Raw genomic sequence first — 57,671 nt, forward strand, 5'->3', positions numbered from 1 at the left:
AGGCGGCACTCGTGCCGCCCCCGACCAGAAGCACAGCCACGAGGCCGATCGCCAGCAACCGCCAGCGGCGGGGTCGCGTCTGATCTCCCTCGGTCTCGGGCTCAGCGCTCGACTCGGGCATCGTCTCGGTGATCATGGTGTTTCCCTCTCTTCCGCCCGCCGAACGGGGTTGCCGGCCAGCTGGCGATGTTTGCTAGGGGATGTCGAAGGCGTCGATGTCGAGGTTTCCGGTGGTGAGTCCGTGGGCGGTGCCGTCGAAGTAGACCGACCAGGTTCCCGCGTTGTAGTAGAGGATGTCTTCGTCCTGCACCGCGCCCAGCACCGGCACTGTTGTGGTGTCTGCACTGAAGGACAGGTAGAAGTGGGTCGCGTCGACCCGGACGAATCCATCGACATTCGCGTTGGCCGGCAGGTTGTAGGGCGCGGCGCTCGCGTCGATCACCCGACTGAACGTGGCGCCGTTCCAGCTGTAGATGTCGGCGTCGTCACCAGCTCCAGAGACCCCCGGAGGCACGGCGGCGTTGTCGGTGGAGAAGTACAGCTGACCCCCGACGACGCTGATCGCATCCAGATCCGTTGCCCTGCTCCCGGTGAGACCCCGCACACTGCCGTCGAAGTACAGCGACCAGGTGCCCGCGTTGTAGTAGACGACGTCTTCGTCCTGCACGTTCCCGATCCCGGGCACGTTCACCTGGTCGGTGAAGGAGAGGTAGAAGTGCGTGGCATCGACCCGGTCGAAACCATCGACATTGGCGGCGCCCGGCAGGGAGTACGGCGCGAGGCTCACGTCCAAGAGCCGGGCGAAGGCGGTGCCGTTCCAACTGTAGATATCGGCATCGTCGGCCGTTCCACCCACACCGGGCGGGTTGCTGTTGCCGAAGGTGGAGAACGACAGAGCCGCCTGCACCTGCACCACCGTGGAAGCGGTCACGCTCCAGTTGCCGGCCGCATCCCGCACCCGCACTGTGAGGGTGCGGGCACCCTCGGCGAAGCCTCTGACGTCGACCGGCGAAGCCACAGTCCAGGTCGGGCCGGTGCCGGTGACGGTCATCGCTGTGCCGTTGCCGGCCCCCGGGTCGGCGCCGGAGAACCACTCGGCGCGAGTGACCGTCGTGCGGCTGTCCGTCGCCTGCGCGGTGAGGTTCACCGAGGTGGCACCCGCGGTCGGGTTCGGAGTCGCCGTCACAGCGCTGACCACCGGCTTGACCTTGTCGACCACCAGGGTCGTGGTCGCGGTAGCACCCCAGTTGCCCGCGGCATCCTTCGCATGCACGGAGATGCTGTGATCGCCGTCGGCCAGCAGCGCGACAGTCGCGAGCGGGATCTCGAAGTAGCCGGACTCCGACGCGCTGTCGTACACGCTGTCGGTGGCTCTGACCACGATGCCCGTGCCGTTCGCGGTGACCGTGTCGATAAAGGCCTCGGCTGCATTGATGGTGCTGTTGACGCCGGCGCCGAGGGGATCGGTCATCGTCGCCACCGTCACCCGCACGGCCGAGGGGCTGCCGTTGAAGGCGAGCGTGCCGTTATTGGGTGTCGGCGCCACCACGACTCCAGAGGTGGCGGGGGCCGTCTTGTCGACCACCAGGGTGATGGCGACCGGCGCGCCCCAGTTGCCCGCGGCATCCTTGCTGTGGATGGAGACAAGGTGGTTGCCTTCGGCAAGGGAGCCGAGGACTCCCGCGGGAATCACCGCATCCAGGCTGGCTGTCGGTGCGGCGGTATTCACGGTCATGACCGCTCCCGATCCGTCCGTGCCTACAGCGTCGATGAAGTACTCGCCGTCCGTGATGTTCGAGCCGCCCGTTGCGGTGTCATCCCCCGTGGCATGCACGGCGATCAGACGCGACGCCGACCCGTTGGTGAGGCCGGGGGTCAGAGACGGGGACTTCGAGGTCGGGCCGGTCGCGTCGCCGCCGGTGACCAGTACGGAGCTGAGAACGCCGCGGTTACCGGCAGAGTCCTGCCCCCGGACGTAGAGGACGTGCTGGCCGGTGGGGATGGTCAGCGACGCCGTGACAGACACGCCTCCGGCGCCGCTGCCCTCCATCGAGGTGCCCGTGCCCGTCACGGTGTCGATGAAGTACTCGGCGCCCGTGATGCTCGATCCGCCGGTCGTGGTGTCGTCGATGGTGGCCTTCAGGACGCCCGCCGTGTAGGTGACCGCAGTGGTGACCGGTCCGGTGGTATCGGATCCGCCGGCAGCGCTCGCAGGGACCGTGACGAAGGTGAGCATTCCGCCGGTACCTGCGCTGGTGCTGTTGTGCAGCAGCAGGCTGCCGTCGTAGATCGGCACGCGGGTCACGGCGGTCGTCGCGCCCGGAGCCGTGACGACGGCATCCGCCGTCTGACCCGGGCCGAATGTTTCCGCAACGTAATGACGTGAATATGTCAACGGGCTGCCATCGAGAGCGATGACCCTCTGATCGGTGCCCAGCGATGCCAGTGAGTGGTAGCGACTGCCGGCGTTGACGTAGCGCAGCAGTACCTTGTTGCCCCCGGCCGTCGCCGGGATGGTGTCGGTGTTCGGGTAGGCCTTCCCGTTGATCAGGGAATACCGGGGGGCGTAATTACGCATGTCGAAGGCCGCCGGGTTGGCGGCGTTGTTCAGTGCCGGATCGATCTCGCTGAGCAGCACGACCGCCTCGTCATCGAAGGTGGTGCTCGCGTCGTAGGCCTGGCCGGCTGTCGCCGGGCGCACGATCAGTGCGCCATACAGGCCCATCGACACCTGGTGCTGCGCGCCCGGTACCAGGCCCGCTTCGTAGAGGTAGGTGCCGGGTCGGCTGGCCGTGAAGGTGTACGACCTGGTTGCGCCGGGCGCGGCGCCGGTGCGGTCCGGCACCATTTGCTGGCCTTGGAAGAGCAGCGCGGTGTTCTCGGTCAGCTGGTTGTGCAGCGTGATCGTGACAGTGTCCCCGACGGTGGCACACAGCGTGGGTCCGGCGGGCTGGGACACGGTTCCCGCAGTGGTGCGGTAGCCCCAGACCGTCACGTTCTGGCCGGCAATGGTCGTCGACCCCGACACCGCATACAGGTCGCCCGGTGCGGTGCACGCCGCGGTTGCGGCTTGAGCGGTCGTTGCCGGCCCGAACAGGGCCACCAGTACGGCAAGTCCTCCGGCCGACACCAGCGCGGTGACGAGAGACGAGATCACTTTTTTCATGCTCTTCGGGTGAGACATTGTTCTCCACACCTTCCTGGTCAGCCGCAGCTGTTGGGCGTCGGCGGGTCGATCCGCATGTAGGTGATCGGTCCGGTCATATTCGTGCCCCAGGACGTGATCTGGAACAGGGCGTGATTGTGGGAAATGATGTAGTACTCCCCGCACTGGTTCACGCTCTGGATGCCGGGGGGCAAGGCTTCCTTGGTCCCGAGGTACGGACTTCCGCTGTAGAAGACGCCGATCGACTGGTCGGCCAGCGCCGGCACCGTCACCGGGACCGGGTTGGACGGGGAGTAGTTCTCAGCGTCATACCACTTGAACAGCACGTCCCAGGTCTGGCTCGGACCGATGTTGATGGCGAACTTCTCGAACGAGAGATCCTGCCCGGCGGGGCCCTCGAGCGGGCGGCCGTCTCGAGCGATCACCAGGCCGTTGTTGCCGTGCGGGTGGAACGGATAGTCCTCGGTGCCAACGTTGAGGTACCGGGCCATCCCGGGCTGGTCCGGCGTGGTGGCGGTGCGGTTGAACTCCGTGATCTGAGCGAGTGCCCCGTAGGGCTGAGCGGGAAGCCAACTCGCGCCATTGTCCGCGATGCTGTCGGGGTATCCGCGACCGTTGATGAGCCAATAGCGCGGGTGGTAGTTGTTCATGTTGAAGCTCTTGTTGTTCTCGACGGCCTGGTGTTGGTAGGGGTCGATTTCGCTCAGCAGCACCATGAATTCCTGGCTCGGCTTGAACCGGCTGTCTTTCCTGTTGTTGGCATACTCGCTCGCGGTCGACCCGGCCGCCCCTCCCGTCGGCACGGCCGAGGGGCGCACTATCAGCGCCCCGAACAGGCCCATCCGCACCTGCTTCTCTGGGTTGGTGCCGGACTCGTAAAGGAATGTTCCCGGGTTGGCGGCCAAGAAGCTGTAGGTGACGGTCCCACCCCCGGCCGCGGCCGTGTTGGTGAGCGAGGTGATCGGGCCGGCCCCCGTCGACTGGGGTTGCGCCGGGATCCCGTTGGCCAGAACGTTCTCCTGGCCCGGGAAGACGATCGACGCGGCCTCGGGCAGGGTGTTGTGCAGTATCACCGTGACGGTGTCTCCCGCGTTGACGCACAACACTGGGCCGGGGTGCTGGAATGCGCCGAACCCGCTGGAGTACCCCCACATGAACGCCGTGTTCCCGTCGGGCAGACTGATGTATCCGGTCTTGGTGGTCAGGTTGAAAATCGGAGTCGTGGCACCGCCACCCACGCCAGTGGTGCATTCGATGCCGACCCGCGCGGGGGGCGCGGCGATCGCCGCCGGGGTGAACGAGCTCATCACGGCTCCGACCAGGGGCAGCGCAATCAGCAGCGCTGCCCAGCGCACGCCCCGGGTGCGAACCTTCCCTTGCAGCACGGCGGTCCCTTTCATCATGGCTCTCAGACTCCCAGGTCGTTCGGATAGCTCTGCGGAGGGATGCCGCCAGCGGCATACACGCGGATCTCGGTGGCCTGACCGCCCATTCCGCCTGGCGCCAGGTTGTTTGTGACGGGGTAATTGCGGTTGTAGAGCATGTAGGTGTCAAAACCGGGACCGGTGTGGTCGGGCGCGACGAAGACGACATCGAAGCTCTCACCCGGGCCGATGTTGATCGTCTCGGTCTCATAGGACGTATCGGTGCCGTCACGTCCCCGCATGGGCGTGGCGTCGCGACCGACGACCCGCATCCGGATCCCGGCCGTGGTCATCGCCTGCTCCCGGAAGCCGAGGTTGGCGAATCGCAGCGCAACCGTCTCGCCGGCGTTACAGGTCACCAGCGACGACTGCGGCTGGTACTGCAGCTCCGGGTGCCCGACCGGGGCGATCAAATCCCCGGTCAGAGTCTCGGTCTGTACCGCGAGGGAGTGCACGGATGCCGCGGCGTCGATCGGGGCGTTGGGGGCGATGGTGTCCGGGTAGACGCGCCCATTGAGCAACCCGAAGTCGGCTCGGTAGTCACTCCACTGTGGCAGCTGGATGTGGGCATCCGCCCAGTGCGCCTCGGCCCACACCTCCGAGAGGAACATGCCGAACTCTCGATCGAAGCCGGTCGAGCCGTCGCCGTCGTTGTACATGAACTTGCTGTGCCCGCCGATGGTCTGGCCGTCTTGCAGCGGACGGACGAACACCAGGCCGGTCATGCCCATGTGCACGTGCTCGACGTCCTCCACGTGGCAGTGGAACATGTAGGTTCCGGGTTCGCGGGGTCGGTAGACGTAGGTGAAGACCCGTCCCGTCCTGATCGCGACCGATCCGGACGGTTCCCCGTCGAAGAACGGAATCACATTGCGGAAGCCGTGCCAGTGCAGGGTGTGCGCGTCGAACAGGTCGGGCCGCAGAGCCAGGCCGAGGTTGGTCAGTTGCACCGTGAAGTCGACCGGGCTGGCGGGGTCGAACTGCTTCGTCCAGAACATCGGAGCGGAGTGCTGGGCCTTGTTCTTCTGGTTCGTCCTTTGGACGTCGGTCAGGCCGGTGACATTGCGGAACCCGAAGATATAGGTGGTCAGCAGATCCGGCGCCAGGATGTCGGGGTGGAACGGCGGGATGGCCGGGGTCTCCGGCAAGTGGATCCACCCGTCGGTCCCGGCCAGGAAGAGGTCGGGGTCTCCCACAGCGCCAACCGCGGCTTCGGGCCTGAGCACGTTGCCTGCCAGGACGCCTGTGCCGACGATGACGACCGCACCGCCGGCGAGCTTGAGTACGTCGCGGCGGCTGAAAGGCTGCTTGAACATCATTCTCGTGTCTCCCTGGGGGTGCTCGCTGGCGCTGTCTGATGAGTGGGTCATGGCGTGGGCAGGTCGAAGGCGTCCAGCTGAAGGGTTCCGTCGCCACCGAGCCCGTGTGCGGTGCCATCGAAGTAGACCGACCAGGTGCCCGCGTTGTAGTAGATGACGTCCTCGTCCTGCACCGCGCCCAGACCCGCGACCGTGGTGTTCGCCGCACCGAATGACAGGTAGAAGTGGGTGTCATCGACCCGGACGAAGCCATCGACATTCGCGTTGCTCGGCAGCCTGTAGGGGGCCGCGCTGGCGTCGATCACTCGCGTGTAGCTCTTTCCACCGTTCCACCGGTAGATGTCAGCGGGGTCACCGCTGGACGCACTTCCCGCACCCGGGGGGACTGCCGCATTGCTGGTGGAGAAGTACAGCTGACCCGCGACGATGCTGATGGCATCCAAGTTCGTTGCCCTGTCACCGACCAGACCATTGGCATTGCCGTCGAAGAACAGCGACCAGGTTCCCGCGTTGTAGTACACGACATCTCTGTTCTGGACGGTGCCGATGCCCGGCACGTTCACTGGGCCGGTGAAGGACAGGTAGAAGTGCGTGACATCCACCCGGTCGAAGCCGTCAACGTTGGCGGTGGCCGGCAGGCCGTACGGCGCAGTCGTCACGTCGTATTCCCGGGTGAAGGTCGCCCCATCCCAGAGGTGGATGTCCGCGTCATCAGCGGTACCCCCCACGCCGGGCGGGTTGGTGTTCCCCTCCGTCGAGAAGTACAGCGCCTGGCCGGGAGCCGGGGGTGCCGGTGGCAGCGCATCGCCGGGGAACGAGATGGCATCCAGGTCGAGGCCGGCCGAGGTGTTCAGCCCGTGGTCGCCACCGTTGAAGTAGATCGACCAGGCGCCGTTGAAGTAGACCACGTCCTCGTCGTTCACGGCACCGACCCCGGGGACGGTGGTGGTCGCGTTGCTGAACGACATGAAGAAGTGGGTCGCGTCGCGCCAGATGAGCCCGTCCACGTTGGGGTTGGTGGGGCCTGTGGCAAGCCCGCTGTTGGGCAGGTTGGTCGGCGCCGTCGTGGCATCAAGGACGCGAGAGTATGAGCTGCCCCCGTTCCAGCGGTAGACGTCGGCGTTGTCGCCGGTGCCACCGGCGCCCGGAGGCACCGCCGCGTTATTGGTCGTGAAGTACAGCGTGTTGCCCACGATGCTGATTGCCCCGAAGTCGATCGCGCCGGTCAGCCCGTTCGCGCTGCCGTCGAACCAGAGAGACCACGAAGTGCCGTTGAAGTACACGACGTCTTCGTCGGACACCGTTCCGATTCCCGGAAGGGTGACGTTGCCAGAGAACGAGGCGTAGAAGCGGGTGGCGTCCACTCGGGAGAAGCCGTCGGTGTCCGCGCTGCTCGGCACGTTGTACGGCGCAGCGGTCATGTCGATCGAGCGACTGAACGCGGTGCCGTTCCAGACGTGGATGTCTGCATCGTCGGCGGTTCCCGTCACGCCCGGAGGGTTGATGTTCCCCGCCGTCGAGAAGTACAGATCGGGGCTGGGCGTGGCCACTGTCGCGCCGAACTCGTCTGCGCCACTGTCGAAGCCACCGAGCGCGGGCCGAGCCTGGTTGTCGATATCCGTGGCGGGCGCGGTCACGCCTGCCTTGGACGCCGCGCCGAGGTTGCACGCGGGTGAGCCGGGGCAGTTTGCCAGGTGGTAGTTGCCCAAGAGGTTCGGCGGAGCCTCTACCGTCACGAGGGTCGCATCCACGAAGGCCGGGTTCTGACGCCAGGTGGCGAAGGAGACTGAGACGTCGTAGGTCGAGATCACTGCCGGATCGACGGTGCTGTTGGTCGGACTGGTCGTGTAGGCGTGATCCGCGGTGTTCTGCTGCACGACCGAGTTCGTCGGCGCGAGCAGACCTGTGCCATCGGCGACTCCGAGATCCCAGTTGTTGATGTCTGCCGCACCGGTGAGGCCGATACCGGTGACCGAGGTGCCGGCGCGAGTGCCGGCGCGGTTGTCCCAGAAGATGTTGTTGAACGTCAACGGCTGGCTGAAGGTCGGTGACCCGCTCGGCAGTGTGGCCTGCAGCTGGTCGCTGTTCGCCGACGTGGACAACCCGGCAGGAGCCGGCTGGCCGTCCGAGGTGACCGCGGTGGCCGTCGTCAGGTTCTTCATGATCGTGTTGTTGAAGACCCGGACGTCGGGGGCGTCGTTGATCCCGATGCCGCCACCCTCGTGGGTCGACACGTTGTTGACGATCATGTTGTTGTACACGTTCATCGGGTAGTTACCGGCCATCAGGAATCGGATGCCGCCGCCGTCGTCGTTCGCCATGTTGGCCTGGATCTGGTTGGCGTAGATGTCCACCGCCCCGGAGCCGGGCGAGAGTGCACCGACGGTGGCCGGCAGTTGCCCGGCGATCATGATGGCGCCGCCCTCGTCATTGGACGAGTTGAAGTAGATGCGGTTGTGATGGATCTTGCCGCCGGGGCTCAGGCCGTAGGCGCTCAGCCCGCCGCCGTACTCCAGCGAGAAATTGCCGCAGATGTCATTGCCGGACACCTCGTAGCCGTCGGAGCCCGCGAAGAGGCCGATGCCGCCGGCCAGGTTGGTGCCGGCGTTGGCGATCACGCGGTTGTTGGCGATCCGCACGTTCTCGTTGTGGTTGCTCGTGTTCGGCGCGGCCAGGTCGGGCGTGCCGATCCTGATGGTCCCGTAGCCGCCGCCGTTGTTCTGCACCACATTGTTGGTGATCTGGAGGGAGCGGGTATACGCGTTGGCGAAGATGGCTCCGCCCTGGGTGGTGATGTTCGGCGGCAGGCCGGTCGGCCCACCGGTGAGGGCATCGATGTTGCCCGGGAAGCCCACCTGGTCACCGCCGCGGATGTCGAAGCCGTCGATCGACGCCTTGAATCCGTTGGTGAACTGCCGAGCCCGTCCGGACGCGGTGGTGGCGTTCGCCGAGGCGAGCACGTAGATCGCCTCCCCGTCATTGACGGCCTGGTTACCGTCCCAGGCCAGCCCGCCGACCTTGGTGAACCAGGCGGTGGCAAGCGCGGTGTCTCCGCCGAAGGCACCGGCGTCGATGATCGATCCGGGCACGAATGTGCTGCCCTGGAATCCGCCGGAGCCCACGCCCTGCAGCTTGACCGGCGAGGCGACGACGAGGTTCTCGTAGTACGCTCCGCGAGGGTTGCCCGCTGTAGAAGGGGCCGGGTAGACGACCACCAGGTCGTCGCCGGGGTTCGTGAACGCGGCATCGAGCGCGGCCTGGACCGTGGCGAAGGGGTGGCCGGGGCCGACCTCGTTGACGGTGGGGCTGTAGCCCGTTCCGAGCACATGGAAGGTGAGTCCGTTCACCGTGCTCTGGCCGTTGCCCGAGGTGATCGCGAGCTGCTGCGCCCCCACCGGGGTTCCCCCTGGCACGGTGGCTGAGATCGAGGTATCGCTCCAGGCGGTCACTGTGAGAGCGGTGCTGCCGAGCGTCACTCGGCCGGTGCCCTGGGCCGCACCGAAGCCTGTGCCGGCGATGGTGAAGGATCGGCTCCCCGTCGCTGTCACGTAGGGCTGCGAGACGGCCAGCAGTTGTGGCGTGGCGCCATCGAGTGTGCACGCGATCGCCGTGTTGACGCCGGTCGTGGGCGACCCGACATACACGCCGACCTGGGTCGGAGCGAGGTCCGTCGGAATGGTTACACCGGGGAATGCCTCGAACTCGGTCGCAATCGAGCGATAGCGTGGGTTGTAGTTCGAGTTCAGATGCCCGGGGATGCCGGGGTCGTTGCCCACGAAGCGGTACATGTTGGCACAGATGCCCGACGGCGTGGGGCAACTGATGTGGTTCGTGGAGGGAAGCAGCACGTCGTACGCCCCGTTGAAGTCGGACTCGACTGTCGTCACCAAGCGGTTCGCGAAGTCATAGATGCCGATGGGCGCGAAGGCCACGCCGGTCTTCTCGCCGAAGAGCGTGGACCTCGGGTCGGTGGAGAAGTTGATGTCGTCGACGATCAGGCCACGAAGACGGGACGGAACGGGCACGTCGGTGAAGACGTTGAACATGGGCACGATCGACTTGCCGTTGTTCACGCGCACCAGTTTTGTGTCGCAGGTCGGCGTGGCTTTTCCTTCGTACGGTGACCCACCGATCCCCAGGAACGTGGGGTTCGAGACCGGGGTCGAGGCCGGCACGGTAACCCCCGTGGGGACGCCGTTGGTGCCGTCACCGACCACGGCGGGGTACCCGTCCGTCTTGCTGCCGAGGAGGTCGACGGTGTGGAGCGTTCCCGCACAGGCGGGCGGCGGCACCTGTGGAACGATCTGATCGCCGTTGCCGATGTTGATGTCCGTCTCGCTGGTCACCTTGTACAGGGGGTCGCCGGTGGCGTCCTGCGGGATCGCGATCTTGACCAGGTAGTCGCCGCTTCCGAGCGGCTCGAAGGTTCCGCCGTCGCACACCGGGTTGGACGGATCTGTGGCGATCAAGGTGCCAGTGCAGGCGTCTGCGAAGCCGTAGTTGCCATCCACGGCCGCACCGAAGTTGGCGGCCGGCGTGCCCTGGTCGGTCGGGTACGGCCCGAATTGAACGCCCTGGATGAAGCTGGAGATGCACTCTCCGGAAGTCTCCTGGTTCGGCGCGAGCACGTTCTCGTCAAAGGCGGCGGGGTTGTCGGCCGCGTGGACGAGAGGCTTGCCATCGACGTCCCGAGCCACGCATCCACTCGGGCGGCTCCAGTGCTCCGAGAGGTAGGTGTTCAACAGCTTCCCCTTGGCCAGCGACCCGTCGGGCGCGAGCTCGAACGCGTCGTTCGTGCCACCACACGGTGCGGCAGTCGTGCCGCAGTCGACAGTGGACCAGAGCTCAACCGGCACATCGGATACGCCCGGCTGCCAGTCCTCGGATGCGGCGTATTGGGGATCGAGCTCGTTGCGGGTCGTGTCGTAGCTGACCGAGCCGACGATGCCGCCGTTGCGGGGGTCGATGCCGTTGGCCCCGGTCGAATCGTAGGAGTGCACTCCCCAGTCCATAGTGCCGCTGAGACCGATGATGCTGAGCACGCTGACATCGACGCCGGCGCCCTTGACCGTTGTCGGAGTCGGCTGGTTGTCTGACTGGTAGGTGACACCGGTGGTGTAGAAGGAGGGGTTGAAGTTCTCCATGACGGTCCACTCGCTGAGGGGGTATGCGCTCTCGAAGTGGTAGTAGCCCGTGCTGTCGGTGGTGACGAGGTTCGTCCCCCGGTCCATCAGCGAGTTGTCCTGCTTGCGCATGGTCAGGGTGAAGTTGGGCAAGCCGGCCTCGCCCGGGTCCTTGACGCCGTTGCGGTTGGTGTCGTTGAAGACGTATCCGTCGTATTCAGTCCACCATCCGCTGTCCGGCAGGTTTCCCATCTTGACGGTCTCGCCGTTCTTCACGGTCACATTGACCGTGTCGAGGAAGTGGTTTTGCGGCTCGTCCCACCAGCTCAGGCTGTAGTTGCCGTCGGGCACGCCCGAGATGTCGAAGGTGCCGTCCGCGCCGCCGTGACCGACCCAGACCGCCTGGTCGCCCGCCTGCAGGTCGCTCAGCGAGAGCCACGGATTGACGATCGGCTTGCCCATCTTGCTGCCGGTCAGGCCGAGCCAGTAGTTGAAGTCGCCGCCCTTCGGCGGGCTGTACTGCTTGACGTTGACCACCGCGCCCGTGATGTGGCCCGAACCGCCTGCCAGGGTATTCGTTGGCTTCACGAATCCGAAGATCGGACCGGGAACGGGTTCGCCGGCCACCAGGGCTTCGGTGTCGTATCCGGTGCTTCCCTCCATGACCCAGGCGTCGAAGTCGTGGTTTCCTTCCAGCGTCGTGGTCTGGATCCAGGTCTGGTTGGACGGGGCCGAGGCGGTGAGCGCATAGCGGTTGCTCCCCAGGTGGGGCATGGTCAGGATGCCGTCGGCATCGCTGACGCAGTGGCCGCCCGACCCGGGGATCGGAACCGGCAGCATCTCAAGGTCCAGACTGGCCAGGGGGATCACATGGGTGATCGGGTCCTCACCCTGATACACGGTGCACAGGGGGTTGCCGTAGACGTCGGTCTGCACTTCACCCAGGGTGTCGGCGATGTGGCCGGTGAAGCCGGCCAGGCCGGGCTCCCCCTGGTCGATCGTGCCGTTGGTCGTCGCGCTGTCCTGGAAGATCTGTGCGCGGAGTGTCGAATCCGGCAAGGGTGTTGGCTGCAATTCGACCGTGACCAGACCCGACGCCGGGAACGGCACGGTGAAGTGCGCGCCGTCGATCTTGTACCCGTCGGACAGCACGGAGATCAGGTAACGACCGTTCGGCAGGTCGACGCCGGTGGCGAAGTCCGTCTGGTCGCCCTGGCGCACGATGGGGCTCGTGGTGTGCGGCGTCTCCCTGATCGAGGTCCATTCGCAGGAGCCCGGATACCCGGCGTCGAGAGTGTTGCAACCGGAACCGAGCGCGGGACTCCGCTGGGCGGTCGATCCGCTGTTGTCAGCGTTGATCATGTAGGTGAAGTTCACGATGGGCGCGCCCTTGGCGACCCCGGTACCCCCGAACGCGCGAGGTTCCGTGCGCGCGCTGATCACGTTGAGCGTCAGCGTGCGCGTCGTCGCGGCCTGGGCCGGTTGGGGGGCGGGGGCCACAAGCAGGGCGATCGGCATGGCGATCGCCGCGACGACGACCACAATCCGCTTCCAGAGCGGCCGCGACGGCAGCAGAAACCTGGACGCTTTTTTCGTCGACACCATGCTGACCTCCGAAGTCGGGATGAGATCAGGATGATCGAAAGCGAGGGGTCGTCAAAGCCCTACCTGAGGGGTACCCGCTCCCCAAAATTGGGGGGTCCGGTGTTTCTGCTCAACCCCGGGCCGGATGCTCGAGGCGCAGGGAACGAGCAATCGCCGCTGAGCTGATGAGGTGCTGAGGTGATGAGCTGATGAGCTGATGGGCTGATGGGCTGATCGGCTGATCGGCTGATCGGCTGATCGGCCATTTGTCTCATATTTGAGACAGGGGTGCGGACCTTCCTGTGGCGCGCGACCTGTCGAAGGAGTCTGATGGGGTTCATGCAGCTTTCCGCAACCATCCTCCCGGTCCTGATCGGCATCGGCGCGCTCACCCCCGAGCAGGTCGTGGCCGTTGCGAGACTCGACGCTCCGATCGAGATCGACGCTGCGGCACGCGCCGCGGTGATCGCGAGCCGGGAGACCGTCGAGCAGCTCGCGAGCGACAGCGAACCGCACTACGGCATCTCCACCGGCTTCGGCGCCCTCGCCACCACCTTCATCGCCGAAGACCGCCGCCGGCAGCTGCAGCGCAGCCTCGTGCGTTCGCACGCCGCGGGGTCCGGTGCCGAGGTCGAACGTGAGACCGTGCGTGCACTGATGGCGCTCCGCCTCTCGACGCTGCTGACCGGTCGCACCGGCATCCGGGTCGAGACAGCCGAAGCCTATGCGGGGATGCTCAATGCCGGGATCACCCCGATCGTGCGCGAATACGGATCGCTCGGTTGCTCCGGCGACCTCGCACCGCTCGCCCATTGCGCCCTCGCGCTCATGGGCGAGGGCACGGTGCGAGACCGTGACGGCATCCTGATGCCTGCTGCCGAGGCGCTGGCCGCGGCGGGGCTCAGCCCCGTCGTGCTCGCCGAGAAGGAGGGCCTCGCGCTCATCAACGGCACCGACGGGATGCTCGGCCAGCTGGTGCTCGCCCTCGACGACCTCGGGCGGCTGCTCTCCACCGCCGACCTGTCCGCGGCGATGTCCGTCGAGGCGTTGCTGGGCACCGACGCGGTCTTCGCGGCGGACCTCGCCGCCCTGCGGCCTCAATCCGGCCAGCAGGTCTCGGCGGCGAATCTCCGCGATCTGCTCGCCGGCTCCCCGATCGTGCAGAGCCACAAGGGGCCGGAGTGCACTCGCGTGCAGGACGCCTACTCTCTGCGTTGTGCACCCCAGGTGCACGGGGCGGCGCGGGACACGGCCGGATATGCGGCGATGATCGCCGGTCGCGAGCTCGCCTCGGCGGTGGACAATCCCGTCGTCACCCTCGATGGCAGGGTCGAATCGAACGGTAACTTCCACGGCGCACCGGTCGCCTATGTCCTCGACTTTCTGGCCATCGTGATCGCGGATGTCGCGAGCATGTCCGAGCGTCGAACCGACCGCATGCTCGACCCCTCCCGGAGTCAGGGTCTCCCCGCCTTCCTCGCCCATGAGGTCGGCGTCGACTCCGGGTTGATGATCGCCCAGTACACCTCGGCCGGCATCGTCTCGGAGCTCAAACGTCTCGCTGCACCGGCCTCTGTCGACTCGATTCCCTCCTCCGCGATGCAGGAAGACCACGTGTCCATGGGCTGGGCCGCGGCCCGCAAGCTGCGGAACGCCATCGATGGGCTCACCCGGGTGCTCGCCATCGAGATCCTCACCGCCTCCCGGGCACTCGATCTGCGCTCTCCCCTGCTTCCCGGCCGCGCAACCGGTGCCGTCGTCGCCGAGGTGCGACGGGATGTCGCCGGGCCCGGGCCAGACCGTTACCTCTCCCCCGAGATCGAGTCCGTCGTGGAGGCAGTCGCCTCCGGACGCCTCCTCGCCGCCGTCCGCACCGTGATCGGAGAACTCGCATGAGCCTCAGCACCCCTCGCACTCCCCCGGTCTCCGGCCCGCGGCCGGTACGCGCCGCCCGGGGCTCGACCCTCACAGCGAAGAGCTGGCAGACCGAGGGCCCGTTGCGCATGCTGATGAACAATCTCGATCCAGAGGTCGCCGAGCATCCCGACGATCTGGTGGTCTACGGCGGCACCGGTAAGGCTGCGCGCAACTGGGAGTGCTACGACGCCATCGTGCGCACCCTCGAGACTCTGGAGAGCGACGAGACACTCCTCGTGCAGTCCGGCAAGCCGGTGGGGGTGTTCCGCACCCACGAGTGGGCGCCCCGCGTGCTGATCGCGAACTCCAACCTCGTCGGCGACTGGGCGACCTGGCCGGAGTTCCGTCGCCTCGAGCAACTCGGTCTCACCATGTACGGGCAGATGACCGCGGGGTCATGGATCTACATCGGCACGCAGGGCATCCTGCAGGGCACCTACGAGACCTTCGCTGCCGTCGCGGACAAGAGGTTCCACGGCACTCTCGCCGGCACGATCACCCTCACCGGTGGTGCCGGCGGCATGGGAGGCGCGCAGCCGCTCGCCGTCACGATGAACCACGGTGTCGTACTCATCGTGGATGTAGACCGGTCCCGGCTCGAACGCCGGATGGCGAAGGGCTACCTCGACGAGCTCGCCCGCGACCTCGACGATGCACTACGCCGGGTGATCGCCGCGAAGGAGCTGCGCATCCCCCTCTCGGTCGGCCTGGTCGGCAACGCCGCGACGGTCTTCGCCGAGCTCCTCGCTCGGCACGCTCCCATCGACATCGTGACGGACCAGACCTCAGCCCACGATCCCCTCGCCTACCTCCCCGAGGGCATCTCCGTCGAGGACTGGGAGCAGCGCTCTACCGACGATCCGCAGGGTTTCACCGAGCTGTCGCGCGCGAGCATGGCGAAACAGGTCGCGGCCATGGTCGGATTCCAGGATGCCGGCGCCGAGGTGTTCGACTACGGGAATTCCCTGCGAGCCGAGGCGAGACTCGGCGGCTACGATCGCGCCTTCGACTTTCCCGGTTTCGTGCCGGCCTACATCCGTCCCCTCTTCGCGGAGGGCAAGGGGCCGTTCCGGTGGGTGGCCCTGTCCGGTGACCCCGCAGACATCGCGGCCACGGATCGCGCCATCCTCGAGCTATTCCCGAACGACAAGAAGCTTCGCCGCTGGATCACCGAAGCGGGCAAGAAGGTGCACTTCGAGGGACTTCCCGCGCGCATCTGCTGGCTCGGCTATCAGGAACGCCACCTGGCCGGCCTGAAGTTCAACGAGATGGTGGCCTCGGGAGAGCTCAGTGCGCCCATCGTGATCGGTCGCGATCACCTCGACTCCGGATCCGTCGCATCCCCCTACCGGGAGACCGAGGGCATGGCGGATGGCTCGGATGCCATCGCCGACTGGCCACTGCTGAATGCACTGCTCAACACCGCTTCGGGGGCAACCTGGGTATCGATCCACCATGGCGGCGGCGTCGGAATCGGGCGAAGCATCCATGCCGGTCAGGTGGTCGTGGCCGATGGCACCGATCTCGCCCGCCAGAAGATCGAGCGGGTGCTGGTGAACGATCCGGGCACCGGGGTCATGCGGCACGTCGATGCCGGCTACGACCGAGCCGCCGAGGTCGCCCGCGAACGCGGACTGCGCGTGCCTCTCTGGGAATACTGAGTGACCACTTTCCACTGCGCGGTGCTCGTACGACCGGGATCCGTCACCGAACGTGTGCGAATCGAGACAGACCCTGCTGGCAACATCGTGAATATCGCCACCGGGGTCGAGGCGGCCCCCGGGGATGTGCGCCTCGCAACCGTGGTTCCGGGATTCGCGACTGCCCACTCGCACGCATTCCACCGGCTTCTGCGGGGAACCACACATGCCGACGGCGGCGATTTCTGGCAGTGGCGCGACGCGATGTACCGGGTCGCCGGGCTGCTCGACCCCCCACTGATGTTCCTCGTCGCCCGCGCGGTCTTCGCTGAGATGCTGGTGAGCGGCTTCACCGCCGTCGGCGAGTTCCACTACGTGCATCACCGGCCGGACGGCGCAGCCTACCCGGCACCCCACGCGATGGAGATCGCGATCGGAGAAGCCGCGCGCGCAGTCGGCATCCGCCTGGTGTTGCTCGACACCTGCTACCTCGATGGCGGGATCGCAGCGCCTCTCTCCCCCCAGCAGCGGCGCTTCGGCGACGGATCGGCCTCCGGATGGCTCTCGCGCTGGCACTCCCTACGCGAGGTGATCGAGGGCGACCGGGTGACGCTGGGCGCCGCCATCCACTCGGTGCGCGCGGTCTCCCCCGCAGCAATGGCGGAGATCAGGGATGGGCTGGACACAGGGACGCCCCTGCACATCCACGTCTCCGAACAGCCGCAGGAGAACGCCGACTGCATCGCCGCCTACGGGGACACTCCCGTCGGGGTGCTTGCCGGTCTCGGGATGCTGGACGCCCGACTCAGCCTCGTGCATGCAACCCACCTCACGCCGGCCGACCGCACCCTCATCGGTGCCTCCGGCTGCTCTGTCGTGATGTGCCCGACGACCGAGGCGGACCTCGGAGATGGCATCGGTGACGCCCTCGGACTGGCGACCGCAGGAGCACGGATCGCGATCGGCTCCGACCAGAACGCGGTCATCGATCCCCTTCTGGAGCTGCGCGGCCTCGAAGCCGGTGAACGACTCTCCTCGGGTCGCCGCGGTCGATTCTCGCCTGCCGCCCTTCTCGATGCCGGCACGCGCGCCGGCTATGCGAGCCTCGGCATCAGCAGCACCGTGCTTGCCACTGGGGATCCGTGTGACCTCGTCGAGATCGACCGGACCTCGCTGCGCACGGTGGGGTCCGCCGCCGACCAGCTCTTGCTCACCGCGACCGCGAGTGACGTGCGGAGGGTGATCGTCGGCGGCCGGATCGTCGCCGAAGGCGGTCGACTCACCGCCGGGGCCACCAGCCCGGAAGTCCTGCTCGCCGAGGCGTTTGCCGCAGTGGCGGCCGCGTGATGTCCGAGCTCATCACCGACATCGGCGAACTCACCACGCACGGCGAGGAGAGAACACGGCTGCACGACGCCGCGTTGGTGATCGATGGAGCGCGAATCGCATGGATCGGATCGGCCCGGGACGCGCCCGCCGCCGACACCCGCACCTCCGTCGGCGGTCGGGCCGTACTGCCCGGCTGGGTCGACTCGCACAGCCACCTGGTCTTCGCCGGCTCACGCGACGCCGAGTTCGAGGCACGGATGGCCGGGCGGCGCTATGAGGCGGGCGGGATCGCGTCCACGGTCGCTGCGACGCGCACAGCACCCGAGGCCCGGCTTCGTGAAACAGCGACGGCGCTGCGGCACGAGGCGGAGCTTCAGGGCACCACATTCCTCGAGACGAAGACCGGCTACGGACTCGACGTGGAGAGCGAGCTGCGCTCGGCGCGCGTCGCGGCTTCCGTGGCCGACACCGTCAGTTTCCTCGGTGCCCACGTCGTCCCTCTAGGCGTCGATCGCCGGGACTACCTCGACCTGGTGACCGGCCCGATGCTCTCGGCGGTGGCGCCCCACGTGCAGTGGATCGATGCCTTCTGCGAGGTCGGTGCCTTCGATGTGGAGGAGTCGCGGGAAGTACTGCTCGCCGGCAGGGCGGCAGGGCTCGGCCTGCGCCTTCACGGCAACCAGCTCGGCTTCAGCGGCGGAGTCGAACTCGGGGTCGAACTCGGCTGCGCCAGCGTCGACCATTGCAATCATCTTGATGCCCGCGACATCGATGCCTTGTCGTCATCCGCGACTATCGCCACCCTCCTGCCGGCCTGCGATCTGTCGACCCGCGAGCCGCTCGCACCCGGCAGGGAACTCCTCGACGCCGGAGTCGGGATCGCACTCGCGAGCAACTGCAACCCGGGGAGTTCGTACACCACGTCGATGCCGTTCTGCGTTGCTGTTGCGGTTCTCCAGATGGGACTCAGCGTCGACGAGGCCGTCTGGGCGGCTACCCGCGGAGGAGCACGCGCGCTCGGCCGCGACACGGGACCGGATGCCCTCGGCGCGCTGCGTGTCGGCGGCCGGGCGGACCTCCAGGTGCTCGACGCACCCTCCGTGGTGCACCTCGCCTATCGGCCGGGGGTACCGCTGACCACGGCGGTGTGGCGCCTCGGCATCCGCACTCCACCGTCACGGCCGGCCTTCTAGCGCTGAACCTCACGGGCGCAGTCGATACAGAGCGCTGCGCTCGGCCGGGCTTCGAGACGGGCTTCGCCGATCGGGCGGCCGCATCGCACGCACGAACCGTAGGTGCCGGCGGCGAGCCGGGCGAGCGCAGCCTCGTTCTCTTCGAGGCGGGTGCGAAGGCCGCTGCCGATCCCCTCGATGCGAGACCAGTCCGACGACAGAGTCGATCCCTCGGGATCGTGTTCATCGTCAGCCGAGGAATCGGCCCGCGCGACGCGGACACCGTCGAGCTCCGAACGAGTGCTGTCGATGCCTCGTTCGAGCTCGGCGCGCTCGGCAGCCAGCACCGATTCGATCCGGGGCAGATGCGCTGAATATATCGCCTCAGCCATTCAGCGATCCCCTTCCCGAGGGCCTTTTCACCCAGATTTCGGGCACCACAAGCAGAGGATTGAAACCAATCATTCCCTCCGGAAGAAACCTCGAAAACTAGTGTAACGAGGCCGTTATGCAGAGCGAAAGACCGGATATGGTGTGTGAAGAGCGCATCCGGCCATCGACGCCCCGCTGGTGGCCCGTTCGTCAGATAGGAAGGTCAACGTGGACAGTCTCGGTCTCAAATTCCTCTCGGAGATAGTCGGAACATTTCTCCTGCTCCTGCTCGGTGGGGGTGTCGTCGCCAACGTCGCCCTGGCGAAAACCAAGGGCTTCAACGGTGGTTTTCTCATGGTCACCTTCGGCTGGGGCCTCGCGGTCTTCGCCGGTGTGACCGCGGCGTACTACTCCGGAGCCCACCTCAACCCTGCTGTCACCATCGGCCTCGCGGTCAACGATCCGGCCAAGTGGCCGATCGGCACGGTGCTGGTCTATCTGGCCGGCCAGCTGATCGGTGCATTCCTCGGTGCCGTCGGCGTCTGGCTCGCCTACAAGCAGCACTTCGATGACGAACCCGACCCGGCCAACAAGCTCGGCGTGTTCTCTACCGGCCCGGCAATCCGCAGCTACGGCTGGAACGTGGTGACCGAGGTCATCGGCACCTTCGTGCTCGTCTTCGTCGTGATCGCCTTCGGCCGCGGCGGCGATGCCGGCACCAACACCCCGGCCGGACTCGCGGCCCTCGGCGCGGTTCCCGTCGCCCTGCTCGTCGTCGGTATCGGTGCCTCCCTCGGTGGCCCGACCGGGTACGCGATCAACCCGGCCCGAGACCTCGGGCCACGCATCGCGCACGCCATCCTGCCGATCAAGGGCAAAGGCGGCAGCGACTGGTCCTACGCCTGGGTGCCGATCGTCGGCCCGCTCGTCGGTGGCGCACTCGCGGGCCTGCTCGCGCATCCGCTACTTCCCCTGCTCGCGAGCAAATAGCACGCCGCTCGACGACAGATCGCCTCGAGAAACGCTGGGTGAGCATCCAGTCGTTTCACAACGGGCAGGCTCGCAATGGTTCGAGTCTGCCCAAACAGCAATGCCGCAACACCGTATTTCCACCCGTTACATGGAGGTAACTCATGACTGATTACATTTTGTCGATCGACCAGGGTACGACCAGTACTCGTGCCATTATTTTTGACCATTCCGGCTCGATTGTTTCGTCGGGTCAGTTGGAGCATGAGCAGATCTTTCCGAGGGCGGGGTGGGTGGAGCATGATCCGAAGGAGATCTGGGATAACACGCGTGAGGTGATCGGGCAGGCTCTGTCGAAGGCGAATATCACCCGTCACAACATCACGGCTGTCGGGATCACGAACCAGCGGGAGACTGCGGTGGTGTGGGATAAGACCACCGGGGTTCCGGTGTACAACGCGATCGTGTGGCAGGACACCCGCACGCAGCCGATCGTGGACCGCTTGGCGGCCGGGGATGTCGATCGGTATAAGCAGAAGGTCGGGTTGCCGCTGGCTACCTATTTCTCGGGCACGAAGATCGTGTGGATTTTGGAGAACGTCGAGGGGGCGAGGGAGAAGGCCGAGGCCGGGGACCTGTTGTTCGGCACTACCGATTCGTGGGTGTTGTGGAATTTGACCGGCGGGGTCGAGGGTGGGGTGCATGCCACCGATGTGACCAACGCGTCGCGGACCCTGTTCATGGATCTGGAGACCTTGCAGTGGGACGAGTCGATCCTGGCCGACTTCGGGGTTCCGGTATCGATGCTGCCGGAGATCCGTTCCTCCTCCGAGGTATACGGGATGGTGTCGGAATCGTCGCTGCTGCGTGAGGTTCCGGTGGCGGGGATTCTGGGTGACCAGCAGGCGGCCACGTTCGGGCAGGCGGCCTTCGATGCCGGGGAGTCGAAGAACACCTACGGCACCGGTAACTTCCTCATCTTCAACACCGGGGAAGAGATCGTGCACTCCAAGAACGGGCTGCTCACCACCCTCGGGTACAAGCTCGGCGACAACAAACCGCATTACGCGTTGGAGGGCTCGATCGCTGTCACCGGGTCGTTGGTGCAGTGGTTGCGGGACAACCTCGGCCTGATCAATTCGGCCCCCGAGATCGAGGACCTGGCCAAAACTGTCGACGATAACGGTGGGGTGTATTTCGTGCCCGCGTTCTCTGGCCTGTTCGCCCCGTACTGGCGTTCCGATGCCCGGGGGGCGTTGGTGGGCATGACCCGTTATGTGAACAAGGGACACATCGCCCGCGCCGCGTTGGAGGCCACCGCGTTCCAAACCCGCGAAGTCCTCGACGCGGTCAACGCCGACTCCGGAGTGGATCTGACCGAACTGAAAGTCGACGGCGGAATGATCGCCAACAACACGCTGATGCAGTTCCAGGCCGACATCCTCGGAGTCCCGGTCGTGCGTCCCGTCGTGGCGGAGACCACCGCGCTCGGTGCCGCGTACGCGGCCGGGCTGGCGACCGGGTTCTGGTCTGACCTGGACGAGTTGCGGGCCAACTGGCAGGAAGACTCCCGCTGGACCCCGAACATGGACCCCGACGAACGCGACCGTCAAATCCGCCTCTGGAAAAAAGCCGTCACCAAGACCTTCGACTGGGTCGACGACGACGTCAAATAACCGAACAGAGCTGATCGAGCCCGTCGAGATCCTCGCGCCGCACCAGCGGCCGCGGGGCTCGGCGGGCTCGTTCCGTTAGGCGTGGCGGGCCGACCGATCGGCTCTCAGGCGTTGGTTGCGGCGACCCAGTCGTCCAGCTTCTGAGAAGCCGCACCGGAGTCGATAGCGTTCGCCGCGACCTCGATCTTCGCCCGGAAACGATCCAGGATGCCGAGCTGAAGCTGCGCGGGATCCCGCGCAAGGTCGAAGGCCACGAGACCGGCAGCTGCGTTGAGAAGCACGATGTCCCGCACCGGTCCGAGCTGACCGGCCAGCGTCGCACGCGCGACTTCCGCGTTGTGGGCACCATCTGCTCCGAGCAGATCGGAGATCTGTGCTCGGGGGATCCCGAGTTCGAGAGGGTCGAGGTCGTGCTCGGTGACCGAACCGCGCGACACCTCCCAGATGTGGCTGTGTCCGGTCGTGGTGAGCTCGTCGAGTCCGTCGTCGCCGCGAAACACCAGCGCCGTCGCGCCGCGGGTGCGGAAGACGCCGACGACGAGGGGCACTTTGTCCAGATGCGCGACGCCCACCGCATTGGCCTCACAGCGGGCCGGGTTCACGAGCGGACCGAGGAAGTTGAACGCGGTCGGGATCCCCAGCTCCCGCCGTGTCGGACCCGCGTGGCGGAACCCGGGGTGGAACAGCGCGGCGAACGCGAACGTGATGCCCGTCTCGCCGAACACGCGCGCGACTCCCTCCGGATCGAGCTCCAGATTGATGCCGAGAGCGGCAAGCACATCCGATGATCCAGATGCCGAGCTCGCGGCACGATTGCCGTGCTTCACCACCGGAACGCCGGATGCCGCAGCGACCACCGAGGCCATGGTCGACACGTTCACCGTGCCGAATCGGTCCCCGCCGGTGCCGACGATGTCGAGGGCCATCGGGTCGACCACCAGGGGAAGTGCGTTCTCGAGAATCGCGTCGCGGAATCCGACCACCTCGTCGACGGTCTCCCCTTTGGCCCGCAGGGCAACGAGGAAGCCCGCAAGCTGGGCGGGAGTCGCGTCTCCGTTCATCACCTGCTGCATGGCCCATGATGCTTCGCTGATAGCGAGGTCTTCACCATCCAAGAGTGTGCTGAGAATGCTGGGCCAGGAGAGGTCGGAAGGCATGACTGCGATCATAGCGATGAGCCTTGGCGAGCCTGATAATTTGACCGAACTACCGCTGCGAATGAGAAATGAACTCGCCGTGATCAGCCATAATGGATAAGTGACCAGCACCTCGATCTCCCCCGGCCTCAGCGCTCCCGTTGTCAATCGACCGAGCGTCGTCGCCGTCGGCACCATCGTCTGGTTGGGCAGCGAGGTCATGTTCTTCGCCGGCCTCTTCGCCATCTACTTCACTCTGCGTTCCACCTCGCCGGAACTCTGGGCCGCCGAGACACCGAAACTCAACGTTCCCTACGCGCTCACCAACACGATCATCCTCGTGGCCTCCTCGTTCACCGCGCAGTTCGGCGTGTTCGCTGCTGAGCGCTTGCAGAAACGACGCACCGGTCCCAGCCCCGTCAAATGGGGCATGGTCGAGTGGTTCTTCGCCAGCTACGCCCTCGGAGCGATCTTCGTCACCGGCCAGGTCTTCGAGTACGCGAACCTCGTGAGCGAGAATGTCTCTCTCGCCTCGAACTCCTACGGTTCCGCCTTCTACATCACCACCGGATTCCACGCCCTTCACGTCACGGGCGGCCTGATAGCAATGCTGCTCATCATCGGTCGTGCGTACAGCGTGAAAAACTTCGGCCACAAGGAGGCGACCTCGACCATCGTGGTCTCCTACTACTGGCACTTCGTCGACGTGGTGTGGATCGGGTTGTTCCTGGTCATCTACGTTCTGAAATAGTTCGAATCCATCCAGAGGAACCAGGGATACACCACAGCATGGCGAAGAACAGCAAGACCACCGGGGCTGGCACCATCGGCCGTCGTGGTCGGCGTCATCCACTTGCCACGATCGCTCTGATCACCATCGGGCTCGTCTCGACCGGCGGCGCCTACGCGCTGTTCAGCAGCACAGCGTCGGCAGAGACCTCGTCGGTACACACGCAGGCGTCGGCGGATGAGGGGAAGAAACTCTTCTCGTCCAACTGCGCCACGTGCCACGGCCTGAACGCCGAGGGCGTCGACGGCGTCGGACCGAGCCTCTACGGCGTCGGAGCGGCATCGGTGAGCTTCCAGGTGGGCACCGGCCGCATGCCGCTGGCCAACCAGGGTCCACAGGCGGAGAAGAAGCCGGTGCAGTTCACCGACAGCCAGGTCGCTTCGCTCGCCGACTATGTCGCCTCCCTCTCCCCCGGTCCCGCAATCCCGTCGGAGAAGTACCTCAAGGCCGACGGCAACGCGTCGACTGGAGCCGAGCTGTTCCGCATCAACTGCGCCATGTGCCACAACGTGGCCGGCGCGGGTGGCGCCCTCACCGAGGGCAAGTTCGCCCCGGCTCTCTCCGGGGTGCTTCCCGTGCACATCTACGAGGCCATGGTCACCGGCCCGCAGAGCATGCCGGTTTTCAATGACACCAACCTGACGCCGACGCAGAAGGCCGACATCATCACCTACCTGAAGTACCTCGACAAGAATCCGTCCCCGGGCGGATTCGACCTCGGCAACCTCGGGCCGGTGTCAGAAGGACTCTTCATCTGGATCTTCGGCCTCGGCGCGATCGTCGCCGTGACCATCTGGATCGCGGCCAAGGCGAACTAGTCGCCCGGGCGCCGTCCGGCTCCACGCTCCACATCACCGCACCACAAGAATTCCTGCACCACCGAAAGGACCCAGAATGGCACAGCACGACGACGGTGGCACAAACGCCGCTGCCGGGTCGGCCGTAGTCCGAAGCGAACCCCCCGTGGCCAGAACCGGCACGGCAGTCGTACCTTCTGACGCCTTTGAGAACCCGGGACTCCCCCCGCACCGCCTGCGCGCCACCGACCTCGATCCGCAGAAGGATCGTGTCGCCGAGCGTCGCGTCTACACGCTCTTCTTCCTCTCGATCGTCGGCAGCGTTTTCGCTGTTGCGGCGTACGTGGCGTTCCCGATCATCCCGGGCAACACCAACTCTGTGCGCCTCAACACCGTCTTCCTCGGACTCGGGATCTCGCTCGGGTTGCTCGCTATCGGAATCGGCGCGATCTACTGGTCGAAGAACCTCATGCGTGGCGATGAGATGTCGGAATCCCGTCATCTCACCCGCGGAACCGAGGCCACCCGCGAGAAGGCCGTGGAGATCTTCAAGCTGGGTAACCAGGAGTCCGGATTCGGGCGTCGCACGCTCATCCGCAACAGCCTCGTCGGTGCCCTCGTCGCATTCCCGTTGCCGGCAGTCGTGCTGTTCCGTGACCTGGCTCCTGCCGCGGATCCGGTTCCCCAGCTCGAGCACACCATGTGGGCCAAGGGAACTCGGCTCACCCACGACCCGTCCGGCACCCCGATCAGGGCTGCGGATGTCACGATCGGATCCGTCTTCCACGTCATCCCCGAGGGGCTCAATGACAAGGAAGATCGACTCGAACAAAAAGCGAAGGCTGCAGTCCTCTTGATGCGCCTCAAGCCCGCGGATCTCAACATCTCCGCTGGCCGCGAATCTTGGAATTACGACGGCATCGTCGCCTATTCCAAGATCTGCACCCACGTCGGATGTCCGGTAGCACTCTACGAGCAGCAGACGCATCACCTGCTCTGCCCGTGCCACTCCTCGACCTTCGACGTCACCAACGAATGCGAGGTCATCTTCGGTCCGGCTGCACGCCCACTGCCGCAGTTGCCCATCGCGATCGACTCCGAGGGATATCTCGTCGCGCAAAGCGACTTCCACGAGCCCGTCGGACCGAGTTTCTGGGAGCGAGCATGACCGTCACTGAAACCAAGCCCGCTGCCGCCCCGACCGTCACCGAGACGCCGACGGCAGCAGCACCTAGTCGTGGAGCACGATTCACGGGGGCTGCAGCGAACTACATCGACGAGCGCACGAGCATCTCGGGTCTGGTCAAGGAGCTGGGTCGCAAGATCTTCCCCGACCACTGGTCCTTCATGCTGGGCGAGGTCGCTCTCTACAGCTTCGTCGTGATCCTGCTCTCGGGCACGTTCCTCACGTTCTTCTTCCAGCCGTCCATGGCGGAGGTGACCTACGACGGCTCCTACGTGCCGCTCAAGGGCATCCAGATGTCTGCCGCGTACTCGTCGTCGCTCAACATCTCGTTCGACGTGCGTGGTGGGCTCCTGTTCCGCCAGATCCATCACTGGGCTGCGCTGCTCTTCGTGGCATCCATCGGCCTTCACATGCTCCGCGTCTTCTTCACCGGCGCGTTCCGCAAGCCGCGTGAGATCAACTGGTTCATCGGCTTCGTGCTCTTCGTACTGGCGATGGCCGAGGGCTTCACCGGATACTCGCTCCCCGATGACCTGCTCTCCGGCAACGGCCTCCGCATCATCGACGGGATCATCAAGGGCATCCCGGTGGTCGGAACCTGGATTTCCTATTTGCTCTTCGGCGGGGAGTTCCCCGGAACCAAGCTCGTGGCGATGTTCTACTCGATCCACATCCTGTTGCTGCCGGCCATCCTGGTTGCGGCTCTCGGTGCGCATCTCCTGTTGATGATCGTTAACAAGCACACCCAGTTCGCCGGACCGGGACGCACCAACGACAACGTCGTCGGTGTGCCGATCATGCCGATCTTCGCCGCCAAGGCCGGAGGCTTCTTCTTTGTGGTCTTCGGAGTGATCGTGCTGATCGCCTCGTTCTTCACGATCAACCCGATCTGGACCTACGGGCCGTACGACCCCTCCCCCGTCTCCGCAGGGACCCAGCCGGACTGGTACATCGGATTCGCCGACGGCATGCTCCGTCTGATCCCGCCGGGGTGGGAGGTGGTGTGGTTCAACCACACCTACTCCTTCAACATCATCGTGATCACCGTCATCCTGATCGCCTTCCTGGGGATCGTCGCGACGTACCCCTTCGTGGAGGCCTGGATCACGGGCGACAAGCGTGAGCACCACATCGCCGAGCGACCGCGCAATGCGCCCACTCGCACGGCGATCGGAGCGGCGGGAGTCACCTTCTACGCGGTGCTCTGGGCGGCAGCCAGCTCCGACTTGATGGCGACGCACTTCAAGATCACCATCGAGGGCGTCATCCACGTGCTCCAGGTGCTCTTCTTCCTCGGCCCGGTGCTGGCGTTCTTCATCACGAAGCGCGTGTGCCTCGGCCTGCAGAAGAAGGACCGCGAGATCGCGCTGCACGGCTTCGAGTCCGGTCGTATCGTGCGACTCCCCGGTGGTGAGTACATCGAGGTGCACGAGCAGCTCGACGACTACGAGCGCTGGCGCTTGGTGAGTTTCAACGAGTACACCCCGTTGATGATCCGCCCGGATGCCAACGGTCGCATCTCCGGAGCCCAGCGCACCCGCGCCGCCCTGTCCCGCTGGTTCTTCGAGGATCGCATCGCGCCGGCCACGAAGACCGAAGTGGAGCGCTCCGGACACCACTAGCTCGTATCTGAGTGACGAACTCGAAGCCCCGGCCAGCACCATCGGCCGGGGCTTCAGTCGTGCCCGGATACTGTCGTAGTACAGCTAGCACCTTGGGGCACGCGGGGACACGCGTGACGATCCAGCGGACGTCTGCGAGCACTCCGCAACGCACGGCGCCAGGCCGCCTTTCGTTGACGATGCCGGCGAGGCTGGTTCGGAATGCGGAACGCGGAGGAACCACAGCGCCCGGATATCAGCGGACGAAGGGATCCCTCGACTGCGGTGACACAGACGCCTACGGTCAGTCGTTGACGAAGCTCTTCTTCAGGAAGTCGGAGGTCGAGCGGTAGTCGAGTCGCTCATAGAACCGGGCCGCATGGCTGCTGGCCACGGTGAGCTGACGGACGCCGCGGGAGCGGCACTCGTCCTCGATAGCGGCCACCAGGAGGCTCCCGAGGCCACGATCACGCGCGGGGGTGTTCACGGCAAGCTCCTGCAGCTGGGCGGAGTCACCGTTCGTGTAGAGCAGCCGCTCGATCGTCGTATAGGCGTAGGCCGAGACGACACCGTCCAGTTCGGCCACGAGCAGCAGATGGTCCCTGCTCGGCTCCACGCCGTGCGCGAAGGCCTCGGCGAAGGATTCACGATTCGGCTTCTCACCGATGCCGAGCTGCTCGACGAGAGCGAACACCGCGTCACGATCGGCGGGCGAGGCCAGTCGCACGTTGGTTGGGCTAGCGGGCGAAGTTTCCGCGGTAGTACTCATAGACCCACCCTACGAGACTGATCATGGTGATCGCGGCACCAATGAAGGCAATCCACACTCCGATCGCGATTCCCATGAACAGGAGCGCCCCACCGGCGGCCAACATGATGGGCCACCAGCTCCAGGGGCTGAAGAATCCCTGCTCCGGGTCCCCATCGTCGATGTTGGCGTCCAGGCGGTCCTCCGGCAGCAATCCGCCGACGGACTTATTGGTGCGCCCGAGGTAGAAGGCCACGAATGCCGAGAGGATGGCAGCGAGCCCGATGGCCACTGCGCCAACCCACTCGACGGGTGAGCCCTCTCCCCCGCCCTGGGTTCCGCCGAGCTGGGTGACGTACCCGGTGTTGTGCTGGATGATGCTCCAGGTCACGTAGGTGATGTCCGCTGCGATGAAGAAGGCGCAGAGGATCCAGAGCATTTTCGCTTGGGCGTTCATGGTTCTACTTCACCTGTCCGTCGGCGACATCGTAGGTCGCTGCTTCCGGGGCGTCCTTGAACGGGCCAGCCCCGCCGATCCCGACCGGAATCCCCGCTTCGGGGTGGTTGAGATCGAAAGCGGGAGACTCGGAACGGATGCGCGGAATCGACGTGAAGTTGTGGCGCGGCGGCGGGCAGGAGGTCGCCCACTCGAGCGAGCGTCCGTAGCCCCAGGGGTCATTCACCGTCACGCGCGGTGCGGTGCGGGCGGTGATGTAGACGTTGAAGATGAACGGAAGCATCGAGACGCCGAGAATCATGGCTCCCACGGTGGACAGCTGGTTCATCCAGGTGAACCCGTCCTGCGGCTGATAGGTCGCGTAGCGACGCGGCATCCCCATCACTCCGAGCCAGTGCTGCACGAGGAAGGTGGTGTGGAAGCCGATGAAGAGCAGCCAGAAGTGGATCTTGCCCAGGCGTTCGTTGAGCATCTTGCCCGTCCACTTGGGCCACCAGAAGTAGAAGCCGCTGAACATGGCGAAGACGACGGTGCCGAAGACCACGTAGTGGAAGTGGGCCACGACGAAGTACGTGTCCGACACGTGGAAGTCGAGCGGCGGCGATGCGAGGATCACGCCGGTGAGACCACCAAAGGTGAAGGTGATGAGGAATCCGATCGCCCACAGCATTGGGGTCTCGAAGGTCACCGAGCCGCGCCACATCGTGCCGATCCAGTTGAAGATCTTCACGCCCGTCGGAACGGCGATGAGCATCGTCATGAGCGAGAAGAAGGGCAGCAGCACGGAACCGGTGACATACATGTGGTGCGCCCACACCGTGACGGAGAGTGCCGCGATGGAGATGGTGGCGTAGACGAGCGTCTTGTAGCCGAAGATCGGCTTACGGCTGAACACCGGGAAGACTTCGGAGACGATGCCGAAGAACGGCAGCGCGATGATGTAGACCTCGGGATGCCCGAAGAACCAGAACAGGTGCTGCCAGAGGATCGCACCACCGGCCTCGACGTTGTAGAGGTGCGACCCGAATACCCGGTCGGATCCGAGGGCGAACAGGGCCGCTGCCAGCACCGGGAAGGCCATCAGGATGAGGATCGAGGTGACGAGGGCGTTCCAGACGAAGATCGGCATGCGGAACATGGTCATTCCGGGAGCACGCATCGTGACGATGGTCGTGATGAAGTTGACGGCTCCGAGAATGGTCCCGAATCCGCTCAGGGCGAGACCGAAGACCCAGAGGTTTCCTCCGAGGGACGGAGAGAAGGTCGTGGTCGACAGTGGCACGTAGGCGAACCACCCGAACGACGCCGCGCCCTGGGGGGTGAGGAACCCGGCGACCGCGATGAGCGAACCGAAGCTGTAGAGCCAGTACGCGTAGGCGTTGAGACGCGGGAAAGCGACATCCGGAGCGCCGATCTGGATCGGCATCAGGAAGTTCACGAAGCCGGCGAACAGCGGCGTCGCGAACATCAGCAGCATGATCGTGCCGTGCATGGTGAAGAGCTGGTTGTACTGCTCCTTCGTTGCGACGATCTGCAGGCCGGGCTCGAACAGCTGAGCGCGGATGACGAGCGCCATCACCCCACCGAGCAGGAAGTACAGGAAAGAGGTGATCAGGTAGAGGTACCCGATCTTCTTGTGGTCGGTGGTGGTGATCCAACTGACCAGGATGTTGCCCTTGGGACCCACCCGTGAGGTCGTGAACTGGCTGTTGCTCGTGCCGCCCACCGTCGGAGTCGGTGCGGGTGCTGTCGCTGTGCTCATGGTGATCGCCCTACTTCTCGGCCGACGGTGCTTTGTTGTCAGGCTGGTTCGTGTTCGTGTTGTACTCCGGGCCGAGGATTCCGGTCTGGCCCTTGTCGGCGAGGCTCTGGATGTAGTCGTCAAATTCCGACTGCGTCACGACCTTCACCTGGAACAGCATCAGCGAGTGGTAGTCGCCACACAGTTCCGCGCACTTGCCTTCGAAGGTGCCGAGCTTCGTCGGAGTGACGTACTCGTAGTTGTCCTTGCCGGGGATGTTGTCTTTCTTGTAGAGGAAGTCGATGACCCAGAAGGAGTGCGCGACATCGCGGCTCTCGATCTTGATCTGGACGCTCTTGTTGACCGGCAGGTAGAGGGTGGGGATCTTTGAGCGGTCGATGCTGCCATCGGCGTTCTCGAGCTCCTGGGCCTGGATGCCCGGGGAGTTCACGCCGTTGCCACCGGGACCGACACCCGGGTAGTTGAAGTCCCAGGCCCAGCGCTTGCCGTAGACCTCGACCTTGACGTCGGGGTTCTTCACGACGTGCTCGATCGAGTTCTGCTCCTTGGCCGTGAAGGCGAAGAAACCGAGCACGAGGATGAGCGGCACGATCGTGTAGAAGATCTCGATCGGAAGGTTGTAGCGCAACTGCACCGGCAGGCCGGTCTGCCCCTTGCGGCGACGGTAGACGATGGCAGCCCAGATGATGAGGCCCCAGGTGATGATTCCGACGGCAAGCAGCACGATCCAGGACGTGACCCAGAGACCGGTGATGCCCGAGGTGTGGTTGGTCGCGCCGGCGGAGCCTTCGGGGAGGAATCCCCGGAGCTGCTGCTGGCTACAGCCGGCCAGAATGACGACGAGCGTGACAGCGATTGGAGCTACTGCCCATCGAAGACGGCGGTTGGAGCGCACCTGGAACCTCTCGGATGACACGGACATACAGGACAACTGCTGGTTCGAATCCCAGCTTATTTGGTGCTCCAAGCCTACTCCGCAGGACGCGCGCTCTCGGACGGAATGGGCACCCGAACCGGCGATTTCCCTGAATTCGGGCAGCAAAAAAGGGAACCGCCCCAGGCGATTCCCTTCTCTGGATGCCGCGTGGGAGCCCGCTGTTAGCGTGCTCTCACTGAGGGCCGGGCCTCAGTGGAAACTGTCTCCACACGCGCAGCTGCCCGAGGCGTTGGGGTTGTCGATGGTGAAACCCTGCTTCTGGATGGTGTCTTCGAAGTCGATGGTCGCGCCATCGAGGTAGGGGACGCTCATCTTGTCGACGACTACCTCGACACCGTCGAAGTCGACGGTCGCGTCGCCGTCGAGCAGGCGCTCGTCGAAGTAGAGCTGGTAGATGAGGCCGGAGCATCCGCCGGGCTGCACTGCCACGCGCAGGCGGAGGTCGTCACGACCCTCCTGCTCGTAGAGGCTGCGCACCTTCGTGGCTGCGGTGTCGGTGAGGCCGACGCCGTGAGCGGAGGCTTCGGACGTCGTCTCGACGGACTTGGTTTCAGTCAGCGCGGTGTCGGTCATGACAACTCCTTAGGGTCGGCGAGTTCTGCTATCAAGTGTAAGCATCGGATGCTGGATATTGTTCCTGCGAGCTTCGGCGCGCGTCTCACTGGCGTTCGTTGAGTCGCGCCAGCAGAACGGCCTCGGTGAGGATGGCCCGCTGGAACACTCCGAGATGCAGGGACTCATTGGGGCTGTGCGCGCGAGAGTCGGGATCTTCGACGCCGGTCACGAGGATCTGCGCCGCGGGGAACATCTCGACGAGGTCGGCGATGAAGGGGATCGATCCGCCGATACCGGTCTCGACGGCCTCGACTCCCCAGGCATCCGTCATCGAGGTCTTCGCCTCGGTCACCGCCCAGCCGCTCGTGTCGACCAGGAATCCGTTTCCGGTGTCCACGTCGTCGATCTCGATGTGGGCACCGAATGGCGCGTTCGAGCGGAGGTGGCTCTCGAGGGCCGCGAAGGCTTCGGTGCCCTGCTGGCCGGGGGCGATCCGCGCGCTGATCTTGACGCTGACCGAGGGGGAAAGCGTGTTGGAGGCGTTGCCGACGCTCGGCGCATCGATTCCGGTGACGGTGATGGCCGGCTTGGACCAGAGGCGACTGAGGATGGTGCCGGAGCCGATCGGAGCGACGCCTTCGAGAAGGGCCGCCTCATGGCGCAGCTGCTCCTCGGGGTAGTCGGGTGTCGCGGCCTCCCGCGAGCTGAGGCCCTCGACCGCGACGGACCCGTCTTCGGCGTGCAGGGTGGCCAGCAGCCGGATGGCGGCGAGCATGCCATCCGGAACCGCTCCCCCGAACATCCCGGAGTGCGAGGCGTGCTCCAACGTCGACACCGTGAGTCGGAACGTGACATTGCCGCGGAGACCGACGGTGAGGGCCGGGGTGTCGACGTCCCAGTTGTCGGAATCGGCGACGACGATGACGTCTGCGGCCAGTTCTGCCCGGTGCGCGCTGAGGAAGTTGGTGAACGATCGCGAACCGAACTCCTCCTCCCCCTCGATGAAGAGCGCGAGCCCCAGGTCGAAGTCCGATCCCACGGTCTCGACGAAGGAGCGGATCGCGGCGATGTGTGCCATGACGCCGGCCTTGTCGTCGGCGGCGCCGCGACCATACAGGCGGTCACCCCGCACCGTGGGCTCGAAGGGGAGGGAGTCCCAGTCCTCGTCCTTGCCGGGCGGCTGCACATCGTGGTGCGCGTACAGCAGGATGGTGGGCCGTCCGTTGCGGGCGGCGCGGGTCGCGAGAACGGCGGGCTGGCCGAGCGGGGCATCCGCCCCCGTTCCGATCGGGGCACGAGCCACCTGCACGGTCTCGAAGACGCCGAGCCCGGTGACGAGGGCGGCGACGGCATCCGCACTCTCGCTGACCGGCTGCGGATCAAACGCCGCCCAGGAGACCGAGGGAATGCGCACCAGTTTCGACAGCTCGGCGACGGCGACGGGGAATCCCCCGGCGACTGATTCGCGAAGAGTCTGGAGGAGTTCTGGACGTGTGGCCGCTGGAGAAGACATGAAGGTAATCTTAAGCAGACATCGATCGGTAGGAATCTCCAGTGGCCAAGCCAGACAGTTCGAGCAAGACCGACCCGGCGGCCGGTTACGACCTCAACACCGACAGCATTTCGAGCGGCAAGGGTCACGCCACGCCGACGCGCAAGGAGCGCGAGGCCGCGAACATGCGCCCGCTCGTGTCGAGCGACCGCAAGGCCGGCAACAAGGCCTCCCGCGCGAAGATGAACGAGGCGCGCGAGAAAGCCCGCGTCGGCATGGCGAACGGCGAAGAGAAGTACCTGCCGACGAAAGACAAGGGTGTGCAGCGGCGCTACATCCGCGATTACGTCGACGCCCGCTGGAGTGTCGGCGAACTGATCATCCCGGTGATGTTCCTGGTGATCATCCTCACCTTCATCAACAACGCCGTGGTCCAGTCGATCGCCATCTTCGCGCTCTGGGGCTTCTTCCTCATCGCCGTGATCGACTGCATCGTCGCCGGTGTACTGATCCAGCGCAAGCTCACCGCGAAGTACGGGGAAGACAAGGTGCAGAAGGGCAACCGCTGGTACACCGCCATGCGCGCCCTCCAGCTGCGTCCCATGCGCCTGCCGAAGCCGCAGGTGAAGCGCGGAGCCTTCCCGGCCTGAGGCGCCCGCGTCAGCGCAGCGCAGCGGCCCTCCCTCGACGGTCGCGGCGGCCCTAGGCTCCCTCGCGGCTCCTGGCGGGACTACGACCTCGCGGCGGGAGTTATGACTCCCTCCGCGGTACCACTACGCCGCCGCGAGAGGACGTATCCCCCGCCGCGGCGGATATTGCGCCGGCAGCGTTCGGCGGAACGCGGCCTCAGCGGCATTCGGCCCAGCGGTATTCGGCCCAGCGGCATTCGGCCCAGCGGCATTCGGCCCAGCGGCATTCGGCCCAGCGGCATTCGGCTCAGCGGCCGAGCTTTGCCAACCCGCGATTGATCGAACGGGCCCAGAGTGGTCCGCGATACAGGAACGCGGTATAGCCCTGCACGAGAGTCGCACCGGCGGCGAGGCGTTCGGCGACATCGGCGGCGGTATCCACTCCCCCGACCGAGATCACACAGAAATCCTCCGGCACTGCGGTGCGGATGATGCGGAGGACCGCGAGCGACCGGGCGGCGAGTGGAGCACCGGAGAGCCCTCCGGCTCCCGCAGCCTCGACGATCGCGGCATCCGTCACCAGGCCGTCACGGGACAGGGTCGTGTTGGTGGCGATGATGCCCGCGAGGCCGAGTTCCACCGCCAGTTCGGCGATTCGCCGCACCTGGTCGTCGGTGAGGTCCGGCGCGATCTTCACGAGCACGGGGGTGTCTCCCGCGGCGTCGTTGACGGCGGTGAGAAGGGGGGTGAGCTTGTCGAGCTCCTGCAGTCCACGCAGGCCGGGAGTGTTCGGGGAACTCACGTTCACGGCGAGATAGTCGCTGACCGGAGCGAGCAGGCGAGCGCTGACGAGATAGTCGGCGATCGCGTCATCAACATCGACGACGCGGCTCTTTCCGATGTTCGCGCCGATGACCGGGCGGATGCCGCGGGCGAGCTCGCGCGCGAATCGAGGGGCCGCATCCGCCGCGCCGAGATTGTTGAAGCCCATGCGGTTGATCACCGCGTTGTCGGGGATCAGTCGGAACAGGCGCGGGCGATCGTTTCCCGGCTGCGCGATCGCCGTGATGGTACCCACCTCCACGTGGCCGAATCCGAGCTGGCCGAGGCCCTGGATGGCACGGCCGTCCTTGTCGAAACCGGCGGCGACGCCGAAGGGTGAGGCGAATCTCAGGCCGAGGGCGTCGACCGCGAGGGAAGGGCCGGGGCGACTGAGCCTACGGAGGATCGCGCCGAGTCCGATGCGAGGGAGCCAGCGGATCACGTCGAACGCGAGGTGGTGCGCGGTCTCCGGGTCGAGCCGGGTGAGGACGAGCCTGAAGAGTAGTCGATACATGCCAGGTTCAGGCTACCGGCCCAGCGGCCGCCATCAGTTCTCGGAGACCTCGGCGGCCGCGTCGTGTTCGACCCGGAGGAGGGTGATGGCCGCCTCGAAGTCCTCGAGAGAGTCGAACCCCTGGTACACGCTGGCGAAGCGCAGGTAGGCGACCTCGTCGAGCTCCCGCAGTGGTGGGAGGATCGCGAGTCCGATGTCGTTGGCATCGACCTGGGACGCCCCGGTGGCACGAATGGTCTCCTCGACCCGCTGGGCGAGCATCGCGAGATCCGTATCGGTGACCGGTCTGCCCTGGCAGGCCTTGCGCACGCCGGAGACGATCTTCTCCCGGCTGAAGGGCTGCACGACACCGCTGCGCTTCACGACGTTGAGACTCGCGGTCTCGGTGGTGGAGAAGCGTCGGCCGCAGTCCGGACACTGGCGGCGGCGGCGGATGGACATGCCGTCGTCGCTCGTCCGCGAGTCGATGACACGGGAATCGGGATACCTGCAGAAGGGGCAGAACATGGTGCTGAAAGGATACCGCGCCACGGCTCGCCCGAGGGGATGACCTACTGTTCGGCGAACCGCGCAGTGATCGCGGCGGCGTGCGCCGGCAGGTCTTCCGCGGTCGCCAGCGCGACCACCTTGTCTCCCACGGCCTTGAGCGCGTCGCGGTCGTAGCGGATCACCTGCTGGGGGCGCAGGAAGGTGTAGGCACCGAGCCCGGGCGTGAATCTCGCCTGCCCTCCGGTGGGGAGCACATGGTTCGACCCGGCGAGGTAGTCGCCGAGGCTCACGGGCGAGTGCGCCCCGAGGAAGATCGCGCCGGCACTCTCGATGAGATCGAGCACCTGGCCGGGGTCGGCGGTCTGGATCTCGAGGTGCTCCGGCCCATAGACGTTACTGAACGCCGCCGCATCCACCATGTTGTCGACGAGCACGACTGCCGACTGGACCCCGCGAAGCGAAATGTCGACGCGAGAGCTGTGCGGCGTGAGGGGGGCGAGCCTGAGAAGCTCCTCCTGCACACGGTCGGCGAGGTCCACCGAGTCCGTGACCAGCACCGCCGCGGCGAGTTCGTCGTGCTCGGCCTGGCTGATGAGGTCGGTCGCGACGAGGAAGGGATCGGCAGTGGCATCCGCGATCACCAGGATCTCGGTGGGCCCGGCCTCGGAGTCGATGCCGACCTGGCCGCGCACGATGCGTTTGGCTGCGGCCACGTAGACGTTGCCCGGGCCGGTGATGACCTGCACGGGATCGAGGCTGAGACCGGGCACCCCCCAGGCGAAGGCGCCGATTGCTCCGGCGCCGCCCATGGCGTAGACCTCGTCGATGCCGAGGAGTCCGGCCGCTCCAAGGATGGTGGGGTGGATGTTTCCGTCGAACTGCCGCTGCGCCGGCGAGGCGAGCGCCACGGATGACACCCCCGCGACCTGGGCGGGCACCACGTTCATGACGACGCTCGAGGGGTACACGGCCTTGCCGCCGGGCACGTAGAAGCCGACGCGGGCAACCGGGCTCCAGCGCTGGATGACCTCGGCGCCGGGACCGAGGGTGGTCACACGCGGCGAGGGCAACTGGGCTTCCGAGGCCGCCCGCACGCGCACGATCGCCTCTTCGAGGGCGTCGCGCACGGGAACGCTGAGGGCTCGGACGGCCGCCGAGATGTGCGCGACATCCTGCCGCACTCGCGCCGGACGCACGCCGTCCAGCCGTTCGGCCTGGTCGAGAAGAGCTTCTTCGCCCCGTTCGCGCACATCGGAGATGAGCTCCTGCGCGATCGCCGACGCGGCGTTTACGTCGGTTAGTGACCTCGGAACGAGGGCGAGCAGTTCGGCGCGGCTAGGCTTAAGACCCCGAAGGTCAATGGTCTGGATCATGGCGAGCCAATCCTAGGGGACCCTCTCTGGCACCTTCGTGGGAGTCACCTGACCGCCACGGGAATATCGCCAGTCGAGACAGAATTGATAGCCGTATGGATGAGACAGCGCCCGTGGTCACCCCGGAAGAGCCGGACGGTATCGCCGCGTTCAAACACGCCTTCCGCCGGCATGCCGCCGGTGTCGTCGTGATCACCGCGCTGACCCCAGAGGGCAAGCCCGTCGGATTCACCGCGACATCCCTCGCCTCACTCGCCGCCGTGCCGCCGCTCGCGACCTTCAACATGGCGAAGGTGGCCAGCGCCTGGCCCGCCGTCGCCGGAACGGACTGGGTGGCCATCCAGACCATGGGAGCGCGGACGCGCCATTTGGCTGAGCGGATGTCCGGCGACCACGACCTGCGCTTCGAAGGCGACCACTGGGCGCCGGGACCGCACGGCCTCCCGATCCTCGAGGGCGTCACCTCATGGATGGTCGGGCGCATTGTCGAGCGCTTCCCCGTCGCCAACAACGTCGTGGTCGTGGTGCAGGTCGAAGAGGGCGCCTTGGGGGAACCGGATGCCGCGCTGCTCTATCACGAGCGCACCTACCTGAAGCCGGGCGAGACGGTCTAGTCGACACGACATCGAGTGCCCTGCCGTGTATCTGGCCCGGGCCGTTGTGCTCCTAGGGGTATCGGGATAAATCCGTCCCGATACTGAGGAGGATTCCATGACCACCATCGATTCCCGCGCCGTGACCCCGAAGTTCGACGACACAGGGCTCGACAAGACAGAGCTCGACCACACCGCGTTCGACCGGACGTCCGCCGATGTCGACTCGTTCACCGACACTCTCGACCTGCGCGATGTCGCTCTCGCCTACACGCCGTCGAATCGCTACATTCCGTCGCACGTGTGGTTCCGCACGATCGAGACCCTCAGCCCCACCAAGACCATCGGACTCGGGCGCACCAATACCACGCTGATCATGCCAACGATCGTGCAGACGGATGCCGCGACCCCCTACGCGGGCTTCGACCGCACGGTGACCTCGAGCCGCAATCCCACTGCCCAGGTCCACTTCGAGCCGGGCGCCTACGGGGCCACGACGCCGGCAACCTATGTGATCTCCTTCGCCGTTGAGACCTCGGGGCCGGTGACCTTCACCGTTCAGGGTCTGTCGTTCCTTCCCGGCGTGTCCGGTCTCGGCTCCCGGGTGGTGAACGGAACCCAGTCGATCTCGGTCGTCTACTCGAACCTGCCCGCGAACCAGCCCGTCTACGCGTACATCGAACAGACCGCCGGCGGTCACTGGAACTGGTATTCCACTCGCATCAGCTACCCGCCGATCGTGCTCCAGCTGTAGTCGATCGACCGGTCAGACCACGCAGTTCGGACCGAGGAGCGACTTGAGCTCGCCGTAAAGGTCGGCGTTGACCGAGACCGGGAACGGGATCTCGAACACCCGCGCCGTCTCGCCCTTGACGAGCTTGAGCCGCACTTCGGTATCGCCGGAATGCCGGATGAGCACGTCGTTCAACTGCGTCACCACATCCGTCGTCGCCCGGAATTCGGGCATCGAGATCGTGAGGGGGCCCGACCCGAGGCTCTGGCCGAGATCGGGCGTGAACATGCTCGACGCGTGCAGGTTCATCCCGTCGTCGCGCATGCTGACCCGTCCTCGCACGACGACGATGGCATCGTTGGTGAGGGCTGGCGAGAACTCCTGGTAGGCCTTGCCCAGGAACATCACCGTGATCTCCCCCGCGAAGTCTTCGACGGTGATGACGCCGTACTGGTTGCCGGAATTCCGTGCCGTGCGATGCTGCACCGAGGTGATCAGTCCCGCTACTGTCACGTGTTCCCCGTCGCCGGCGACCTCTCCCGCGAGAACCTCGGTGATCGTCGAACCGGCGAGCTTGGCGAGCTGGAGCTCGAGACCGGCGAGCGGATGATCGGACACGTACAGCCCGAGCATCTCTCGCTCGAACGCGAGCTTGTCGCGCTTGGACCACTCGGGGCGGTCGGGCACCTGGTTCACGGCCTGCGGTTCATCCCAGAGGCTGTCGAAGTCGAAGCCGACCTGTCCGTTGGCTTCGGCCCGCTTGTCGCTCACCGCAGAGTCGATGGCATCCTCGTGGATCTCCAGCAGGGCCCTGCGGGTCGCCGCCGTCGAATCGAAGGCACCCGACTTGATAAGCGACTCCACCGTGCGCTTGTTGGCGACCTGGATCGGCACCTTGCGCAGGAAGTCGTGGAAGGACTCGAAACGGCCCTTCTCCTCCCGGGACTTCGCGATCGCCTCGACCACGTTCGTTCCGACGTTGCGGATCGCACCGAGACCAAAGCGGATGTCACCGACCCCACTGTGTGAATCGGTACTGGCGTTGGGCACCGCCGTGAAGTCCCCGCTCGACTCGTTCACGTCCGGAGCCAGCACCCGGATACCCATGCGACGGCACTCGCTCAGATACATGCCGAGCTTGTCCTTAGAGTCCCCGACGCTCGTCAGGAGCGCCGCCATGTACTCGGCGGGATGATTCGCCTTGAGGTAGGCGGTCCAATAGCTCAGCACGCCGTAGCCGGCGCTGTGCGCCTTGTTGAAGGCATAGTCGGCGAAGGGCATCAGCGTGTCCCAGAGCACCTTCACCGCCTGGGCACTGTAGCCGTTGCCGGTCATTCCGGCCTCGAAGTCGGCGTACTGCTTGTCGAGCTCCGACTTCTTCTTCTTGCCCATCGCCCGCCGAAGAACGTCGGCCTGGCCGAGGGTGAACCCGGCCACCTTCTGGGCGACCGACATCACCTGCTCCTGGTAGACGATGAGGCCGTAGGTGATGCCGAGACTCTCCCGCAGCGGCTCCGCGAGCTCGGGATGGATCGCATCGATCGTCTGCAGGCCGTTCTTGCGCAGCGCGTAGTTCGTGTGGGAGTTCATTCCCATCGGACCCGGGCGGTACAGCGCGATTACCGCGGAGATGTCTTCGAAGTTGGTCGGTTTGAGCTGCTTGAGCAGCGAGCGCATCGGCCCGCCATCCAACTGGAACACGCCGAGCGTGTCGCCGCGGGCGAGGAGGTCGTAGGTCTTCTGGTCGGCATCGAGGTCGAGGTCTTCGATCACGAGTGTGGAGCCGGTGTTCTTCTCGATCATCCTCAGGGCGTCTTCGATGACGGTGAGGTTCCGGAGCCCGAGGAAGTCCATCTTGATGAGTCCGAGGGACTCCAGCGGGGGCTGGTCGAACTGGGTGATGATCGCGCCGTCGTCTTCGCGCTTCATGATCGGCAGCACGTCGATGAGCGGCTCTGCCGAGAGGATCACCCCCGCGGCGTGCACTCCCCACTGGCGCTTGAGGTTCTCGATGCCCTGCGCCGTCTCGAAGACCGTCGCGGCATCCCGGTCCGTCTCGAGCACGGCACGGAAGTCTGCGGCCTCCTTCCAGCGCGGGGCGGCCTTGTCGAGCACCTCGCTGAGGGTGATGTCCTTGCCCATGATGGCCGGGGGCATCGCCTTCGTGAGCTTCTCGCCCACCGAGTAGGGCATACCGAGCACTCGAGCCGAGTCCTTGAGGGCCTGCTTGGCCTTGATCGTGCCGTAGGTGACGATCTGCGCGACCCTGTCGTCGCCGTACTTCTCGGTGACATAGCGGATGACCTCACCCCGTCGCCGATCGTCGAAGTCGACATCCACATCGGGCATTGACACGCGCTCGGGGTTGAGGAAACGCTCGAAGATGAGACCGTGCGCAAGCGGGTCGAGTTCGGTGATGCCCATCGCGTAGGAGGCCATGGACCCGGCGGCGGATCCACGCCCCGGCCCGACACGGATGCCCTGCGCCTTCGCCCAGGTGATGAAGTCCGCCACGACGAGGAAGTAGCCGGGGAATCCCATCTGCTTGATCACATCGACCTCGTACTTCGCCTGGGCGAGATGCGCCTCCGATGGCGCATTGTGGAAGCGCCGCAGCATGCCGGCGTTCACTTCCTTTTCGAACCAGGTCGCCTCGGTCTCCCCTTCCGGCACCGGGAAGCGCGGCATGAGGTTGCGGTGTTCGAAAGTCACGTCGCACCGCTCGGCGATGAGCAGCGTGTTGTCGCAGGCTTCGGGATGATCGCGGAACAGGTGCCGCATCTCGGCGGCCGACTTGAGGTAGAACTCGTTCGAGTCGAACTTGAAGCGGTTGGGGTCGTCGAGCGTTGACGCGGACTGGACGCAGAGCAGAGCAGCGTGAGCGGTGGAGTCGTGGGCGTGCGTGTAGTGAAGGTCGTTGGTCGCCAGCAGGGGAAGGTTCAGGTCTTTGGCGAGCCGCAGCAGGTCTTCCATGGTGCGACGCTCGATATCGATTCCGTGGTCCATGACCTCGGCGAAGAAGTTGCCTTCGCCGAAGATGTCCCGGAAATCGGCGGCAGCCTTTCGGGCCTCCTCGTACTGGCCGAGACGGAGCCTCGTCTGCACCTCGCCTCCCACGCAGCCCGTGGTCGCGATGATCCCACTGCTGTAGGTGCTGAGCAGCTCCCGGTCCATGCGCGGCTTGAAGTAGTAGCCCTCGATCGAGGCGAGGGAGGAGAGCCGGAACAGGTTGTGCATGCCCTCGTTGTTCTGCGAGAGCAGTGTCATATGCGTGTACGAACCCGAACCGCCGACGTCATCCTGGTTCTGGTGGTTCGCGCCCCACTTCACCCTGGTGCGGTCCTGGCGCGCAGTGCCGGGCGTGATGTAGGCCTCGGTGCCGATGATCGGCTTCACCCCGTTGGCCGTCGCCTGCTTCCAGAAGTCGTACGCGCCGAACATGTTGCCATGGTCGGTCATCGCGATGGCCGGCATCTCTTGCTCGGAAGCAGCCTTCATCAGCGGGCCGATGCGGGCGGCGCCATCGAGCATCGAATATTCGCTGTGCACGTGCAGGTGCACGAATGAATCGTTGCTGTGGGGCAATTCCTGAGCCTTACTGACCGGGGGTGGGCATCCAGCTTAAGCCTCGGTCAGTCGCCGCGGAGCACGTCGAGCGCGTGTTGCAGGTCGGCCGGATACTCGCTCGTGAAGAGCACCCTCTCCTGCGTTCCGGGATGCGTGAAACCGAGCTGTTTCGCGTGCAGCCACTGCCGGGTGAGTCCGAGTCGCGCGGAGATCGTGGGGTCTGCGCCGTACATCGCATCGCCGACACAGGGGTGCCGCTGGGCGGCCATATGAACGCGGATCTGGTGCGTTCGGCCGGTCTCCAGGTGCACTTCGAGCAGCGAGGCGCTGGGAAAAGCCTCGAGCGTCTCGTAGTGAGTCACGGAGTTCTTGCCATCCGAGGTGACCGCGAACTTCCAGCTCGAGGACGGATGCCGCCCGATCGGCGCATCGATCGTTCCGGAGAGCGGATCCGGGTGTCCCTGAACTACAGCGTGATAGATCTTGTCGACCTCGCGATCATGGAACTGCCGCTTGAGTTCCGTGTAGGCCCGTTCACTCTTCGCCACGACCATGAGGCCGCTCGTGCCCGCATCGAGGCGATGGACGATGCCCGCGCGCTCCGCGGCACCCGATGTGGAGACGCGGAATCCCGCTCCCGCAAGCGCGCCGAGCACTGTCGGGCCGGTCCATCCCACGGAGGGATGCGCAGCGACGCCAACGGGTTTGTCCACCACCACGATGTCGTCATCGTCGTACACGATGCCGAGGTCGGGCACGACGACGGGTTCGATCGACGGAGCGACCTTCGGCTGCCAGGTGACCTCGAGCCAGCTCTCGGCCCGCAACCGGTCCGATTTGCCCAGGGTGACTCCGTCTGCGACGACTCCCCCGGCTTCGGCGATCTCCGCGGCGAAGTTGCGCGAGAAGCCCATCAGCTTCGCAAGGGCGGCGTCGACACGTTCCCCGGCGAGCCCGTCCGGTACAGGGAGGCTGCGCGATTCCATGGGGATGCCTACTTGGTGTCGGTGGTGTGGATGTCGGTGGTGTGGATGTCGGTGGCGGGAGCGCCCGAGGTGTGGGCGTCAGAGGTGTGGGCGTCCGTGGTGTTGGCGCCAGTGCCGGTTTCGCTCGCAACGACGGGGTGGCGGTCGGATGCCTTGCGCCCGTCGAGCCCGATTCCCCGAAGCGTCAGCAGGATGAAGAGTCCCATGCTCGCGACGATGAACGAGTCTGCGATGTTGAAGATGGCCGGAAAGCCCTGCACCTGGATGAAGTCGACGACGTGTCCGACGCCGAAACCCGGCTCCCGGAAGAGGCGATCTGTCAGGTTGCCGGTGGTGCCGCCCAGGAGCATCCCGAACAGCACCGCCCAGCCGACCGAACGGATGCGGCGCGCGAAGCCGATGATGAATATCGTGACGGCGGATGCCGCGATGGAGAAGATCCAGGTGGACCCGCTCGCGATCGAGAAGGCCGCACCCGAGTTCTTGACGAAGTGGAACTGGAGCAGCTCCCCGATCGCCTTCACCTGCTCCCCCTCCGCCAGATTACTGACGATGAGGAACTTGGTGACTTGGTCGAGACTGTAGACGACTACCGCGACGAGGGCCAGCGCGATGAGCGCCCTGACGCTGACCGCCGAGCCGCTGACCTTGGACGCGGGATCCTTCGCCTGCGGTTCAGTTGCCGCCAAAGCCCTGGAAGCTGGCGGGCGGCGACTGCACACCGTCGGACGAGCCGAGGTCGTAGGATCCGCTGGTTGCCGGCACGCTCTCGTACGGCGCCGCGGCGACCGGGGCAGAGGCGACGGGGGCCGGGGTCTCGGGGGCTGCCGGAGCGGGCTCGGTGGCGTCGAGCTCCTTCAACTGGCCCTCGATGTAGCCCTTGAGCTTCTGGCGGTACTCCCGCTCGAAGGTGCGCAGGTCTTCGATCTGGTGCTCGATCGTGGTCTTCTGCTGCTCGAGAGCGGCCTTCTCATTGTCGAGCTGGGAGATCTGCGAACGCTGAGCTGCCTCGGCCTCGCTCACGACCCGAGCGGCCGTGGCGTGGCCCTCGGCAATGAGCGCGTCGCGCTTCTCGATTCCCTCGCGCACGTGCTCCTCGTGGAGCTTGCGCGCCAGCTGCAAGAGGTTGTTGGTGTTGCCGGAGTCGATCGCGTTCTGCTCTGGCGAGGGGTAGGCGATCGGAGCCGGCACCGGTGCGGGCACAGGCTCGACGGGAGCGGCGACCGGGGTCTCTCCGAAGCGGGGAAGAGCCTGGGCGAGCTGGCCCTGCTCGGCCGGAGCCTGAGGCTGCGGGGCCTCGGTGAGGGCGGCGGGCTGCGCGGCACTGCGCTGGAGCTCGCTGATGCGGGATTCACCGGCGACGAGGCGCTGGCGCAACTCCTCATTCTCCTGGTTGAGACGGCGAAGCTCCACGACGACCTCGTCCAGGAAGTCATCGACCTCGTCCTGGTCGTACCCCTCACGGAACTTGGTCGGCTGGAATCGCTTGTTGACTACATCTTCAGGCGTAAGTGCCATGGGTGCCACCTCAAAAAACTCATCTGGTACAGCGCTAATAACAGTCAGCTAACGCTAGCAAACTGACGGCGTCATCGGGTCGAGATGCCGCGTGGTGTTCGACCACGATCCCAGAGTACACAGGGACTGCTGTGCATCCCGGGCTACGGCGCGCCGTACCCCGACCGACCGGGCCGAAACCGGCGTCGTCTGCCTCAGACGCTGAGGGCGGATGCGACCGAGAGCAGGATCAGGGTGACGATCATCACGATGCTCCAGGCGAAGTCGAGCGCGAATCCGCCGATGCGGATGGTGGGGATGACCCGGCGCACGAGTGAGATGGGCGGGTCGGTGAGGGCGAAGACGAACTCGGAGACCACCAGGCCGAAGCCGTGCGGGCGCCATCCCCGCGAGAAATTGCGCACGAGATCGAGGATGAACCTGCCCCACAGCACGAAGAAATACAGCAGCAGCAGGTAATACGCGATGCTGGCTGGGATGGCGAAGGGGTTTGAGGTCACGTTGTCAGACTAGGGCGCGCGCCCCGGGAGGACTTACCGGGAGCGTCTTATTGGATGAGGACTGGCAGGATCGCTCAGGACTGGGCGAAGAACGACGCATCGACGTCGGATTCGACGGAGGCCTGGTCTCCGCTGACGGCGACGTGCGCCGGCGACAGCAGGAAGACCTTGCTGGTGACGCGCTCGATCTTGCCGTAGAGCCCCTGCGACAGTCCACTCGCGAAGTCGACGAGTCGACGCGCTTCCGGCTCGCTCATCTGGGAGAGGTTGATGATCACCGGGATGCCGTCACGGAACGCCTCGGCGATGGCCTGGGCATCCTTGTACTGGCGCGGGTGGACGGTGAGGATCTCGTTCATGTCGGAGTGTGAGGCATTCTTCTGTGATGGAGCACGGCGAAGGGGTGTGACGGGAGCACGGGTACCGGAGGACTGCGCAGCCTGGGGAGACTCACGCACCTCGCGGGCGACAGGTGCCGGAGCGACGGGCGCGGCATCCTCGTAGTCGAACTCCTCATCGGCGAGGCCAAGGTAGACCATGGTCTTGCGAAGTGGGTTAGCCATTACGTGCCTCCTGTGGTGGAACTGATGAGTTCAGATTAACCGGGGGTCGGGCGGTTTCCCGTGATTGCGGAACCAATCCGCAGGTGTGTCGCGCCCTCGAGAATCGCCTCGCGGTAGTCGCCCGACATTCCGGCGGAGATGAAGCGCGCGCCGGGCGCAAGCCGTCGCATCCGCTCAGAAGCCTCACGTACCCGCACGAACGCCGGCCTCGGGTCTTCGCCCACGGGAGCCACGGCCATCACGCCGAGCAGTTCGAGCCCCGGAGTGGCGAGCACGAGTTCCGTGGTCTGCTCGAGGTCGGCATCCTGAACTCCCCCGCGGCCGGGATCATCGGTGAGATTGAGCTGCACGAAACACTCGATCGTCGTGCCGTCATCGCTGCCGAGCGCCTCGATGACAGATGACCGGTCGAGCGAATGAACGGAGTGCGCGTAGGCGCGAACCTGCTTCGCCTTCTTGCTCTGGAGTTGGCCGATGAAGTTCCAGCCCAGATCGAGATCGGCGAGTTCCGCGGCTTTGGCCTGGGCCTCCTGGTGTCGGTTCTCGCCCATCTCGCGCACCCCGAGGGCGTACAACTCCCGCACAAGGGAGGCGGGATGGAACTTGGTCACGACGATGGTCGTGATCTCGTCCACCCCGCGTCCCGCCTCGACGGCAGCAGCAGCGACGCCCGCACGCACTTCTTCGAGGCGCTCCGCGAGGGTGGGACTACTTGAGGAAATCGGGGACATCCAGGTCGTCATCGCCATCATCGAACACCGGGTCTTTCGGAGCGGTCGGAACTTCGGACTCTGCGGCCCAGTTCGGCACACTGCTCGTCTCCGGTTCGACGGCGCCGGTGGCGGCGGGCGCTGCCGCAAAGACAGGCGCGGACGCCGTGACATCACCGGTGCCACCGCGACGTTCTTCCTTCTTCACGACGGGCTCTCCGCCGTCGAAGCCGGCAGCGATCACCGTGACCCGCACCTCGTCGCCGAGGGTGTCATCGATCACCGCACCGAAGATGATGTTGGCCTCGGGGTGCACGGCCTCCTGCACGAGCCGGGCAGCGTCGTTGATCTCGAAGATTCCGAGGTTGGATCCGCCCTGGATCGAGAGGAGCACCCCGTGCGCTCCATCGATGGATGCCTCGAGCAGTGGGCTCGCAACCGCGAGCTCTGCGGCCTTGATCGCCCGGTCCGCACCGCGGCTCGAGCCGATGCCCATGAGTGCCGATCCGGCCCCCTGCATGACCGACTTGACGTCGGCGAAGTCGAGGTTGATGAGCCCGGGGGTCGTGATGAGGTCGGTGATGCCCTGCACGCCGGCGAGCAGTACCTGATCGGCTGTGGCGAAGGCTTCGAGGAAGGAGATGCCACGGTCGCTGATCTCGAGGAGACGATCGTTGGGCACCACGATGAGGGTGTCGACCTCCTGCTTGAGGGCGGCGACTCCCACGTCCGCCTGTGCGGCGCGGCGCTTGCCCTCGAATCCGAACGGACGCGTGACCACACCGATGGTGAGCGCTCCGATGGACTTCGCGATGCGGGCCACGACCGGCGCGCCTCCTGTGCCGGTACCGCCGCCCTCTCCCGCGGTCACGAAGACCATGTCTGCGCCGGCGAGGGCCTCTTCGATCTCCTCCGCGTGGTCCTCGGCGGCACGACGGCCGACCTCGGGGTCGGCTCCAGCGCCGAGCCCGCGGGTGAGTTCACGTCCGACGTCGAGCTTGACGTCCGCGTCGCTCATCAGGAGCGCCTGGGCGTCGGTGTTGATGGCGATGAATTCGACGCCGCGAAGGCCGAGTTCGATCATTCGGTTGACGGCATTGACTCCGCCGCCGCCTATGCCGACGACCTTGATCACGGCTAGGTAGTTCTGGTTCGTTGTCACGTCCGGCCTCCGGTAGGAACTTTCAACCTTTACCTGAGCCTTAAAGTTATGCTCAGTATAGGTTTCTTGTTTCGAAGTTAAGGGGCGCGGCGCGATGCCGCCGAGAGGCCGTCCAGCGTGTCGCCAAGTCGCGGCGAGATTGGCGTCAGTTGCCGCCGAGCACCGGATGAGTCGGAGCCGACACGTCGTACTTCGTGGTCGTGCCGCCAACGGTGATGACGGCGGCGAGCACCTTGGCCTTGAGCGCGGACTGCTCCGCACTCCCCCACACGACGGACTGGCCGCCGGTGAGGGTGAGGGTCACGTCATCCGAGGTCTGGGCGGTGACCGTGTCGACCTTCTTCAGCAGGTCGGACGGCAGGGCGAGAAGCACACCGACCGCCGCCGTGAAGGCCGGGCTCGTCTTCGTTGCAGACCCGAGCTCGATCAACGGCAGGCCGGGCTGCCGCTCCGCCGCGGTGTCGATGACGATCCCGGCAGGATCGACCACGGAGAATCCATCCGAGGTCGCGAGCGTGGCGATCGGCGCGCGCTCGGCGATGCGGATGATCAGTGTGTCCGGTGGCACCGTCTCCGTGACGAAGCTGCGGATCAGGGGGAACTTGCCGAGCGCACGGGTGATCGAGCCGAAGTCGACGAGGGCGAGGGGCCGGCCGATCTGGCTATCGACGGCGGTACGAACGCTCGCCGCGCTCACCCGGGATGCGCCCTCCACTCGGATGGTCTTCAGCGAGAGCAGTGGGGAGTACACCGCTCCGGTGACGAAGCCCACGACCAGAAGCAGGGAAAGGCCGCTCACGAGCCAGGTGATGCGCCTGCGCCGGGAGCGGCGGGTGAATCGCCTCGCCTCCCCTCGCTCGTAGGCACGGCGCGCTCGCTCCGCACGCTTGAGATCATGGCGGGCCGCCGCGTCCAGCGGTGTTTCGGACGAGGGAGCCCGTTTGATGCCGCCCGGCCGCTTCGAGCGGCTCGGTGCACTCGGCGCCTCGGATGAGGCTGGGGACGCCGGGTTCGGGGACGCGGACGGAGCCACCGGCCTCTGCACCGACGGCTTCTGCACTGAAGGCTTCTGTGCCGAAGGCCTCTGCACCGAAGGCTTCGGCGCTGAAGGTTTTTGCTCTGAAGGTTTCAGCACCGGAGCCTTCTGCACCGGAGGCGTCGGCGCGGCGGGCTTCTTCGTTCCCGGCATCCGGGGTGGCGTGGCTCCGGTGGTCGAACCCGGCGTGCGATCGAATCCCTCCGGCCGCTTCATCGGGACTCGCCCCCTGGCCCACCCGGCGGCAGCGCCAGGGTCTCGAGGAGCTGCGGGATGATGCGGTAGACATCGCCGCCGCCCATCGGGATCACGAAGTCGCCCTCGCGCGCGATCGAGGCGGCGAAGTCCGCGGCTTCCTGCCACTCGTCGAAATAGTGCACGCGCGACTGGTCGCGGAAGAGCCGGGTGATGAGCTCTCCGGTGACGCCCGGCTCCGGGTCCTGGCGGGCGCCGTAGATCGGCACGACGATTGTGATGTCGGCAAGCGACTCGAAGGTCTCGGCGAATTCGGCCGCCATCTGCTTCGTGCGCGAATAGAGGTGGGGCTGGAAGATCGGGATCAGGCGTCCGGCCCCGACGACTCCGCGCGCGCCGGAGAGGGCTGCCCTGATCTCCGTCGGATGGTGGGCGAAGTCGTCGTAGACGCTCACTCCCCGCACGGTGCCGCGCAGCTCGAAACGTCGCTCAGTCCCCTCGAAGAGGGCGATCGCATCGAGCGCGGCCTGCGGTTCGACACCGAGCGAGACCAGCACGCCGAACGCTCCCGCGGCATTGATCGCGTTGTGGAGCCCGGCGACACGGAGTCGCGTCCCATAGTCGGCACCGCGATAGCGCAGGGTGAAGGCGACCGTCTCGGTACTCTCGATCGAGTGCAGTCGGATGTCGGCATCCGCATGCTGCCCGAATGTCAGCACACTGCGATCTCCGAGGTGAGTGGTCACGGAGACCGCGCGGGCATCGTCACTCGAGATGACGACCCGTTCGGAGGCCTTGCGCGCGAAGGTCACGAAGGCCGCCTCGAAAGCCTCCTCCGAGCCGTAGTGGTCCAGGTGGTCCGGGTCGACATTCGTGATCAGCGAGATCGCGGTGTCGTAGAGCAGAAAAGAGCCGTCCGATTCATCAGCCTCCACGACGAAGACCTCACCGGTGCCGGTGGCGGCGCTGACGCCGAGTGAGCGGATCACTCCCCCGTTGACGAAACTCGAATCCATCTCGAGCGCGAGCATCGCCGTCACGATCATCGCCGTCGACGTGGTCTTTCCGTGAGCTCCCGCGATCGCCACCACGCGATGATTGCGCGTGAGCCAGGCCAGGGCCTGGGCGCGGTGGACGATCGGAAGGTCCCGTTCGCGCGCGGCCAGGAATTCGGGATTGTCTTCGGCGATCGCTCCGGTGACGATGAGGGTATCCGCACCGTCGATGTTGGCGGCGGAATGACCGATCGCCACCGCGACTCCGCTGGCGCGAAGCGCTTCCACCGTTTCCGTCGCACGGATGTCCGAGCCGGTGACCGGCAGACCGGCCTCGAGGAAGAGACGGGCGATGCCGCTCATGCCGGCGCCGCCGATGCCGACGAAGTGCACCCTGCCGAGGTCATCGGGCACGGACTGGGAGAAGTCTGACTTGATCACGGGGTCAAATCTACGGTGGAGGCGCGGGCATCCCCGACGAGGTCCACCATTCGATCGGCGCCGTCGAGCACGCCGACCGGCAGGGTGCGAGCGGCCATGGCGGCGATGGCGGCACGGTCTTCGAGCAGTGGCACCAGGTGGTCGAGCACCCAGCGCGGGGTGAACTGGGCGTTGTCCACGATGAGCGCCCCTCCGGCATCCACGACATCGCGGGCATTGAGTCGCTGCTCGCCGTTGCCGATCGCCAGGGGCACATACACGGCCGGCACCCCGAGGGCGCTGAACTCGCTCACAGTCGCGGCTCCGGCCCGGGCGACGGCGAGATCCGCTGCGGCAAGGGCCAGGTCCATCCGGTCGCAGTAGGGCACCATCAGGTAGTGCGCAAGCCCGGTGGGCGGCAGGATCGAGCGCTCCCCTGTGACGTGCAGGATCTGCCATCCGGCGCCGATGATGGTCGCGGCCGACTCGTTCACGACCTCGTTGATGTGCAGGGCGCCCTGGGACCCGCCGGTCACGAGCAGGGTCGGCCGTGACGGGGAGAGTCCGAAGAACTCGAGGGCCTCCCGTCGCTCCGCCGGCCGGTCGAGCGACTCGATCTCCCGGCGGAGGGGCATGCCGACGAAACGGCCGTGCGGCAGACGGGCAGAGCGGAAGGCAGTGCCGACGAAGCGGGTGAGCCGGGCGCCGAGCCGGTTGGCCATTCCCGGCCGGGCATTCGCCTCGTGGATGGCGATGGCCACGTTCTCTCGCCGAGCGGCGAGATAGGCCGGAGCGGACACATAGCCGCCGAAGCCGACCACGACGTCGATGCGATGCTCACGAATCAGGGCGCGGATGTCGCCGACTAGCCGACCGAATCGGCCGGGGAACCGCAGCGCATCGGCATTCGGGCGGCGAGGGAATGGCAGCCGTGCGACGACCAGGAGCTCATAACCCCGCGCCGGCACCAGGCGTGATTCGAGACCCTCCGCGGTGCCGAGGATGAGGATGACCGCCTCCGGGTCGCGAAGCACGAGCCGGTCGGCGACGGCGAGCAGGGGGTTCACATGTCCAGCGGTTCCCCCGCCGGCGAGGAGATACCGCGTCACCTCAGGCGACCGCCGGTCGCAGTCGTCGGCGAGGCGTTCGGAGCATGGCGCGCGAAGGACAGCACGATTCCGATGCCGAGGAGCGTGGTGACGAGGGCGGACCCTCCCGCGGAGATCAAGGGGAGCGGCACTCCCAGCACGGGTAACAGTCCCAGCACCACCGCGATGTTCACGAAGGCCTGGCCGATGACCCAGATGAGCACCGCGCTGACGGCGACCCGGGCGAAGGCGTCGGTGGTGGGGCGCGCCCGGATGATCCGCACGAAGGTGATCGCGAGCACGAGGAGCAGAACCAGCACGAGGATGGCGCCGATGAGTCCGAGTTCTTCGCCGATGATCGCGAAGATGAAGTCGTTGTCCGCCTCTGGCAGCCAGGACCATTTGAGTTTCGAGTTGCCGAGCCCCACCCCGAAGATGCCACCGGAGGCCAGTGCCCACCAGCCGTGCACGGTCTGCCAGCAGAGTCCGTTGTGGTCGGTATCTGTCTGGCAGCCGTTGACCACAGCCGCGATTCGGGAGGCCCGGGAGCCAGAACCGAGCGCGATGGCGGCGCCGGCGATCACGATGGCCACGAGGGGAATCGCGAAGAGCCGCATGCTGACACCGGCGAAGAACAGCGTGGCGAAGACGATCGCGAGCAGGATGATCGCGGTGCCGACGTCGCCGCCGAGCACGACGAGCCCGATCGCGAGTCCCGCCGGGATGAGTGGCTTGATGAGCTCCCGCCAGTCGTCCAGCCGATCCTGCATGCCCGCGAGGGACTTGCCGAGCCAGAGCACGAGGGCGACCTTGATGAGCTCCGAAGGCTGGGCGGTAAAGCCGGCGATGTTGATCCAGTTGCGGTTTCCGTTGATCTCGACGCCGATGTGCGGCACGAAGACCAGCAGCTGGAGTCCGATGGCGATGACGAGGAATCGACCGGCCCATTTCTTCCAGAAGAAGGCGGGGAGGCGGGCCGCGATGAGCATCAGGGGCACACCGATGGCGGCGAACAGTACCTGCCGAATGAAGCCGTTGAAGAAGTCGCCGCTCGCTTTGAAGGACTCGACCGCCGAGGAGGAGAGCACCATCACCAGTCCGAAGACCACGAGGAAGAGCGTCGTTCCGAGAAGGAGGAAGTAACTGCCGGTCTCGGCGGCGAAGAGACGCTTGACGGTGACCACGGCGGCGGGGCCGCGGGACTCGTTCTGTTCTGCCGCGCGGGCACCGGGGACGGGGCGCGCCGCGGGCCTAGCCTTCGCCCGGGGTCGCGGGGGGCTCGTGGTCATTCGTGCCCTCTCCGCCTGCATCTCGTGCTGTGTCTGCCTCGCGCACCGCGTCTGCGAACCGGTTGCCCCGGTCGGCGTAGTCGGTGAACTGGTCCATGGATGCGGCCGCCGGAGCGAGAAGGACTGTGTCCCCGGGCTGGGCAACCGCGACCGCCAGTCTCACGACTGTCGGCATCACCTCTTTAGTGTCGGCGGTGTCGACCTCGAACACGGGCAGCGATGGCGCGTGTCGCAGGAACGCCTCGCGAAGCGCGGAACGGTCGGCACCGATCAGGACTACCGCACGCAGCCGCGCCCGGTTCGCCGACACCAGTTCGGTGACATCCACTCCCTTGAGCAGTCCGCCGACCACCCAGACCACGGAGTCGAAGGATTCGAGCGCAGCCTGGGCCGCGTGCGGATTCGTCGCCTTCGAGTCGTTCACCCACCGGATGCCGTCGCGGTCGAGGATCGTCTCTGTGCGGTGATGGTCCATGCGGAAGGCACGAAGCGCCGCGCGGATATCGGCCGGCGATACATCGAAAGATCGGGCGAGGGCGGATGCGGCGAGCACATTGGCGATCATGTGCGGCGAGCCGAGACCCACGGTCTCGAGTTCGTGGACCGTGGTGATCTCGGTGGCAGAGCGCCAGCGGTCGGCAAGGAAGGCGCGATCCACCACGATCTCGTCGACGAGACCGACATCGCTCGGGCCGGGAAGGCCGCGACCGAAGCCGATCGCGCGGCATCCCTCCACCACCTCCGCCTCCTCGACGAGTTCTCGGGTGGTGTCGTCCTCGAGGTTGTAGACACAGGCGACCCGGGTGCGTTCGTAGACGCTGCCTTTGGCTACGCGGTAGGCCGCAGCCGAACCATGCCAATCGAGGTGGTCATCCGCCACGTTGAGACACACGCTCGACCACGCAGACATGGACTGCAGGTAGTGCAGCTGGAAGCTGGAGAGTTCGACGACCAGAGCATCGAATCCGATCGGGTCGCGCACGGCATCGAGCACCGGCACGCCGACGTTGCCGCAGGCGATCGCCCGCTTGCCGCCCGCGACGAGCATCGCGGTCGTGAGCTGCGTCGTGGTCGTCTTGCCGTTGGTGCCGGTGATGGCGATCCACTCGGCGACACGACCCGAACGATCGCGCAGTCGCCAGGCGAGTTCGACATCTCCCCACACCGGCACGCCGGCGCCCGTGGACCACGCGACGAGCGGATGCGATGGGGCGAAGCCGGGCGAGACGACGACGAGCTCCGGAGCGAAGGCTTCCAGCTCTGTCTCCAGCTCGGCGACAGCGAGGCGCACTCCGATCACGTCGAGCAGATCGGCGATCTCGCCATCGGCACGATCGGCCAGCACGACCAGCTCGGCTCCGAGCTCCGCGAGGGTGTCGGCGACCGAGAATCCGGTCATCCCCAGCCCGAGCACGGCGACCCGAAGCCCCGCCCAGTCGGCATTCCATCCGGTGAGGCCGGCCACATCATCCGCAGTCCGTGACATCAGGGAACCCGGGAGAGCCATTCGAGGTAGAAGGTGCCGACACCGGCGGCCACGAAGAGGCCGGAGATGATCCAGAACCGCACGACGATCGTGACCTCCGCCCAGCCCTTCATCTCGAAGTGGTGATGCAGCGGGCTCGCGCGCCAGATCCGTTTGCCGCGGGTCGCCTTGAAGTAGATGCGCTGCACGATCACCTGACCGGTGATGACGAGGAACAGTCCGCCGATCAGCACGAGGAGCAGCTCGGTGCGGGAGAGGATCGCGAGCGCCGCGAGAGCCCCACCGAGGCCGAACGATCCGGTGTCGCCCATGTGGATCTGGGCCGGAGCGGTGTTCCACCAGAGGAAGCCGATGAGCGAGCCGACGATCGCCGCCGCGACCACCGCGATGTCGAGCGGACGGGACACGGTGTAGCACTTGAAGAGATTGCCGCTCTCCGCGATCGTCGCGCTGAAGCAGGACTGGTTCGACTGCCAGAATCCGATGATGATGTAGGAGCCGATTGCGAAGATGGACGACCCGGCGGCGAGGCCGTCGAGCCCGTCGGCGAGATTCACCGCATTGGTGGTCGCCGTCGTGATCAGCACGATCCAGGCGATGAAGAGGATGATCCCGAAGGTCGCGCCGAACACCACGACGAAGTTGAAGTTGAGATCGCGCACGAAGGAGATCGCCGTCGAGGCCGGTGTGCGGTTGTTCGCGTCCCGGTAGACGATGGCGATGATGCCGAACACGATGGCCACGATCACCGTGCCGACGATCTTGTACCAGCCGGCGAGGCCGACACTGTTCTGGCGCTTGACCTTGAGGTAGTCGTCCAGGAAGCCGATCAGGCCGAGGCCCGCCATCATCGCGAGCACGAGGATGCCGGTGCCGGCGACGGAGTCTCCCCCGACGAGATGCCCGACGAAATAGCCCACTATCGACGCGGTGATGAAGACGATTCCGCCCATCGACGGCGTTCCGCGCTTCATCACGTGCGCGGTGGGGGTGTCAGCCCGGTAGAACTGTCCGAGCTTCAGCCGCCTGAACGCTTTCGCGAACACCGGTGTCAGCAGCAGGGTGAACACCATTCCGACGCCGCCGGCGGTGAGGAGCGCGATCACGCGGGCACCCCACCGAGACGGTCGCCGAGAAAGCGGAGGTTGGCGGACTTCGACGATTTCACCAGCACGACGTCGCCCGCGCGCAGGTCCCCGCTCAGCTGCTCGTAGGCCTCGTCGGCGGTCGCGACGAGCGCGGACTCCCCGTCCCACGAGCCCTCGAGGCCCGCGGCGTTGTGGATCTGCCGGGCCCCGTGGCCCACCACGATGAGCTTCTGGATGTTGAGGCGCACCACGAGGCGCCCGATGCGGTCGTGCTCTTCGTCGGAATACTCGCCGAGAGCGGTCATCTCGCCGAGAATCGCGATGGAGCGCTGCCCAGGTTCGATGATCTGCGCAAGGGTCTTGAGCGCGGCCGACATCGAGTCAGGGCTGGCGTTGTAGGCATCGTTGATCACCACGATGCCGTCTGGTCGGGTCAACACCTCCATGCGCCAGCGTTCGGCGCGCGGCACGGTCTCGAGCGCGGTGATGGCGCTGTCGAGGTCCACCCCGAGCTCCCGAGCCACCGCGAGAGTGGCGAGGGCGTTCATCACGTGGTGCTCGCCCAGGATCCGCAGCTGCACCGGCCGGTGGAAATCGCCGGCGATGAGCGTGAATGCCGTGCCGGAGGCGGTGGCACGGAGGTCGTCGCCGCGGACATCGGCCGTGGCATCCAGTCCGAACCAGACCGGGCGGGCCTTGGTGAGGGCAGCCATGGCGGCGACGCGTTCGTCGTCGACGTTGAGGACGGCGACGGCGCCGGCCGGGAGCTCGGTGACGATCTCGGACTTCGCCCGCTGTGTCTGCTCGATCCCGCCGAATTCGCCGGCATGGGCGAGCCCCACCTTGAGCACCACCGAGATGTCCGGCACCGCGATACCGACGGTGCGGGCGATATCCCCGATTGCGGATGCCCCCATCTCGATGACGAGGAAGCGCGTACCGAAGTCGATGGAGAGCATCGAGAGGGGCGCCCCGACCTGGTTGTTGAAGGAACCGGGAGGGGCGATGGTGGCTCCGGCCGTCTCCAGCACCGCGCGCAGCATGTTCTTCGTGGTGGTCTTGCCGTTGGATCCGGTGATGCCGATGACCTTCAGCGCGCCCTCTGCGCGCACGCGGGCAACGACGAACCGGGCGAGATCGGCGAGGGCCGTGAGCGTGTCATCCACCACGACCTGGGACACCGGCAGTTCGAGTTCGTGGTCGACGATCACCAGTGCCGCGCCATTGTCGAGCGCGGCGTGCGCGAACAGGTGTCCGTCGGAGACTTCCCCGGGCAGCGCGATGAAGATCGATCCCGCGGTGACGAGCCTCGAGTCGGTCTGCACCGATCCGGAGATGTCGTCGAAGTCGTGGCTTCCCGGCGCGAGGCGAAGGGTGCCGCCGACGGCCGCCGAGAGCTCGGCAAGCGTGAGGGAGATCACTTAGGCCCAACCCGCCTCTCGCAGGGCCTCGCGGGCCTCCGCGCGGGCCGAGTACGGCGTGCGCTCGCCCCGGATGTCGCGGTAATCCTGATGCCCCGGGCCGGCCCAGAGGATGGAGTCGCCCTCCTGGGCGAGCGCCACCGCCACGCGGATCGCCTTCTCGGGGGGACTGACCTCGTGCAGCTCCGCCTGGTGCTCGGCGAGATTCGCGCCCTCGATGAGGGTGGCCCGGATGGATTCCGGGTCTTCGAATCGCGGGTGATGATCGGTTATCACCAGGATGTCGGATCCCTCTGAGGCGACCCGGCCCATCTCGTGCCGCTTTGTCGTGTCCCGGTCGCCGTCGGCGCCGAACACCATGATCACGCGGCCGGTGGTGAACTTGCTCACGGCGCCGAGGGTGTTGAGGAAGGCATCGGGACTGTGACCGAAATCGACGTAGACACTCGGTCCGCGGTCTCCGGAGACCCGCTCGGTGCGTCCGGGCAGGTAGGCGTCGATACCGCCCTCGATCGCCTGGCCGATGGCTTCGAGTTCGAAACCCGCCTCCACCAGCATCACGATCGCGAGCGCCGCGTTGGCCGCCATGTGCCAGCCGATGAGGGGCACGTGCGTGGTGATCGAACGCCCCTCCGGCCCGGTGAGGGTGAATTCCACGCCGGAGGCGCGCTCATCGAGGATCTCGACGTTCCACTCCCCCACGATGCCGGGAGTCGCGGAGATCGTGGTGACCGGGATACGGGACCGGTCGACGACCTTCTGGCCCCAGGCGGTGTCGAGGGAGACGACTCCGCGCTTTCCGCGCTCCGGGTCGAAGAACCCGAGCTTGGCTTCGAAGTACTCGTCCATGTCGGCGTAGTCGTCGAGGTGGTCGTGGCTGAGGTTGGTGAAGGCCACCACATCGAACATGAGCCCGTCGATCCGGTTCTTGGTGAGGGCCTGAGCGCTCACCTCGACGGCGACCGCTCGCACCTCGCTCTCGCGCATCCGGGCGAGCAGGGCGTGCATCTCGCTCGCTTCGGGGGTGGTGAGCCGGGAGACGACGCTCACGTCGCCGATGTGACGCTCTGCAGTGGACGAAAGGCCCGTCACGAGCCCGAGCTGCTTGAGAATCGCTTCGAGGATGTAGGCGGTGGAGGTCTTGCCGTTGGTGCCGGTGATACCGAGCATGAGCGGCGGATGCTCGTTGGTGCGGTACACCCACGCCGAGACCTCGCCGAGCGCGAGGCGCGGCGACTCGACGATCACGATCGGCAGACCGCTGTCCGCGGCGAGTGCGGCTCCGGCCCGGTCGGTGAGCACCGCAACGGCACCGCTCGCGGCCGCCTGCGCCGCGTAGGAG

At 66.1% G+C, this 57,671-nt stretch carries 45 protein-coding genes (2 of these 45 cut by a window edge); 13 read left to right on the top strand and 32 right to left on the bottom strand.

Features of this window, described 5'->3' with window-relative positions:
- The 5 genes in view from VLI63_RS16300 to VLI63_RS16320 are tightly spaced (at most 57 nt apart) and all read right to left on the bottom strand, a layout consistent with a single transcriptional unit that may run on beyond the window.
- Positions 1 to 136, bottom strand: partial view of a hypothetical protein gene (locus tag VLI63_RS16300; RefSeq protein WP_409157913.1) — the 5' portion only. 383 nt of this gene lie to the left of the window's left edge; only the first 136 of its 519 coding nucleotides appear in the window; the start codon lies at positions 134 to 136; its stop codon lies beyond the left edge, outside the window.
- A 57-nt stretch (positions 137 to 193) separates the two neighbouring features.
- The gene (locus tag VLI63_RS16305) at positions 194 to 3,184 is read right to left on the bottom strand and encodes a multicopper oxidase domain-containing protein (RefSeq protein WP_409157914.1); all 2,991 of its coding nucleotides are present in this window, start codon (positions 3,182 to 3,184) and stop codon (positions 194 to 196) included.
- Positions 3,185 to 3,204: 20 nt separating this feature from the next.
- Positions 3,205 to 4,569, bottom strand: coding sequence for a multicopper oxidase domain-containing protein (locus VLI63_RS16310; protein WP_409157915.1), 1,365 nt, complete (start codon positions 4,567 to 4,569; stop codon positions 3,205 to 3,207).
- Between the two features lie 5 nt (positions 4,570 to 4,574).
- Positions 4,575 to 5,909: a multicopper oxidase domain-containing protein gene (locus VLI63_RS16315; RefSeq protein ID WP_409157916.1), complete on the bottom strand. Its 1,335-nt coding sequence runs from the start codon at positions 5,907 to 5,909 to the stop codon at positions 4,575 to 4,577.
- Positions 5,910 to 5,956: 47 nt separating this feature from the next.
- On the bottom strand, positions 5,957 to 12,637 hold the full coding sequence (locus VLI63_RS16320; RefSeq protein WP_409157917.1) for an SdrD B-like domain-containing protein: 6,681 nt from the start codon (positions 12,635 to 12,637) through the stop codon (positions 5,957 to 5,959).
- A gap of 318 nt (positions 12,638 to 12,955) precedes the next feature.
- Here VLI63_RS16320 and hutH point away from each other — a divergent pair, with 318 nt between their 5' ends.
- The 4 genes from hutH to hutI are packed head-to-tail and all read left to right on the top strand — an operon-like array spanning position 12,956 to position 18,695.
- Positions 12,956 to 14,512, top strand: coding sequence for a histidine ammonia-lyase (gene hutH / locus VLI63_RS16325; RefSeq protein WP_409157918.1), 1,557 nt, complete (start codon positions 12,956 to 12,958; stop codon positions 14,510 to 14,512).
- Positions 14,509 to 16,194, top strand: a complete 1,686-nt coding sequence (hutU, locus tag VLI63_RS16330; protein WP_409157919.1) for a urocanate hydratase — start codon at positions 14,509 to 14,511, stop codon at positions 16,192 to 16,194. The genes hutH and hutU overlap by 4 nt, the downstream gene beginning before the upstream one ends.
- Positions 16,195 to 17,520: a formimidoylglutamate deiminase gene (locus tag VLI63_RS16335; protein WP_409157920.1), complete on the top strand. Its 1,326-nt coding sequence runs from the start codon at positions 16,195 to 16,197 to the stop codon at positions 17,518 to 17,520.
- Positions 17,520 to 18,695, top strand: coding sequence for an imidazolonepropionase (hutI, locus tag VLI63_RS16340; protein WP_409157921.1), 1,176 nt, complete (start codon positions 17,520 to 17,522; stop codon positions 18,693 to 18,695). The genes VLI63_RS16335 and hutI overlap by 1 nt, the downstream gene beginning before the upstream one ends.
- Here hutI and VLI63_RS16345 read toward each other — a convergent pair.
- Positions 18,692 to 19,066 (bottom strand): TraR/DksA family transcriptional regulator, encoded by a 375-nt coding sequence (locus VLI63_RS16345; RefSeq protein WP_409157922.1) that lies wholly within the window; start codon positions 19,064 to 19,066, stop codon positions 18,692 to 18,694. The genes hutI and VLI63_RS16345 overlap by 4 nt on opposite strands.
- A gap of 208 nt (positions 19,067 to 19,274) precedes the next feature.
- Here VLI63_RS16345 and VLI63_RS16350 point away from each other — a divergent pair, with 208 nt between their 5' ends.
- On the top strand, positions 19,275 to 20,036 hold the full coding sequence (locus tag VLI63_RS16350; RefSeq protein WP_409157923.1) for an MIP/aquaporin family protein: 762 nt from the start codon (positions 19,275 to 19,277) through the stop codon (positions 20,034 to 20,036).
- A gap of 143 nt (positions 20,037 to 20,179) precedes the next feature.
- The gene (gene glpK / locus VLI63_RS16355) at positions 20,180 to 21,691 is read left to right on the top strand and encodes a glycerol kinase GlpK (RefSeq protein WP_409157924.1); all 1,512 of its coding nucleotides are present in this window, start codon (positions 20,180 to 20,182) and stop codon (positions 21,689 to 21,691) included.
- Between the two features lie 104 nt (positions 21,692 to 21,795).
- Here glpK and trpD read toward each other — a convergent pair whose 3' ends face one another.
- The gene (gene trpD, locus VLI63_RS16360; protein ID WP_409157925.1) at positions 21,796 to 22,848 is read right to left on the bottom strand and encodes an anthranilate phosphoribosyltransferase; all 1,053 of its coding nucleotides are present in this window, start codon (positions 22,846 to 22,848) and stop codon (positions 21,796 to 21,798) included.
- A gap of 100 nt (positions 22,849 to 22,948) precedes the next feature.
- On the opposite strand from trpD, the gene VLI63_RS16365 reads away from it, so the two are divergent.
- From VLI63_RS16365 to VLI63_RS16380, 4 genes are all read left to right on the top strand, one after another.
- Positions 22,949 to 23,578 (top strand): heme-copper oxidase subunit III, encoded by a 630-nt coding sequence (locus tag VLI63_RS16365; protein ID WP_409157926.1) that lies wholly within the window; start codon positions 22,949 to 22,951, stop codon positions 23,576 to 23,578.
- 38 nt (positions 23,579 to 23,616) lie between these two features.
- Complete coding sequence (locus tag VLI63_RS16370) at positions 23,617 to 24,435, top strand: cytochrome c (protein WP_354576164.1); 819 nt, start codon at positions 23,617 to 23,619, stop codon at positions 24,433 to 24,435.
- A gap of 76 nt (positions 24,436 to 24,511) precedes the next feature.
- A complete protein-coding gene (locus tag VLI63_RS16375) occupies positions 24,512 to 25,582 on the top strand; it encodes a Rieske 2Fe-2S domain-containing protein (RefSeq protein ID WP_409157927.1) in 1,071 nt (356 codons plus the stop codon).
- Positions 25,579 to 27,222 carry a cytochrome b gene (locus tag VLI63_RS16380; RefSeq protein ID WP_409157928.1) on the top strand — a complete coding sequence of 548 codons (1,644 nt, stop codon included), beginning with the start codon at positions 25,579 to 25,581 and terminating at the stop codon, positions 27,220 to 27,222. Before VLI63_RS16375 ends, VLI63_RS16380 begins: the two co-directional genes overlap by 4 nt.
- 283 nt (positions 27,223 to 27,505) lie before the next feature.
- On the opposite strand, the gene VLI63_RS16385 is transcribed toward VLI63_RS16380, so the two are convergent.
- From VLI63_RS16385 to VLI63_RS16410, 6 genes are all read right to left on the bottom strand, one after another.
- Entirely contained in the window at positions 27,506 to 27,970 is a 465-nt protein-coding gene (locus VLI63_RS16385) for a GNAT family N-acetyltransferase (protein WP_185203671.1), read from the bottom strand.
- Positions 27,939 to 28,406 (bottom strand): cytochrome c oxidase subunit 4, encoded by a 468-nt coding sequence (locus tag VLI63_RS16390; RefSeq protein ID WP_409157929.1) that lies wholly within the window; start codon positions 28,404 to 28,406, stop codon positions 27,939 to 27,941. Before VLI63_RS16390 ends, VLI63_RS16385 begins: the two co-directional genes overlap by 32 nt.
- A gap of 4 nt (positions 28,407 to 28,410) precedes the next feature.
- A complete protein-coding gene (gene ctaD, locus VLI63_RS16395) occupies positions 28,411 to 30,168 on the bottom strand; it encodes a cytochrome c oxidase subunit I (RefSeq protein WP_409157930.1) in 1,758 nt (585 codons plus the stop codon).
- Between the two features lie 10 nt (positions 30,169 to 30,178).
- Positions 30,179 to 31,090 (bottom strand): cytochrome c oxidase subunit II, encoded by a 912-nt coding sequence (gene coxB, locus VLI63_RS16400; RefSeq protein ID WP_185203668.1) that lies wholly within the window; start codon positions 31,088 to 31,090, stop codon positions 30,179 to 30,181.
- 204 nt (positions 31,091 to 31,294) lie between these two features.
- Complete coding sequence (erpA, locus tag VLI63_RS16405; protein ID WP_185204030.1) at positions 31,295 to 31,678, bottom strand: iron-sulfur cluster insertion protein ErpA; 384 nt, start codon at positions 31,676 to 31,678, stop codon at positions 31,295 to 31,297.
- An 85-nt stretch (positions 31,679 to 31,763) separates the two neighbouring features.
- Complete coding sequence (locus VLI63_RS16410; RefSeq protein ID WP_409157931.1) at positions 31,764 to 33,173, bottom strand: dipeptidase; 1,410 nt, start codon at positions 33,171 to 33,173, stop codon at positions 31,764 to 31,766.
- A 41-nt stretch (positions 33,174 to 33,214) separates the two neighbouring features.
- On the opposite strand from VLI63_RS16410, the gene VLI63_RS16415 reads away from it, so the two are divergent.
- Positions 33,215 to 33,802, top strand: coding sequence for a DUF3043 domain-containing protein (locus VLI63_RS16415; RefSeq protein ID WP_409157932.1), 588 nt, complete (start codon positions 33,215 to 33,217; stop codon positions 33,800 to 33,802).
- 286 nt (positions 33,803 to 34,088) lie between these two features.
- Here the strand turns inward: VLI63_RS16415 and VLI63_RS16420 are convergent, their stop codons facing one another.
- From VLI63_RS16420 to hisD, 3 genes are read right to left on the bottom strand one after another with little or no spacing between them, the layout of a single operon-like run.
- A complete protein-coding gene (locus VLI63_RS16420; protein WP_409157933.1) occupies positions 34,089 to 35,117 on the bottom strand; it encodes a quinone-dependent dihydroorotate dehydrogenase in 1,029 nt (342 codons plus the stop codon).
- A 33-nt stretch (positions 35,118 to 35,150) separates the two neighbouring features.
- Positions 35,151 to 35,624, bottom strand: coding sequence for a transcriptional regulator NrdR (gene nrdR / locus VLI63_RS16425; RefSeq protein ID WP_409157934.1), 474 nt, complete (start codon positions 35,622 to 35,624; stop codon positions 35,151 to 35,153).
- 44 nt (positions 35,625 to 35,668) lie between these two features.
- On the bottom strand, positions 35,669 to 36,979 hold the full coding sequence (hisD, locus tag VLI63_RS16430) for a histidinol dehydrogenase (RefSeq protein ID WP_409157935.1): 1,311 nt from the start codon (positions 36,977 to 36,979) through the stop codon (positions 35,669 to 35,671).
- Between the two features lie 95 nt (positions 36,980 to 37,074).
- On the opposite strand from hisD, the gene VLI63_RS16435 reads away from it, so the two are divergent.
- Both VLI63_RS16435 and VLI63_RS16440 read left to right on the top strand, forming a co-directional pair.
- Positions 37,075 to 37,593, top strand: a complete 519-nt coding sequence (locus tag VLI63_RS16435; RefSeq protein ID WP_409157936.1) for a flavin reductase family protein — start codon at positions 37,075 to 37,077, stop codon at positions 37,591 to 37,593.
- Between the two features lie 97 nt (positions 37,594 to 37,690).
- Complete coding sequence (locus VLI63_RS16440; protein WP_409157937.1) at positions 37,691 to 38,326, top strand: hypothetical protein; 636 nt, start codon at positions 37,691 to 37,693, stop codon at positions 38,324 to 38,326.
- A 12-nt stretch (positions 38,327 to 38,338) separates the two neighbouring features.
- On the opposite strand, the gene dnaE is transcribed toward VLI63_RS16440, so the two are convergent.
- The 16 genes from dnaE to VLI63_RS16520 form a co-directional block, all read right to left on the bottom strand.
- A complete protein-coding gene (gene dnaE / locus VLI63_RS16445; RefSeq protein WP_409157938.1) occupies positions 38,339 to 41,890 on the bottom strand; it encodes a DNA polymerase III subunit alpha in 3,552 nt (1,183 codons plus the stop codon).
- A 47-nt stretch (positions 41,891 to 41,937) separates the two neighbouring features.
- Positions 41,938 to 42,858 carry an RluA family pseudouridine synthase gene (locus tag VLI63_RS16450; protein ID WP_354576149.1) on the bottom strand — a complete coding sequence of 307 codons (921 nt, stop codon included), beginning with the start codon at positions 42,856 to 42,858 and terminating at the stop codon, positions 41,938 to 41,940.
- An 8-nt stretch (positions 42,859 to 42,866) separates the two neighbouring features.
- Positions 42,867 to 43,547, bottom strand: a complete 681-nt coding sequence (gene lspA, locus VLI63_RS16455) for a signal peptidase II (RefSeq protein ID WP_409157939.1) — start codon at positions 43,545 to 43,547, stop codon at positions 42,867 to 42,869.
- Positions 43,534 to 44,376 carry a DivIVA domain-containing protein gene (locus VLI63_RS16460; protein WP_409157940.1) on the bottom strand — a complete coding sequence of 281 codons (843 nt, stop codon included), beginning with the start codon at positions 44,374 to 44,376 and terminating at the stop codon, positions 43,534 to 43,536. Before VLI63_RS16460 ends, lspA begins: the two co-directional genes overlap by 14 nt.
- A 194-nt stretch (positions 44,377 to 44,570) precedes the next feature.
- On the bottom strand, positions 44,571 to 44,876 hold the full coding sequence (locus tag VLI63_RS16465; RefSeq protein WP_409157941.1) for a YggT family protein: 306 nt from the start codon (positions 44,874 to 44,876) through the stop codon (positions 44,571 to 44,573).
- A gap of 74 nt (positions 44,877 to 44,950) precedes the next feature.
- Positions 44,951 to 45,439, bottom strand: a complete 489-nt coding sequence (locus VLI63_RS16470) for a cell division protein SepF (RefSeq protein ID WP_354576145.1) — start codon at positions 45,437 to 45,439, stop codon at positions 44,951 to 44,953.
- Between the two features lie 35 nt (positions 45,440 to 45,474).
- Positions 45,475 to 46,170 (bottom strand): YggS family pyridoxal phosphate-dependent enzyme, encoded by a 696-nt coding sequence (locus tag VLI63_RS16475; protein ID WP_409157942.1) that lies wholly within the window; start codon positions 46,168 to 46,170, stop codon positions 45,475 to 45,477.
- Complete coding sequence (gene ftsZ / locus VLI63_RS16480) at positions 46,148 to 47,311, bottom strand: cell division protein FtsZ (RefSeq protein ID WP_409157943.1); 1,164 nt, start codon at positions 47,309 to 47,311, stop codon at positions 46,148 to 46,150. Before ftsZ ends, VLI63_RS16475 begins: the two co-directional genes overlap by 23 nt.
- Before the next feature lie 145 nt (positions 47,312 to 47,456).
- Positions 47,457 to 48,563 (bottom strand): FtsQ-type POTRA domain-containing protein, encoded by a 1,107-nt coding sequence (locus tag VLI63_RS16485; protein WP_409157944.1) that lies wholly within the window; start codon positions 48,561 to 48,563, stop codon positions 47,457 to 47,459.
- Entirely contained in the window at positions 48,560 to 49,978 is a 1,419-nt protein-coding gene (gene murC, locus VLI63_RS16490) for a UDP-N-acetylmuramate--L-alanine ligase (RefSeq protein ID WP_409157945.1), read from the bottom strand. Before murC ends, VLI63_RS16485 begins: the two co-directional genes overlap by 4 nt.
- The gene (locus VLI63_RS16495; RefSeq protein WP_409157946.1) at positions 49,975 to 51,066 is read right to left on the bottom strand and encodes a UDP-N-acetylglucosamine--N-acetylmuramyl-(pentapeptide) pyrophosphoryl-undecaprenol N-acetylglucosamine transferase; all 1,092 of its coding nucleotides are present in this window, start codon (positions 51,064 to 51,066) and stop codon (positions 49,975 to 49,977) included. The genes murC and VLI63_RS16495 overlap by 4 nt, the downstream gene beginning before the upstream one ends.
- Complete coding sequence (gene ftsW / locus VLI63_RS16500) at positions 51,063 to 52,334, bottom strand: putative lipid II flippase FtsW (protein ID WP_409157947.1); 1,272 nt, start codon at positions 52,332 to 52,334, stop codon at positions 51,063 to 51,065. The genes VLI63_RS16495 and ftsW overlap by 4 nt, the downstream gene beginning before the upstream one ends.
- Positions 52,297 to 53,820: a UDP-N-acetylmuramoyl-L-alanine--D-glutamate ligase gene (murD, locus tag VLI63_RS16505; RefSeq protein ID WP_409157948.1), complete on the bottom strand. Its 1,524-nt coding sequence runs from the start codon at positions 53,818 to 53,820 to the stop codon at positions 52,297 to 52,299. The genes ftsW and murD overlap by 38 nt, the downstream gene beginning before the upstream one ends.
- Positions 53,820 to 54,926, bottom strand: a complete 1,107-nt coding sequence (gene mraY, locus VLI63_RS16510; RefSeq protein WP_409157949.1) for a phospho-N-acetylmuramoyl-pentapeptide-transferase — start codon at positions 54,924 to 54,926, stop codon at positions 53,820 to 53,822. Before mraY ends, murD begins: the two co-directional genes overlap by 1 nt.
- Positions 54,923 to 56,329: a UDP-N-acetylmuramoyl-tripeptide--D-alanyl-D-alanine ligase gene (gene murF, locus VLI63_RS16515; protein ID WP_409157950.1), complete on the bottom strand. Its 1,407-nt coding sequence runs from the start codon at positions 56,327 to 56,329 to the stop codon at positions 54,923 to 54,925. Before murF ends, mraY begins: the two co-directional genes overlap by 4 nt.
- Positions 56,330 to 57,671 carry the 3' portion of a Mur ligase family protein gene (locus VLI63_RS16520; protein WP_409157951.1) on the bottom strand. Its footprint extends 197 nt past the window's final position, so the window shows 1,342 of its 1,539 coding nt (coding positions 198-1,539); the start codon falls outside the window, past its right edge; the stop codon is at positions 56,330 to 56,332.

The organism is Lacisediminihabitans sp. H27-G8 (assembly GCF_046156175.1).
In the GTDB taxonomy this organism is placed as follows: Bacteria; Actinomycetota; Actinomycetes; order Actinomycetales; family Microbacteriaceae; genus Lacisediminihabitans.

What these genes read in the sequence shown, in the direction of transcription:
- VLI63_RS16380 (WP_409157928.1), top strand. Translation starts at nt 25,579, where the DNA reads ATGACCGTCACTGAAACCAAGCCCGCTGCCGCCCCGACCGTCACCGAG.
- VLI63_RS16320 (WP_409157917.1), bottom strand. Translation starts at nt 12,637, where the DNA reads ATGGTGTCGACGAAAAAAGCGTCCAGGTTTCTGCTGCCGTCGCGGCCG.
- VLI63_RS16410 (WP_409157931.1), bottom strand. Translation starts at nt 33,173, where the DNA reads ATGTCTTCTCCAGCGGCCACACGTCCAGAACTCCTCCAGACTCTTCGC.
- VLI63_RS16435 (WP_409157936.1), top strand. Translation starts at nt 37,075, where the DNA reads ATGGATGAGACAGCGCCCGTGGTCACCCCGGAAGAGCCGGACGGTATC.
- VLI63_RS16385 (WP_185203671.1), bottom strand. Translation starts at nt 27,970, where the DNA reads ATGAGTACTACCGCGGAAACTTCGCCCGCTAGCCCAACCAACGTGCGA.
- VLI63_RS16305 (WP_409157914.1), bottom strand. Translation starts at nt 3,184, where the DNA reads ATGTCTCACCCGAAGAGCATGAAAAAAGTGATCTCGTCTCTCGTCACC.
- VLI63_RS16375 (WP_409157927.1), top strand. Translation starts at nt 24,512, where the DNA reads ATGGCACAGCACGACGACGGTGGCACAAACGCCGCTGCCGGGTCGGCC.
- VLI63_RS16420 (WP_409157933.1), bottom strand. Translation starts at nt 35,117, where the DNA reads ATGTATCGACTACTCTTCAGGCTCGTCCTCACCCGGCTCGACCCGGAG.
- VLI63_RS16315 (WP_409157916.1), bottom strand. Translation starts at nt 5,909, where the DNA reads ATGATGTTCAAGCAGCCTTTCAGCCGCCGCGACGTACTCAAGCTCGCC.
- coxB (WP_185203668.1), bottom strand. Translation starts at nt 31,090, where the DNA reads ATGTCCGTGTCATCCGAGAGGTTCCAGGTGCGCTCCAACCGCCGTCTT.
- hutU (WP_409157919.1), top strand. Translation starts at nt 14,509, where the DNA reads ATGAGCCTCAGCACCCCTCGCACTCCCCCGGTCTCCGGCCCGCGGCCG.
- VLI63_RS16460 (WP_409157940.1), bottom strand. Translation starts at nt 44,376, where the DNA reads ATGGCACTTACGCCTGAAGATGTAGTCAACAAGCGATTCCAGCCGACC.
- VLI63_RS16450 (WP_354576149.1), bottom strand. Translation starts at nt 42,858, where the DNA reads ATGGAATCGCGCAGCCTCCCTGTACCGGACGGGCTCGCCGGGGAACGT.
- ftsW (WP_409157947.1), bottom strand. Translation starts at nt 52,334, where the DNA reads ATGACCACGAGCCCCCCGCGACCCCGGGCGAAGGCTAGGCCCGCGGCG.
- hutH (WP_409157918.1), top strand. Translation starts at nt 12,956, where the DNA reads ATGCAGCTTTCCGCAACCATCCTCCCGGTCCTGATCGGCATCGGCGCG.
- murD (WP_409157948.1), bottom strand. Translation starts at nt 53,820, where the DNA reads ATGTCACGGACTGCGGATGATGTGGCCGGCCTCACCGGATGGAATGCC.
- ctaD (WP_409157930.1), bottom strand. Translation starts at nt 30,168, where the DNA reads ATGAGCACAGCGACAGCACCCGCACCGACTCCGACGGTGGGCGGCACG.
- VLI63_RS16440 (WP_409157937.1), top strand. Translation starts at nt 37,691, where the DNA reads ATGACCACCATCGATTCCCGCGCCGTGACCCCGAAGTTCGACGACACA.
- trpD (WP_409157925.1), bottom strand. Translation starts at nt 22,848, where the DNA reads ATGCCTTCCGACCTCTCCTGGCCCAGCATTCTCAGCACACTCTTGGAT.
- VLI63_RS16345 (WP_409157922.1), bottom strand. Translation starts at nt 19,066, where the DNA reads ATGGCTGAGGCGATATATTCAGCGCATCTGCCCCGGATCGAATCGGTG.
- erpA (WP_185204030.1), bottom strand. Translation starts at nt 31,678, where the DNA reads ATGACCGACACCGCGCTGACTGAAACCAAGTCCGTCGAGACGACGTCC.
- VLI63_RS16485 (WP_409157944.1), bottom strand. Translation starts at nt 48,563, where the DNA reads ATGAAGCGGCCGGAGGGATTCGATCGCACGCCGGGTTCGACCACCGGA.
- hutI (WP_409157921.1), top strand. Translation starts at nt 17,520, where the DNA reads ATGTCCGAGCTCATCACCGACATCGGCGAACTCACCACGCACGGCGAG.
- VLI63_RS16390 (WP_409157929.1), bottom strand. Translation starts at nt 28,406, where the DNA reads ATGAACGCCCAAGCGAAAATGCTCTGGATCCTCTGCGCCTTCTTCATC.
- VLI63_RS16310 (WP_409157915.1), bottom strand. Translation starts at nt 4,569, where the DNA reads ATGATGAAAGGGACCGCCGTGCTGCAAGGGAAGGTTCGCACCCGGGGC.
- VLI63_RS16370 (WP_354576164.1), top strand. Translation starts at nt 23,617, where the DNA reads ATGGCGAAGAACAGCAAGACCACCGGGGCTGGCACCATCGGCCGTCGT.
- hisD (WP_409157935.1), bottom strand. Translation starts at nt 36,979, where the DNA reads ATGATCCAGACCATTGACCTTCGGGGTCTTAAGCCTAGCCGCGCCGAA.
- glpK (WP_409157924.1), top strand. Translation starts at nt 20,180, where the DNA reads ATGACTGATTACATTTTGTCGATCGACCAGGGTACGACCAGTACTCGT.
- VLI63_RS16475 (WP_409157942.1), bottom strand. Translation starts at nt 46,170, where the DNA reads ATGTCCCCGATTTCCTCAAGTAGTCCCACCCTCGCGGAGCGCCTCGAA.
- nrdR (WP_409157934.1), bottom strand. Translation starts at nt 35,624, where the DNA reads ATGTTCTGCCCCTTCTGCAGGTATCCCGATTCCCGTGTCATCGACTCG.
- VLI63_RS16470 (WP_354576145.1), bottom strand. Translation starts at nt 45,439, where the DNA reads ATGGCTAACCCACTTCGCAAGACCATGGTCTACCTTGGCCTCGCCGAT.